Here is a 56,289-nt window from a genome sequence, read left to right as displayed (position 1 = left end):
AGGACGAGGAGGTGCTCGGGGAGCTGTCCCAGCGCTGCAGGCAGCGGGAGTTCGGCCCCGGCGAGGTCATCGCCTCCTTCGGCAGCCAGACCGACGAGGTCTATCTGTTGGCGCACGGCCGCGTGGAGAAGGTCGGCACCGGCCCCTACGGCGACGACCAGGTGCTCGGAGTCCTGGCCGACGGCTCGTACTTCGGCGACCAGGCGCTGCTCGACGCGGACGCCATCTGGGAGTACACCGCCCGCGCGGACACGGCCTGCACCGTGCTGATCCTGGCCCGGCAGGACGTCGAACAGGTCGCGGAGCGCGCCGACTCCCTGCGCGAACACCTCCAGCGGCTGCGCGCCATCCCCGAGCAGCGCACCAACAAGTACGGCGAGAAGGAGGTCGACCTCGCGGCCGGCCACGCCGGCGAGCCGGACATCCCGCACACGTTCGTCGACTACGACGCCAGGCCGCGCGAGTACGAGCTGAGCATCGCGCAGACCGTCCTGCGCATCCACTCGCGCGTGGCCGACCTGTACAACCAGCCGATGAACCAGACCGAGCAGCAGTTGCGGCTGACGGTCGAGGCGCTCAAGGAGCGCCAGGAGCACGAGCTCGTCAACAACCGGGAGTTCGGTCTCCTGCACAACTGCGAGTACGACCAGCGGCTCCAGCCCCACGACGGCGTGCCCAGCCCGGACGACCTGGACGAGCTGCTCAGCAGGCGCCGCGGCACCAAGATGCTGCTCGCCCACCCGCGCGCGATCTCCGCGATCGGCCGCGAGCTCAACAAGCGCGGACTCGTGCCCGAGACGATCGACGTCGGCGGCAACCGCATCCCCACCTGGCGCGGGGTGCCGATCTACCCGTGCAACAAGATCCCCGTCTCCGAGGCGCGCACCAGCTCGATCATCGCGCTGCGCCTCGGCGAACAGGACCAGGGCGTCATCGGCCTGCGCCAGTCGGGCATCCCGGACGAGATCGAGCCCAGTCTGTCCGTGCGGTTCATGGGCATCAACGAACAGGCCGTCATCAAGTACCTGGTCACGGCGTACTACTCGGCCGCCGTCCTGGTGCCGGACGCGCTGGGCGTCCTGGAGAACGTCGAGATCGGCCGCTGGCGGTGACCTCCGCCGTCAGGCGGCACCGGGGCGAGACGCGCGAAAGGCGGACGTCCATCGGGACTCAGGGCGGAGACGGCTCCGACGGCTCCGGAGCCGCCGACGGGCACGAGGCGGCGGCGATCCTGGAGCGGTCCAGGGCGTCGGTCGATCCCGCACTGCGGGCGGCGCTCGACTCGTTGCCCGCCTCGATGCGCCGGATCGCGCTCTACCACTTCGGCTGGGAACACGCGGACGGCACTCCGGCCGCGGACAACGCCGGCAAGGCGATCCGGCCGGCTCTCGTGCTCGCCGCGGCCGCCGCGCTCGGCGGCCCGGCGGCCCGCGCGGCGGCGGTGCGGGCCGCCACCGCGGTCGAACTCGTCCACAACTTCACGCTGTTGCACGACGACGTGATGGACCGCGACACCACCCGTCGCCACCGTCCCACCGCCTGGACCGTGTTCGGCGACGCCGACGCGATCCTCGCCGGGGACGCCCTGCAGGCCCTCGCCCTCGGCCTGCTCGCCGCGGACCCGCACCCAGCCTCCCGGGCGGCCGCGGCCCGGGTCGCGGCCTGCGTGGTCGAACTGTGCGCCGGCCAGCAGGCGGACACCGCCCTGGAGAAACGCGGCCCCGCCGACATCGCCCTCGACGAGGTGCTCGTCATGGCCGAGGCCAAGACGGGCGCGCTGCTCGGCTGCGCCTGCGCGGTCGGCGCGCTGTACGCGGGAGCGGCCGAGGAGGACGTCGACGCGCTGGACGCGTTCGGCCGGGAGGCCGGGCTCGCCTTCCAGCTCATCGACGACGTCATCGGGATATGGGGGGACCCGCGGCACACCGGCAAGCCGGCCGGCGCGGATCTCGCCGCCCGCAAGAAGTCCCTGCCGGTGGTCGCCGCGCTGACCTCCGGCACCCCGGCGGCCGGCGAACTGGCCGCGCTGTACGCGGCGCCCTACGAACCGGCCGACCTGGACCGCACCACCCTGGCCGTCGAGCGGGCGGGCGGCCGCGCGTGGGCGCAGGAGCAGGCGGCCGACCGGATGGCCCGCGCGATGCAGGAACTGGCCCGGGCGGTCCCGGACCCGGAGGCGGCGGGCGGCCTGCTGTGCCTGGCGGAGTTCGTGACCCGCCGCAGCACGTAGACACCGTCACCCGCCCCGGCATCCACCCCGGCCACACCCCGGGCGGCGACCCGCCGACCGGGGCACCGGCTCGCCTGCCGGGCGGGGCGCGGGTCTGTCCGCCGGGCGGGGCGCCGGTCCGTCCGGCAGGCCGCCCATCCGGGGCTGCCTGCCGAGCGGGACGGAGCCGTGGCGGGGGCGTGCCGCAGGGAATGCCGACGCACGGCGGGGAGCGCTCCGGCGGCGGTCGCCCTACTCTGAGGACATGGACAGGGAACAACGCGTCTGTTCCGCCTGCGGGGAGCCTGTGCAGTCCGTGGTCCGGCGACACAAGACGCTGGGCGCGTGGGTGCCGCGCTGGGTGCCGGGGCCGTGCCACAACCGCGCGTGCGAGGCGTACGTGGAGCCGGGCGCCCAGCCCCACCTCGCCGGCTCCGGGCACGGCGTCGACCCGGGCCACGCCTCCGGCCCCGAGCGCGCCGCCGAATCCGAGGAGGAGCCCGGCGCCCCCGCCGCCCGGAGCTCGTGACCGTCGGGGTGCGGCAGGAGCCCGCCGCCCCCATGCCCCCCCATGCCCCCCACGCCCCGCCGCTCGCCCCCGCCGCTGCCCATGCGCCCACGGCCCGGACGGCGACCGGCGCGCACGCGCCGGACCACCGTCGTCCTGCCGTCGTCGGCCTGCCGTCGTCGTCCTGCCGTCGTCGGCCGGGCCGCGCTCCGCCCCGGCCGCGAGACACGGGCAGGTACGTCAGGAACCTGCCACGAACCGCCCAGGAACCTGCCACGAACCGCCCAGGAACCGGCCGGGAGCCGTCCATGAACCGGCCGGGAGCCGTCCAGGAACCGGCCGGGAGCCGGTCAGGGTGTACCGGCCAGGAATCAGGCCAGGAGCCGGCCGGAGACCGCCCAGGAACCGGCTGGGAGCCAGCCTGGAGCCGGTCGGGGGTACCGGCCAGGGACCGGCCGGTACCCCGGCCGGTAGCCGGCCAAGAGCCAGGCCAGGAACCGGCCGGAGACCGCCCAGGAGCCAGCCGGGAGCCGGTCGGGGTGTACCGGCCAGGAACCGGCCAGGAACCGGCCAGGTCCGGCCGGGGACCGGCCGGAGACCGCCCAGGAGCCGGCCGGGGTGTACCGCCCGGGCACCAGGCCAGGAACCAGCCGGGGGATCGCCCAGGAACCGGTCAGGAACCGGGTCGAGGCAGTCCGCCGGTGTCCGGGTCGCGGCCGGTCAGGCAGTACAGGCCGCCGGCCGGGTCGCGCAGCACCGTCCAGTGGGGGTGGCGGGCGACGAGCCGAGCGCCCAGCCGCTCGTGCCGGACGCGCACGGCGTCCACGTCCGCACCGCAGGCGAGATCGAGATGCGCGGAGACCGGACCGTCGACACCGCCGTCGGCGCCCCGCTCCACGTCGAGCCGTTGCAGCAGGATGCGGACCGGCAGTCCGTCCGGCGGCTCGACCACGTGGAACTCTGGCCGGGATCCCGGCCGGGCCGACCAGTCGGGCAGGAGCGCGCTCCAGAAGGCGACCTCGGCGTCGAACGCCGACGGCGGCAGGTCGAGGCACACCTGGTCGAGGCGGCTGCCGGCCACCACTGGCGGCCGAACGGCCTCCCCCTGCCACGGCACCGCGCAGAACGCCTGCCCGGCCGGGGAGCGCAGCACGGCCCAGCTGTCGTGGACGGCGGCCGGTTCCGCACCCAGCCCGCGCGCCTCCTCGACGAAGCCGGGCACGTCCTCGACCGCGAAGTCGAGATGCGCTCCCGCCTCGCCGGCGACGACGCCCTGGACCTTCACACAGGCGTCCGCGCCCTCGGGCAGCAGGGTGACGAACTCCTGCTGCTCACCCCGGGGCTCGGACGGGCGGGTGTCCGTGACCGCGGTCCAGAAGGCGCAGGCCCGCTCGGACAGGGCGACAGGCCGGTCCACGAAGGCGTACGTCCAGCGGACCGGTCGGCTCACGCCTTCCGCTCCAGGAACCGCAGCATGTTCCCGGCCGGGTCCCGGAACGCGCAGTCGCGCACCCCGTACGGCTGGTCCATCGGTTCCTGGAGCACCTCGACGCCGGCCTCCCGCACCCGCGCGTGCAGCGCGTCGCAGTCGGCGGTGGTGAAGATGACGCCGCGCAGCACGCCCTTGGCGAGCAGGCGGGCCATCGCCTCCCGGTCGGCCGGGGAGAAGTCCGGGTTGGCGCCCGGCGGCTCCAGCACGATGTTCACGTCCGGCTGCAGCGGCGACCCGACGGTCACCCACCGCATCCCCTCGTAGGAGACGTCGTTGCGGACTTCCAGACCGAGCACCTCGACGTAGAAGTGCAGGGCCTTGTCATGGTCGTCGACGGCGACGAAGCACTGGTGGAGTTTGAGGTCCATGCGTCCAGCCTAGGCGCGCCGGCCCCGCCGGGGGCGGGTGAACGTCCTGGCCACACACGGCGGGATCACCGCGCTCTCCTCGTGCGACCGGGCCCGGTACGCGCTCGGCGTTTCGCCGACCAGCTCGGTGAAACGGGAGCTGAACGAGCCGAGCGAGGTGCAGCCGACCGCGATGCAGACCTCCGTCACGGTCAGGTCGCCGCGGCGCAGCAGGGCCTTGGCGCGCTCGACGCGGCGGGTCATCAGATAGCCGTAGGGCGTCTCGCCGTAGGCCTCGCGGAAGCTGCGCTGGAAGTGGCCGGGGGACATCAGCGCCGTCGCGGCGAGCGCGGCGACGTCGAGCGACTCGGCGTACTCGCGGTCCATCCGGTCCCGCGCCTGCCGCAGCCTCACCAGGTCCTCCCGATTCATCACGCCAGGATCGCACGATCCTCACCGGCCGGGCCCCGGGACGAGGAACAGGCTTCGCCTCCAGTTCGCGCGGCGTACGCAAGCGCTTGCTCCCATGAGGGCATGGACCACATCACGTTCCTCGTGGCGGTCGTCATCGTCACGGCTCTGGCCTTCGACTTCACCAACGGGTTCCACGACACGGCGAACGCGATGGCGACCTCCATCGCCACCGGCGCGCTCAAGCCGAGAACGGCGGTCCTGGTGAGCGGGGCCCTCAACCTCGTCGGCGCCTTCCTGTCCACCGAGGTCGCGAAGACCATCTCCGGCGGCATCGTGGACGAGCGTCTCGTCTCCCCAGGGATGATCTTCGCGGGGCTGGTCGGCGCGATCCTGTGGAACCTGCTGACCTGGCTGGTCGGTCTGCCGTCGAGTTCGTCGCACGCGCTGTTCGGCGGGCTGATCGGAGCGGTGTGGGTGGGAGCTGGCTCCCACGGCGTGCACTTCGACAAGGTCGTCGAGAAGATCCTGATCCCGGCCGTGGCCTCCCCGGTGGTGGCGGGCGTGGCGGCGCTGATCGCGACCTATCTCGCCTACCGGTTCACCGCGCGGGCCCGGCAGAAGCCGGTCGCCGAGGGGTTCCGGATCGGGCAGATCGCCTCCGCCTCGCTGGTCTCCCTCGCGCACGGCACCAACGACGCGCAGAAGACCATGGGCGTCATCACCCTGACCCTGATCTCGGCGGGAGCGCTCGGGCCCGACGCCGGACCGCCCGTGTGGGTGATCGCCTCGGCGGGCCTCGCCATCGGTCTGGGCACCTATCTGGGCGGCTGGCGGATCATCCGCACCATGGGCAAGGGGCTGACGGAGATCCAGTCCCCGCAGGGCTTCGCCGCCGAGACCGCCTCCACGACCGTCATCCTCACCTCGGCGCACCTCGGTTTCGCCCTGTCCACCACGCAGGTCGCCTCCGGCAGCATCCTCGGCGCAGGTCTGGGCAGGCGGTTGGCAGAGGTGCGGTGGGGTGTCGCGGGGCGCATGGTGATCGCATGGCTGGTCACCCTGCCCGCGGCGGCCCTGGCCGGCGGTCTCGCGGCGAGCGCGGTCACCCACGGCGGGAACGCCGGCACGACGGTGGTGGCCCTGGTGGGCATCGCGCTGGCCGCGGGCATCGTCGTGATCTCCCGCCGCAACCCCGTGCACGCCCACAACGTCAACGACACCCACGAGATCACCCTCGGCGCCGCGTCGCCGACCGATGTCCGAACGGCCGCCTGAGCCACGACCGGGAGTTCCCTCATGAGCATCGACTGGACCGCACTCGGCCAGGTCACCGCGGTGAGCGTCGGCGTCACCGTCGCCGTGGTCGCCGTCTTCACCCTGGGGGTTCTGGGGCTGGCCCGGGTGGAGGGCGGGCGCGCGGAACCGGCGGGCCCCTCGGTCGCCGGCCGGGCGCAGGCAGCCCTGTGCTTCCTCGCCTGCGCGGCCGTGGTGGCGTACGGGATCTATCTGATCGTCCCGCAGTTCCACTGACGCCGGACGCCGGACGCCGGACGCCGGACGCCGGACGCGCGGCACCTGACGCGCGACACCTGAGACATGAGACATGACACGCGAGCCGAGATCCGAGATCCGAGACCGGGAGGCGGACGCCTTGACCACACGGCCCCTGCTGTCCGAACAGGCCGACCTGCGGGTCGACTACAGCGACCAGGACGACCCCGTGCTCATCCGGCCGGACGGAAGCCCGGTCGACACCTGGCGGGAGAACTACCCGTACGCGCAGCGCATGGAGCGCAAGGAGTACGACTGGCACAAGCGGCTCCAGCAGATCGAGCTGCTCAAGCTGCAGAGCTGGATCAAGGAGACCGGGCGCCGCCTCGTCATCGTCTTCGAGGGACGGGACGCGGCCGGCAAGGGCGGCACCATCAAGCGGTTCACCGAGCACCTCAACCCGCGCGGCGCCCGGGTCGTGGCTCTGGAGAAGCCCACCGAGCGCGAACGCGGGCAGTGGTACTTCCAGCGGTACGTCGAGCAGCTGCCGACCGCGGGCGAGATCGTGCTCTTCGACCGGTCCTGGTACAACCGGGCCGGCGTCGAGCGGGTCATGGGCTTCTGCACCGACGACGAGTACCAGCGCTTCGCCCGCCAGGCGCCGATGTTCGAGCGGATGCTCGTGGACGACGGCGTCGACCTGGTGAAGTTCTGGTTCTCGGTGTCGCAGAGCGAGCAGCGCACCCGCTTCACGATCCGTCAGATCGATCCCGTACGGCAGTGGAAGCTCAGCCCGATGGACCTCGCCTCGCTGGACCTCTGGGACGACTACACCGCGGCCAAGGTCGCCATGTTCCGCGAGACGGACACGGCGTACGCGCCCTGGACGGTGGTCAAGAGCAACGACAAGAAGCGGGCCCGGGTCGAGGCCATGCGCAGCGTGCTCGCCCGGTTCGACTACGACGACAAGGACGAGGAGGTCGTCGGCACCCCCGACCCGCGCATAGTCGGCGCGGCGGCCGGACTGCTCGAGGTGGGCGAGGGCGAGGGCGAGGCGGAGGGCGGCGCCTGAGCGTCACCCGAGGCGCGACGAAGGGGCCCGGTCGGCTGTCCGACCGGGCCCCTCACGCAGGTGCGACGAGCGTTCCCCACGACCCGCGATGGTGCACCGACCGCAGGCCGTGAACGGATCCGCAGGTCAGGCCTTCTTGGTCTCCCAGAAGATGTCGCTGATCTCGGCGATCAGCTCCAGGGCCTTCTCGCCGGTCTTCGGGTCCGTCGAGGCCTTGGCGGCCGAGAGGGCCTTCAGGGCGTCGTTGACGAGCTGGTGCAGCTGGGGGTACTTCTCGAAGTGCGGGGGCTTGAAGTAGTCGCTCCACAGCACGGAGACGTGGTGCTTCGCGAGCTCGGCACGCTGCTCCTTGATGACGGTGGCGCGCGCCTGGAAGTGCGGGTCGTCGTTGGCGGCCATCTTCTCCTGCACGGCCTTCACCGACTCCGCCTCGATGCGGGCCTGGGCCGGGTCGTACACGCCGCAGGGCAGGTCGCAGTGTGCGCTGACCTTGACCGTGGGGGCAAACAGGCGGGAAAGCATGGAGCGTTCCTTCCTCGTGATCGTCTTCTCAGGTGGGACATTACTCCCTGAGGGAGGGCTTTTGGCGGGTGCCCCCTTGGGCTTAGGACAAAAGTCCGGGGTCAGACTGGGACTGGTGGAGGAACGGACGGGGAGGTGCCGGGGATGCCGGAACTGCCGCAGGACACCGAGCGGGGCGGGGCCGCCGCGCCCTTCGGGCTGGCCGAGGTGACCGGTCCGTCCATGGTGCCCACGCTCCAGCACGGGGACCGCCTGCTGGTGCAGTACGGCGCGCGGGTGCGGCCCGGTGACGTGATCGTGCTGCGGCACCCCTTCCAGCAGGACCTGCTCGTCGTCAAACGGGCCGCCGAGCGCCGGGAGGGCGGCTGGTGGGTCCTCGGGGACAACGCCTACGCCGGCGGCGACAGCACGGACTACGGGACCGTGCCCGACGAGCTGATCCTGGGCAGGGCGCGGCTGCGTTACCGTCCGCTCAAGCCGGATCAGCGCTCGCCGCTGGCGGTGGTGCGCTGGGCGCTGTCGGCGGCCAGGCCCCTGTCGCCGGTGCGGTCCGCCTCCAGGCGCTTGCGGGCGCGGTAGGCGGCCACGTTGGCGCGGGTGGCGCAGCGGTCGGAGCAGTAGCGCCGGGAGCGGTTGGTGGAGGTGTCCAGGTAGGCGTTGCGGCAGGGGCTCGCCTCGCACAGGCCCAGCCGGTCGACGCCGTGCTCGGTGAGGTGGAAGGCCAGGCCCATGGCCGCGATGGCCGCGTAGCCCGCCGTCGCGTTGGACGGGTGGTCGGCCAGGTGCATGTGCCACAGCGGGTGGCCGTCGTCGTCGCGGAAGTCGTGGCCGGAGATCTGCGGGCTCACCGGGAACTCCAGCAGCAGGGAGTTCAGCAGGTCCACCGCGAGGGTCTCGTCGCCGCCGTCGGCCGCCTCGAAGACCGCGCGCAGCCGGCCGCGGACCGAGCGGAACCGGGTGACGTCCGCTTCGGTGGCGCGACGGGCGGCGGACTGGTTGCCGCCGAAGAGGTTCCGGACGGCCTCGACGGACGTCAGGGAGTCCTTGCCCCGGGTCGGCTCCTCGCTGTTGACGAGCCGCACGGCGTAGTCCGAGTAATAGGCCAGTTCCACTTGTAGTCCTTACGGGGGCGTTCTATGGTCGGCAGGCGGGCGGAGTAACGGCCGTTCGTGCTTCCAGGGTATTACGCGACGACTCGAAGCCCCGGATCCGCACGGTGTGGTGCTACGCGTGTGGGGAGGGGCGGTACGGAGATCTCCGTACCGCCCCTCCCCACACGCGTAGCACCTGCCGGGTGCCGCTAGAGCACCTTCGACAGGAACGCCTGCGTCCGCTCGTGCTGCGGGTTGGTCAGCACGTCGCGCGGGTTGCCGGACTCGACGACCACGCCCCCGTCCATGAAGACCAGGCTGTCGCCGACCTCACGGGCGAAGCCCATCTCATGGGTGACGACGACCATCGTCATGCCGGACTCGGCCAGGTCGCGCATGACGTCGAGGACGTCGCCGACCAGCTCCGGGTCGAGGGCGGAGGTGGGCTCGTCGAACAGCATCAGCTTCGGGTCCATGGCCAGGGCCCGCGCGATGGCCACGCGCTGCTGCTGGCCGCCGGAGAGCTGCGAGGGGTAGCTGCCGGCCTTGTCGGCGAGGCCGACGCGGTCCAGGAGCTCGCGCGCCCGCTCCCGCGCCTGGGCCTTGCTGACGCCCTTGACCTGGACCGGCGCCTCGACGATGTTGTCGAGCGCCGTCATGTGCGGGAACAGGTTGAACCGCTGGAACACCATGCCGATGTCCCGGCGCTTGAGCGCGACCTCGCTGTCCTTGAGCTCGTACAGCTTGTCGCCCTTCTGGCGGTAGCCCACCAGGTCCCCGTCGACGTACAGCCGGCCGGCGTTGATCTTCTCCAGGTGGTTGATGCACCTGAGGAACGTCGACTTGCCGGAGCCGGACGGGCCGATGAGGCAGAACACCTCGCCGTTCTTGACCTCCAGGTCGATGCCCTTGAGGACCTCGACCGCGCCGAAGGACTTGTGGACGCCCTCGGCCTTCACCATCGCGGTCATGCCGCACTCCTTTCGCGGCCGATCGAGAGCAGGTTCGCCTTGATCTTCTGGAAGACGGTGGGCGGGAGGCTGCGGCTCGAACCGCGGGCGTAGTAGCGCTCCAGGTAGTACTGGAAGACGCTGAAGACGCTGGTCATGACCAGGTACCAGATGGAGGCGACGAAGAGCAGTTCCATCACGGCGAACGACGAGGAGCCGATCACCGAGGTCGAGCGGAGCAGTTCGTTGTACGTCACCACGTACACCAGCGACGAGGTCTTCAGCATGTTGATGAACTCGTTGCCGGTCGGCGGCACGATCACCCGCATGGCCTGCGGGATGACGATCCGGCGCAGCGTCTTGGCGTGGCTCATGCCGAGCGCGTGCGCGGCCTCGGTCTGTCCCTCGTCCACGGCCAGCAGACCGGCCCGGCAGATCTCGGCCATGTACGCGGCCTCGTTCAGGCCGAGTCCGAGCAGGGCGCACATGAACGGCGTCATGACGTCCGTCATCTCGTCCTTGTAGATCGGACCGAGGTTCAGGACGGGGAAGATCAGCGCCAGGTTGAACCACATCAGCAGCTGCACGTACACCGGCGTGCCGCGGAAGAACCAGATGTAGACCCAGGCGACCGTGCTGGTCACCGGGTTCTTCGACAGCCGCATCACGGCCAGCAGGACGCCCAGGACCACGCCCAGCACCATGGACAGCACGCTGATCAGCAGCGTGCGCCCGGCGCCCGCGATGACCGTGGAGTCGAACAGCTGGTCGCCGACGGTCTTCCACTGGATGTCGCCGTTCGCGAAGGCGTTGACCAGCAGCGCCAGGAGCGCGAGGACGATGACGGCGCTGACCCAGCGGCCGTAGTGGCGCACCGGGATGGCCTTGATGGCCTCCGGCGGGCCGGAGAACGCCGGCGCCTCGGCGGCCGGCGGGGTGTCCTCGGGTGGTGCGCCCGCGGAGGACTTGTCGAACTTGTCAGTCATGGGGACTGCCCTTCGAAGACTTCAGGAGGTGCGGGGTGGATCACTTGCCGCCGTTGACCGAGGCGGACTTGATCGCGCCGCTCTGGGCGCCCCACTTCTCCAGCACCTTCTGGTACGAGCCGTCCTTGATGATCGCGTCGACGGCGTCCTTGAGGGCGTCGCGCAGCTGGGTGTTCTTCTTGTCGACGACGATGCCGAACGGAGCGGCCTCGTACTGCTTGTCGAGCACCTCGAAGGTGTTGCCGCCGCCCGCCTTGCGGGCCATGTCCACGGCGACCGGGTAGTCGTTGACGCCGGCCACGGCGCCGCCGGACTTCACGCGGGTCTGGGCCTCGGTGTCGTTCTCGAACGACTCGATCTTGAGGGCGCCCTTGCCGCCCCCGGTGCACTTCTTCGACTGCGTCTGCAGGGCCTCTTCGTAGGTGGTGCCCCGCTGCACCGCGACGGTCTGGCCGCAGAGGTCGTCCAGGGTCTTGATGCCCTTGGGGTTGCCCTTCTGCACGTAGACGGCGGTGCCGGCGGTGAAGTAGTCGACGAAGTCGACGCCCTGGCCGAGCTTCTTGCCCTTGTCGTCCAGGCCTTCCTGGCGCTGCTTGGTGTCCGTGATCGACGACATGGCGACGTTGTAGCGGCCGGTGTTCACCGCGGTGATCAGGGTGTCGAAGCCGCCCGAGGTGAACTGGAACTCGACGCCGAGCTGCTTGCCGAGCGCGGCGGCGATGTCGGGGTCGACGCCCACGATCTTGCCGCCCTCGACGGACTCCATCGGGGCGTACTCGGCGTTGGTGCCGACCTTGATGACGCCCGCCTTCTGGATGTCGGCCGGGAGCTTCGAGAAGAGGGGGGCCTTGTCTGAGCTGCTCGACGACTCGGAGGAGCTGCCGCCGCCGTTGGTCTGGTCGCCGCAGGCGGAGAGGAGCAAGGCGCCCGCGACCGCGAGAGATCCGACCGCTGCCAGGCGGGTGCGCGCGGCGGTCGTGTGTCGGGTGGAGCGTGCGGTCATGGTGGGTTCCTCCGGCGGATGGATGGAGATGCCGATGGCTCGACAAATGCCGATGGGTCGACGAGAACACAGACCTTCGGGTGTCGCGACCTCGTGTGATTACGGCATCTTGCCATTCGGACGACGCCATTCAGGGGGCCAGCCATGTCAAAATCGGATAACGGGCGACCCCCGAACCGCATCAGTCCGGTACATCACGACCGGACGGAGCCGGACCATCTGCGGGAATCTCCCGTTCCGGCCGAAAGATCTTCGGTTCCTCCCATGATGTGATCACCCGACCTCTCTCCCGTCGTCGACCCGGCCCCACGTCAAGGCGGTGCCAAGGGTTGTCAAGGGTTTTCCGGGGCCCGGTGGGTCCTCGCGCATGAGCCGCGTCACTCGCGGTGATCTCTGTCGAAGGTCCACAGCTCCAGGGATGTGACCTTGCACCGATTGGACTCGTCGGCTGTGGTCTCCGTCCGGTAAGAAGGTTTTTTACACCCCTCATCCGGGGCTCAGGGCGCGTGTGCGGCGCGCCCGACGCCAGGCGCCCGTACGCAACACCTCAGGGCCCTGTGCGATGCCCGCCCACTTCTCAATCAGGAGTGGCCACCCTCAAACCATGCAGACCTAAGGGGTACAACACAGTGGCAGCGGAGATCGTCAATCCTCGCAGCGAGAGCGCCGACCAGACGGGCCGGGAGGGCGGTGCGGAGCCCCTCGACTCGTTCGACCCGGTGTTCGCGCTGCACCGGGGCGGAAAGATGGCCGTGCAGGCCACCGTCCCGGTCCGCGACAAGGACGACCTGTCCCTCGCTTACACCCCCGGCGTCGCGCGCGTGTGCACCGCGATCGCGGAGCAGCCGGACCTGGTGAACGACTACACCTGGAAGTCGTCCGTCGTGGCCGTCGTCACCGACGGCACGGCCGTGCTCGGGCTCGGGGACATCGGCCCCGAGGCCTCCCTCCCCGTGATGGAGGGCAAGGCCATCCTCTTCAAGCAGTTCGGCGGGGTGGACGCGGTTCCGATCGCGCTCGCCTGCACGGGCGTGGACGAGATCATCGAGACGGTGGTGCGTCTCGCGCCCTCGTTCGGCGGAGTCAACCTGGAGGACATCTCGGCGCCGCGGTGCTTCGAGATCGAGCGCCGCCTCCAGGACGCCCTCGACATCCCGGTCTTCCACGACGACCAGCACGGCACGGCGATCGTGACGCTGGCGGCGCTGCGCAACGCGGCGCGGCTGAGCGGGCGCGGCATCGGCGAGCTGCGCGCGGTCATCTCGGGCGCCGGTGCGGCCGGGGTCGCCATCGCCAGGATGCTGGTCGAGGCCGGCATCGGGGACGTCGCGGTCGCCGACCGCAAGGGCGTCGTCTCGGCGGAGCGGGAGGACCTGACCGACGTCAAGCGCGAGCTGGCCTCCTTCACCAACAAGGCGGGGCTGACCGGCTCGCTGGAGAGCGCGCTCGCGGGCGCGGACGTCTTCATCGGCGTCTCCGGCGGCACGGTGGCCGAGGAGGCCGTGGCCTCGATGGCGAAGGGCGCGTTCGTCTTCGCCATGGCCAACCCGAACCCCGAGGTGCACCCGGACGTCGCCCACAAGTACGCGGCGGTCGTCGCGACCGGGCGGTCGGACTTCCCGAACCAGATCAACAACGTGCTGGCGTTCCCGGGCATCTTCGCCGGGGCTCTGCAGGTGCGGGCGTCCCGGATCACCGAAGGCATGAAGATCGCGGCCGCCGAGGCGCTGGCGGGCGTCGTCGGGGACGATCTCGCGGCGGACTACGTGATCCCGTCGCCGTTCGACGAACGGGTCGCCCCCGCGGTGACCGCGGCGGTCGCCGCGGCCGCCCGTGCGGAAGGGGTCGCTCGTCGCTGACGTGCGCCCCGAATGGTCCCGTCCGTGAGGGCGGGGCCATTTTTCGACCGTCCACCGGCCCGTTCGGGTGATGACGAGGGCGCTTGTCGGGTGCTGACGCCCCCGGAACCCCCGCTTCGCCCCTGAACGGGCCGCGTCCTCGGTCGCCGGACGGGCCGGAGTGTCCCGGCCGGGGCTCGGCCGGGGCTCGGCCGGGGACCGGGGGCGGGGCGCCGTACGGCACAAGCGTGGAGCGCAAGAGGGTGTGTCTCACAGTCCCGTCCGGTTTCGCTCGACGTCGCCGGACCCTAGGGTCGGGATCATGTTCGCCGCCTACGCCGCCCGAATCGACCGCGACCAGCCGCTTTCCGGCCTGGAGTTGGGGGAGCGCCCGGCCCCCGAGGCCCGTCCCGGCTGGAGCGTCGTCGACGTCCGGGCCGCTTCCCTCAACCACCACGATCTCTGGTCGCTCCGGGGCGTCGGGCTCCCGGAGGGCCGGCTGCCGATGATCCTCGGCTGCGACGCCGCCGGTGTCGACGAGGACGGCAACGAGGTCGTCCTGCACTCCGTGATCGGTCAGACCGGGCACGGCGTCGGGCCCGACGAGCCCCGTTCCATCCTCACCGAGCGCTATCAGGGCACCTTCGCCGAGCGGGTCGCCGTGCCGACCTGGAACGTCCTGCCCAAGCCCAAGGAGCTCTCCTTCGCGGAGGCCGCCTGTCTGCCCACGGCCTGGCTGACGGCGTACCGGATGCTCTTCACCAACGCGGGTGTGCGCCCCGGTGACTCCGTTCTCGTCCAGGGGGCCGGCGGCGGCGTCGCCACGGCGGCCATCGTGCTGGGCAACGCCGCCGGTCTGCGGGTCTTCGCCACCAGCAGGGACGAGGCCAAGCGCAAGCGGGCCCTGGAGCTCGGCGCGGTCGAGGCGGTGGAGCCGGGCGCCCGGCTGCCGCAGCGGGTGGACGCCGTCATCGAGACCGTCGGCGCGGCCACCTGGTCGCACTCGGTGAAGTCCCTGCGGCCCGGCGGCACGCTCGTCATCTCCGGCGCCACCAGCGGCGACGCGCCCTCGCGCGCCGAGCTGACGCGGATCTTCTTCCTGGAGCTGAAGGTCGTCGGCTCCACCATGGGCTCGAAGGACGAGCTGGAGGACCTGCTCGCCTTCTGCGCCCTCACCGGCGTCCGCCCCGTCATCGACGAGGTGCTTCCGCTGGACCGGGCCCGAGAGGGCTTCGAGCGGCTCGCGTCGGGCGAGCAGTTCGGCAAGATCGTGCTCACCAACGGCTGACCGGCCCGCCGGTGGTCCGGCGTGCACGGTCGCAGGGCGGGTCCGGGGTTCCGGGCCCGCCCTTTGCGCACCCCTGGTGTCAACTTTGATTGACAGGCGCCCGCTGTCAATGTAGGTTGACGTCATGACCGAAGCAACGGATCTCGCCGAGCGGGCAGGCGACCGCGATCCACGGATCGGGCTGCGCGCCGTCGCGGCACTGCGCAGGCTGCTGGAGCAGCTGGAGGCGGTGCAGGTGCGCAGCGCGCGCAACCAGGGCTGGTCGTGGCAGGAGATCGCCGCGGAACTCGGGGTCAGCAGGCAGGCCGTGCACAAGAAGTACGGGAGGCAGTGATGTTCGAGCGATTCACGAAGGATGCGCGTGCCGTGGTGCGGTCGGCGGCGGTGCACGCCGAACAGGCGGGGGCGCAGCGGGTCGAGGAGACGCATGTGCTGCTCGCCCTCCTCGACGGGGAGGGCGGCCGCGGCTCGTACGCGCTGACCTCGCTCGGGCTGCCGCCGGGCGGACGCGAGGGACTCGTCAGGGATCTGGGCGAGGTGCGCCGCCGGGGCGGTCTCTCCCGGGCCGACGCGGACGCCCTGTCGGGACTGGGCATCGACGTCCGCGAGATCGTCTCGCGGGTGGAGGAGGCGCACGGGGAGGGCGCGCTGGCGACCGAGGGCAAGGGGGGCGCCGGTGCACGTCTCTTCGGCGGGCGGCCCCTCGGCCGGGGGGCGAGGGACCTGCTCACCGAGACGTTGCGCATCGCCCTCGCCCGCCGCGAACGGCACATCGGCGACGAACACCTGCTGCTCGCCCTCACCGCCCGCCGCGGCGCCCCCGCGGAGATCCTCGCCGACCACGGAGTCACGTACACCGCCCTCGCCCGCGTGCTGTACGGCGGCGAGGGCGGGGGAGAGGACGGTTGAGGCCTTCGGTCAGGGGCTCGGGTTGCGGAGCACCACGCCGATGTGCGCCGCAGCCGTCGACAGATGACGGCGCGCCTCGCGCAGCTGGTCGCCGGTGACGCCGTGGTCGCGGGCCGCGTCGCGGATGTCGTCCCGGAAGCGGTCGAGGAGGCGGTCCAGATCCCGGGCGGGGTCGCCGCTGGAGTCCTCGTGAGCCCAGGTCGGCTCGTACTCGGCGGGGAAGTCCTCCGGGGTGCGGGAGTACTCCGGACGCGCGCCCGCCGCGGTCTCCGCGGCTCCGGCCTTCGCGGTTCCCGTGGCTCCGGCCGGCTTCTCGGACGAAGGGGGCTCCGTGGACGCCGGGCCCGGGGCGCCGGGGCGGCCGAAGCCGAAGTCCCTGCCGTACTCGCGTCCGAAGTCCTTGCCGAACTCCCCGAACTCCTTGGCGAGCTCCGTCAGGCCCTCGCGGACGCCCGTCGGCCAGTCGCCCCGCGTGAAGTGGTCCTGGACCTGTTCCTGCACCCGGCGCGCTATGCGCTGGACCTCTTCCTGGGCCTGGGAACGCGCCCGGTCCTGCGCCTCCTTGGCCTGGCGGCGCGCCCGCTGGGCCTCCTCGCGGGCTCGGCGGCTCTCGTCCTTGGCCCGGCGTGCCTGCTCCTTCCACTCCTGCTTGACGCGGCGCATCTCCTCCTTGGCGGCCCGCCACGCCTCCCGGTCCCCGTACTCGCCGTACTCGCCGGGCTCCCCGTGCTCGCCCCCGTCCGCGGCGGCGGCCCCGTCGCCCTTGCGGGCCTGGGAGGCCGCCACCCGCATCTCGCGCCGCAGATCGCCCGCCGCGCCGCGCACATCGGCCCTGATCTCCGCGGCCAGTTCGGCGACCGACTCACGGATCTCCAGTTCCAGGTCCGCCAGTTCGCCGCCGCGGTCGGCCAGCTCGGCCCGGCCCGCGTCGGTGATGGCGTACACCTTGCGGCCGCCCTCGGTGGTGTGGGTGACCAGCCCCTCGGCCTCCAGCTTGGCCAGCCGGGGGTACACGGTGCCGGCCGACGGCGCGTACAGCCCCTGGAAGCGCTCCTCCAGGAGGCGGATCACCTCGTAGCCGTGGCGCGGCGCTTCGTCCAGCAGTTTCAGCAGGTAGAGGCGCAGACGGCCATGGGCGAAGACGGGAGGCATCTCAGAGCACCTTCTTGTCGGTCGTGCTGTCGGCCTGGTCGCCGGAGACGGTCTCGCCGGCCGGCCCGGAAGCGGCGGCGCCCCCCGAGCCGGAGCCCGGCCGGGACCGCCCTTCGCCCGGCGCGTCGACGTACGACTCGTCGGCCGCGGGCCTGCGCAGCAGGGCGATCGAGCCGGAGACCGTGGTGGCCTTGAGCCTGCCGTTGCCCGCGCCCAGCCGGCCGGTGATGCGCTTGGCGCCCCACTGGCCGCTGACCCGCAGATCCTCGAAGGCGTTGGAGACCGAGCCGCTCGCGGTGTTCGCCTCCACCTGTGCGTCCGCGGGCTGGGGCAACCTGATGGCGATCTCGCCCGAGACGCTCGTCAGGTCGATGCTCGCGGGCCGGCCGGTCGGGTCCAGGTCGACGACCATCGACCCGCTGACGGAGTCGGCCTTCACCGAGGAGCCCGCCTCGACCACGGTCAGGTCGCCGGAGACCGAGTTGAAGCGCAGGTCGCCGGTGAGGGCCTGGGCGTCCACGCTCCCGGAGACGGTGTCCGCGCGCACCGGGCCCGCGAGCCCCACCAGGGTCGTGTCGCCGTTGACGCCCCTCACCTCGGCGGGGCCGTCGATGCCCGAGACCACGGCCCCGGCGCTCACCACGCCCACCTCCACACGCGTGCCGGCCGGCACGGCGAGCGAGACGACGGCGCTGCGCCGCCAGCCCTTGCGGTCGAGCCACTTGAGGAAGCCCTTCCACGGCAGGTCCTCGTACGCCACCGTCAGGTTCCCGTCGCGATGGCTCACCACCAGGGGCGGTCCCTCGATCCGGGACACCTCCAGGCGGGCCGTTCTCTCCTCGGTGCCCACCACGTTCACGGTGCCGTCGACGATGCGCACGTGCAGCTCGCGCACGGGCTCGTCGAAGGACAGCTTCCCTGGCTCGGCGACGGACCACTCGGACATGGTGCGAACCTCCTCCACGGTGGCGACATGACACGCCATATCGCGTCTCCCGGGAAACACGATATATCGCGGAGGTCGAAAGTCAAGACACCCGATCCGGTGAGCACTTCCGCCCGGGAGACGGAAAACGCGGAGAGGGGCGTCTCGCGACGCCCCTCTCCGCACATCCGCCCGTGAACGGCCCTGCCCGGTCGCCTCGACCGGGGCCGGCCTACTCGTCGTCCTCGTCGTCGTCCAGCCGCGCCAGCCACGTCGCCAGCCGTTCCACCGGTACTTCGAAGTCCGGATTCAGGTCGACGAACGTGCGCAGCTGCTCGGCGAGCCACTCGAAGGTGACCTCTTCCTCGCCGCGCCGCTTCTCGAGTTCCTCGATTCCGCGATCGGTGAAGTACATGGATCGTGCTCCGTGGGTGGGTCGCAGGGATAGGGATCCCCCCTCGGGGGAAGGACCCTTGTTCCTGTGAGGGGAGGAAGGGGTCGCTCTCCGGTGCGGAGGGGACAGGAAAAGGATAGGCGCAGGGGGACAGGGGAAGCGGGGGAGTGCCATGAGCGGTGACGACGTGACACGGGTGGCGCGCATCGCGCTGCCGGACGGGACGCCCGTATGGGCCCGGATCTCGGGCGCAGGCGAGCTGTCCGCGCCGGCCGGGCGGCTGTCGTACAGCGACACCGGGTTCGCCGAGCGGGTGGAGGCGAGCGTCGAGAGCCTGCACGCGCTCGTCACGGGGGTCGCACGGTCGCTGGCGGAGCCGCTGCGCGCGGTGCGGCCCGACGAGGTGAGCGTCGAGTTCGGCATCGAGCTGACCGCCAAGGCCGGGAAGGTCGTCGGCCTGCTCGCCGACGGCGAGGCCAAAGCGGGCATCACCGTCACCCTCACCTGGAACGGAGGACCGCCGGATCCCGACGCGCCGCCCGCTGCCACGGGGGCGCCCACCGCCACGGGGGCGCCCACCGCCGCAGGGGCGCGCGCGGGGACGGGGGCACGCCCCTCCGACGGCGCGACCGCCCCGGCCGCGGGGACACGCGCGCGTGCCGACGCGCCGCCCGGGCGCATCCCCGCCCCGGCCACCGCCCCCGGCGCCGGTCCGGCCGACCCCGTGCCGAGCGGGCCGCAGATGCCCTACCCGCCCCACCCGCCCCGTCCACCCCATGTGCCGGACGCGCACCCCGGCGCGGACTCCCGCGCGGGGGACGGCGCGGCGGCGGACTCGGACGGCGCTCCGCGCGCGGGGGCGTCTCCCGGCGCGCCGATGCACGGGGGCGGCGACGGTCCCGTCGGCGGGGGCGGGGCGTGACGGGCGGGCACGCCCCGGGCGCATCGAACGCCTTCGATGCGGCCCGCCGTGCGCTGCGTGGACTCGTCGTGGCGGCGACCGTGCGCATTCATCGCCCGGTCGTCGGGTATGCCCTGGAGGAGCCCGCAACGTTCCTCGGGAGCGGCTTCTTCGTCGCCCCGAACTGGGTTCTGACCTGCGCACATGTGGCCTGCGGCGGGGAGGGGGGCGAGGTCGCGGTGGTGTATGAGACAGCGCCGGGAGGGGGCTTGTCGACGGCCCCCGGCAGGGTGGTGGCGACGCTCCCCGACCTCGCCGACGGCGCGGGCCGGACCGCGCCCGCAGGCAACTGGCCGGCCCCGGACCTCGCCCTGGTCCAGCTGACCTCACCCGTCGTCGACCACGAGTGCGTCTACGTCTCCGAGCGCCCGGCGGCCTACTACGGCGAGGGCCGGGTGCTGTACGCGGGCTGGACCGAGAACGAGGGCCGCTTACAGGTCATGGACGGGACGCTCACGGTGCAGGGCACCATCGGCGGCTGGTCCTCGGACGTGCAGATGCGCCTGGGGGACAACGACCTGCCGTACGGCGTCTCGGGCGGCCCGGTGATCGACCCCGTGCGCGGCGAGGTGATCGGCGTGCTCAAGGCGCGCTCGGACCACCGGCCCGGCGGCACCTCCACCGGGATCGAGCAACTGCGCACCCTGCGGGTCTCCGCGGAGCGCGCGACGGCCGAGCACAGCGACGTCTACCAGGCGGTCTTCCACGCCCACGACCGCTACCACCGCGACCGGCAGCGCCACCCGGCGTCCCGGCGCCAGACGTGGACCGACGTACAGGGCCGCCTCGGCGCCCGTCCGGGCCGCACGCTCAGCCCGGACGAGCGGATCCAGTTGCTGGGCCGGCTCGCCGAGCTCCCGCCGCCGGAGAGCACCCGCGGCCTGCTGGACATCCTCGACTCGCTCCCCGACTTCCAGGCCTTCACCCCGCTGCCCGCGCCGCGCGGCTGGCGCGACGGCCTCGGGGCGCTGTACGAGAGCGCCGGCGACGACGGGGCGCTGGAGCTCGTGCTCGACTACGCGATGCGCGCGATGTCCGCTCCGCGCCCCTTCGTCGTGCCGAGCACGCCCGACGCCGAGAAGGCCCTGTGGGTGTGGGTGTGGCAGGCCGCGCAGCGGCTGAGCGCCCGCTACCGCTCCAGCCTCGCCGAGCAGCGGATGGAGCGCTTGCGCAGGCGGGAGGAGGACCGGCGGCGGGTTGACCGCGACGGGCCCGGCACGGTCGTCGACGGGCCCGGCACGGTCTTCGCGGGGCCCGGCGCGGTCCTCGACAGGGGCCGTCCGCCGCATCCGTCCCGTGGCGTCGCCCCCACGACCGGCCCGCGTGCGCCGCACCGGCGGACCGCGTCCGACGTACGCGTGCGTGCCCGTGCCGTCGCCGGCGCGGCCCGGCCGTCCGCCCTGGTCGAACTCGTGCTGCGCGGCTGGGAGCCGGACCGCTGCGACTGGTCGGTCTCGGTGGCCGGGCCCGGCGGCGAGGCGGTCCGGCTGCACGAGGCCGAGCGCACCCCGCTCGCCGATCTGCCCGCGCACCTGGCCGGCCCGCTGGCGGAGGCCTTCCGGCACTGCGACGAGCCCGGCAGGCCCGCGCTGCTGCAGGTGGCGCTGCCCCACTCGCTGCTGGGCCTGGAGGTGGACGCCTGGCAACTCCCGCCCGACGCCGAGCCGTTGGGCGCGCTGCGGCCGGTCGTCGTGCGCTGCGCCGACCGCGCCCGACTGCCCGTCGAGGCGTACGACGAGTACGGCGCGGACGGTTGCGCCCCCGGCCGCCCCGATCCCGACCGCCCCGGCCGCCCCGATCCCGGCCGTCCCGACCGCCCTGGCCGCCCCGCCCACGGCCGCCCGGACCGGGGGACGAGGGGCGACCCGGCCGACGCGGACGACCTGCGCGACATGGACGACGCGGACGACGCGGACGACCGGGACGACACGGAGGAGGAGCGCAGGGCCCGCTGGCGCTGGCTGCACGCGCACCGCGCGCGGGCCGAAGTCCTGGACTGCGACGAGGGCCTGCGCAAACCCGTGCCGTCGGTGGAGCAGTTGCGCGCGTTGTCGCACGGCACCGTCCCGGTCCTCTGCCGCTACGGCGACCTCCGCTACGAGGACGACGCGGAGGCGCTCGCCCGGATCGTCCTCGGCGGATACGGGGTGGCCCTGTGGCGCCGTCGGCACGGCCGGCCCGACGCCGTGTGCGGGGAGTTCCACCGCGGCACGATCGACGAGATCGCCGAACCGTCCAGCGCGCAGTACCTCCCCGAGGCCGTGCACGACCTCCGGATGCGCCTGCGCGCGGGCCGCACGGAGTCCTTCTGGGCCGACGGCGTGGCCCTGCTCTACGACGACCCCCACCAGCCCCTCCCGGGCGACGGTGACCTGCTGGAGGCCCCTTGAACCCGGCCGCCCGCGGGGCTGATCGGCCCCTTACCAGGCACCCACAGGATGGATAACGTGATGCACGTTCGGACGGCCGCGGCGGTGGACGAGTGACGAGGACCGGATCATGACCGAATCCAGTGAGTGGCTCATCTACCGAGGCGCCGGCGAACCGCACGACGGCATCGAGCGACTGCCCTCGCCGCCCCCCTGGCGGGACTTCACCAGCCGGGACGCGGCCGGCTCCGGCGACGGGTCCGAGGACCGCAGGCTCGGCGCTCACCGCCATCTCGCCGAACTGCACCGGCCGGGCGCCGAGGAGCTGGAGATGATCAACGCGGCGCTCTATCTGCGCCGCCCGCTGCTCGTCACGGGCAGCCCCGGCGCGGGCAAGAGCACCCTCGCGCACTCGGTGGCGTACGAACTCGGCCTGGGCAACGTGCTGCGCTGGTCCATCGTCAGCCGCTCCGCGCTCCAGGACGGCCTCTACCACTACGACGCCATCGCCAGGCTGCAGGACGTCCAGATCGCCGCGCAGGGCGGGTTCGGGGCGGCGGGCGGCTCGCCGGGCGCGGTCGAGGGCATCGGCAGCTACCTGCGGCTGGGACCGCTCGGCACCGCGCTGCTGCCGTCCGACACCCCGCGCGTGCTGCTCATCGACGAGCTCGACAAGAGCGACATCGACCTGCCCAACGACCTGCTGAACGTCCTGGAGGAGGGCGAGTTCGCGATCCCCGAGCTGGAGCGCGTCGCCGACCGGCTGCCGGACGGCGAGGCGGAGGTGCTGACCGCCGACGGGGTGAAGGCCCGGATCCGCGACGGCCGGGTGCGCTGCCGGGCCTTCCCGTTCGTGGTGCTCACCAGCAACGGGGAACGCGACTTCCCGGCCCCGCTGATGCGCCGGTGCATCCACCTGGAGCTGGGGCGCCCCGACCACAACCGGCTCGCCACCTTCGTCCGCGCCCATCTCGGCGACGAGGCGGCGCGCGCCGGGGACGATCTGATCACCCGGTTCCTGGAACGGTCGCGCAGTGAACTCCTCGCCGCGGACCAGCTGTTGAACGCGATCTACCTCACCGACGCGGCCGCGCCGCCCAGCCGTGACCGCCTGGCCGACCTGCTCGTCCAGCGACTCGACCGCCCGAGGTGAGGGCCTGATGCCCGACGCAGCGGCCCGCCACGGCCCCGTCCCGCCCGACGGGAACCGTCCCGCCGCCGCGGCTCCGCCGGCGCACGACGGCGATCCGCTCGCCGAGCTCGTCGCGCGACTGCGCGGCGTCGGACTCGACCCCGATGTGACGCAGTTGTGCGACGCGCTGTGGCTGGCCCGGTGGGCCCGTCCGGCGGCCGCCCCGGACGCCGACGAGACGCCCTGCGGACGCGACGGGCGGGCGGCGCCCCGGCCGGACCGGACGCACGGCCGCGCCGTGACCGCACCGCCGCGCGCCGACCGGACCGAACGCCCGCCACGGCCGCCGCGGGACGTGCCGCCCGACGGGCGGGTGAGCCTGTACCCGGTGCCGCAGGACGGGGTGCCGCGTGGCCGTGGCGCGGGCCGCACCACCGCGTTGCCGGTGGGCGTGCCCGCCGCCCCCGCGCTGCCCTCGCTGCTCGAACTCCAGCGCGCGCTGAGGCGGTTGCAGCGCTACCGCAGCCCCGCGCCGCCCCTGCGCACGCGGCTCGACGAGACGGCGACGGCGGAGCGCAGCGCGCAGGCGGGCGGGCTGATCCTGCCCGTCCACCGCGCCGTCACCCGGCGCGACGCGCGGCTGCAACTGGTCCTGGACGCCTCCTCGTCGATGCGCGTGTGGGACCGGCTCTTCGTCGAACTGCAGCAGGTGTTCGGCCAGTTGGGAGCCTTCTCCGACATCCGGGTCAGCCATCTGCACCAGGGCCCGGACGGCGCGGCGGCCGTCAGCCGCAGCCCCGACCTGTACGCGGCGCCGCTGCACTCCACGGACCGGCTCAGCGACCCCACCGGCCGCCGGATCGTCCTGTTCGTCAGCGACTGCGCGGGACCTCTGTGGCACAGCGGCCATGCGCACCGCCTGCTGCACCACCTCTCCCGGCAGGGCCCGGTCGCCGTGCTCCAGCCGCTGCCGCAACGTCTGTGGAACCGCACCCGGCTGCCCGTGATGTTCGGCGAGCTGAGCCGGGGCGAGACGCTCCGCGGGGCTGCCGCGCTGCGCGTGCGGACCCCGGCCGGCGTGCCGTCGGAGGCGCGCAGGGGGGCGCTGCCCGTGCCGGTGCTGCCGCCCGAGCCGGTGGCCCTCGGCGCCTGGGCCGGGCTGCTGGCCGGCGGCGGGCCCGTGCCCGGCGCCGTCGGCTGGGTGCGCGCGGACCAGCAGCCCGCGCCGGCCTCGCGCGCGGACCGGCGGCGCACGCCCTTCGAGCGGGTCAGCAGGTTCAGCTCCAGCGCCTCCCCGGCCGCCGGACGGCTCGCCGTCCAGCTGGCGGCCGCGCCGCTGTGCCTGCCGGTGATGCAGCTCGTCCAGCGCACGATGCTGCCCGACTCGGGCCCGTCCGAGCTCGCCGAGGTGCTGGTCGGCGGCCTGCTCACGCGCGCGTCCGAGGACCACGCCGACGGCGGGGCCCAGTGGTACGGCATCGAGCCGGACATCCGGGACGCCCTGCTGTCCCGGCTCGGCCGCGACGAGGCGATGCTCGTCCTCAAGCACTGCTCGGAGTACATAGAGCAGCGCTTCGGCAAGGGCGGCCCCAACTTCCCCGCCCTCGCCCTGGCCCAGCTCGGCGACGGCGGCGCGGGCCGCCCCTACACGCCCGCCGCCCGGCCTCCCGACCACGCGGACCACGCCGACCACGGCGGCAGCGGCGAGGAGGCCCCCGTGCCGCAGCCCTTCGCCGAGGTCGCGGCCCGGGTCCTGCGCCGGTTCATGCCGCTGCCCGAGCAGTTCGAGAGCCACGGGTCCCGGACCGGCCCGGGACAGGACGCGGACCGGCCCACCCACCAGGCGGTCCGCCGCGCCCGCGCGCTGATCGAACGCTTCGACGCCGAGGGCATGATCCAGGACGTCATAGACGCGGTGCAGCTGCTGCGCGGCGCCACCGAACACGAGCGGCCCGTCGGCGCGGACCCCGAGCTGTGGGCCGAGTACGCGCACTGCACGCTGCGTCTGTGGGAGGTGCAGGGCGGCGACGACCTGCTCCAGGAGGCCGAGGCGGCCGCGGAACGGGCCGCCTCGCATCCGCGCCGGCTGCACGAACGGGCCGTGCTCGCCCGGGTCCTGCACGCGGCCGCGACCGATCGCAGGCGGCGCGGCGACCCGACCGGCGCCCTGGATCTGCTGCGCCGCGCCGACCGCGAGTACGCCGTCGCCTGCGCGGCCCCCGGCCTCGACGAGAACCAGGCGCTGAAGCTCACCCTGGAGCGGGTGCGCGCCCTGGAGGCGCAGTGGCGGCTCGGCGGGGACAGCGCGCTGCTCCAGGGCGCCGTGGGCATGCTGGAGGCCTTCGCCGACGTCTGGCCCGACCGCCGGCAGCGGCCGCCCGAACTGCCCCTGGAGCACGGCAGGATCCTGCTGCGGCTGTCAGGCGCCACCGCCGACCCCGGCCAGGCGCGGCTCTACGCCGAGCAGGGCGCGCAGTCGCTGCGCAACGCCCTGGACACCGGCGCGGAGCCGTACGACGCCGAGTCGGCACGCGCGCGCGTACGGATCCTGCTCGACCTGGTGGACGCGCTGCTGCAGGCGGGCGGCCCGCTGCGCGACGCCCAGGCCCGGGTGGACGAGGCCCTCGCCCTGGTGCGCGAACAGGGCCAGCGCGCGGCTCTGCTGGCACGGGCCGGCCGCATCGCGGTGGCCCGCTACGCCGAGTCGGGCGAACCGGGGGAGCTGGAGACGGCGGCGGACCGCTTCGAGCAGGCCGCCCAGCGCATGTCCCGCGACGCGCCCGCGCACGCCGACGTCCTCGCCGAATGGGGCGAGGCGCTGCTGCGGCTGGCCGGGCTCCCGTACGCGCGCGCCCAGGGCATGCTGTCCCGGGCGATCCGCGTCCTGCGGGACTGCCGGATGGAGACCCCGGCGGGCAGCCGCCAGGTCGCCCACCGGCTGCTGCTGCTCGGCCGCGCGCTGATGCTGCGCTACCGGCTGCGCGGGGACCGCGTCGACCTGCGCGAGGCCGAGCACCTTTTCGGGCTCGCCGCGGCGGACGCGGAGGATCCGCTGCTGGCGGCGCGCTGTCGCCTGGACCTCGGCCAGGTCCAGTACGAGGCCTACCGCAGCCTGCGCCGTCCGGCCCGACTCGACCTCGCGGTCGACGCGTTCCGGGACGCGGCGGAGGCCGCTCGGGAGGCGGAGGGGGTGGCCGAAACCGATCGCAGGCGTCAGGAGGCCGTCGAACTGGGCGCGCAGGCGCACCACTGGCGGGGTAGGTCTTATGAGGCGGCCGCGCGGCCGCGCGCGGCCCGCGAGGCCTACCGGATCGCGCGCGCGGAGTGGTCGCGGCTGCCGGAGGGCGGCCTGGTCGCCGACGGCCCGACGCCCGCCGACACGGCGGAGCGGCTGGCCGCACTGGAGCGGGTGAGATGAGCCCAGGGAGCCGGGAGGGACGGGCATGGACGTAAGGGGCGAGCCCACGGGGATGACGCGCGCGGCGGGGACGGCCGTGGCGCCGGTGGCACCGGCGCCGTCGGAAGAGGCCTTCGCGGCGCAGCCGCTGCCGGAGCCGCTGCCGGATCTGCTGGCGCTGGATCTGGCCGAGTTGGGCACGATCGGCCATCCCGTGCTGCGCGAGGTCGTCGCGGAACTGCGCGACCGGGCAGGACGATCGAGCGAGACACTGTGGGGCTTCGACTCGGTTCTCTGACCGCGGCACCCCCCTCAGACGGCTCATTGCGTGCCGCACCGTCTCCTTCCGCACCGCCTCTTTCCGTACCCCACAGGTCGGTCGGTTGGCGTCGGTTCTGGTCTGATGTGCGCGCGACTCGGACAAAATCGGTCGGACGGGGTTTGTGTCCGGCGGCGAACCGGGAATGCGCCTCCGTGCGGCGCACAGGGCCGAAGGCATGGGGGTGCTGGAGTGTCCGGACAGGCCTTCCGGCAGTTCATCGTGAAGGTGCACGGCCGCTGCAACCTCGCCTGCACCTACTGCTACCTCTACACGGGACCCGACCGCACCTGGCGCTCACGGCCCGCGGCCGCCGCCCCCGAGGTCCTCGACCGCACCGCGACCCGGATCGCCGAGCACGCCCGCACCCATGCCCTGCCCGCGCTGTCCCTCGTCCTGCACGGCGGCGAACCCCTGCTGGCGGGCGCGGGAACGCTGGCCCGCTTCACCGCGCTGGTCCGCGACCGCGTCCCGGCGGACTGCGCCGTCGACGCCGTCGTCCAGACCAACGCCACCCTCCTCACCCCGCGCCGGCTCGCCGTCCTGGCCGACGCCGGCCTGCGGATCGGCGTCAGCCTCGACGGCGGTCTCGCCGCGCAAAACGCGCGGCGCGTCGACCACGCCGGCCGCCCCTCCTGGCCGGCCGCCTCACGCGGGGCCCTGCTGGTCGCCGAGCGCGCCCCGCAGGTGTACGCCGGCGTCCTGACCGTCGTCGACGTCACGCTGGACCCGGTGGAGACGTACGAGTCGCTGCTCACCCTGCGCCCGCCCGCCCTCAACCTGCTGCTGCCGCACGGCAACTGGTCCGCCCCGCCGCCCCACTGGGCGGGCGCCCGGCACGGGGAGTGGCTGTGCGCCGTCTTCGACCGCTGGTGGACGGCCGGTCGGCGGGAGACGCGGATCCGCCTCTTCGAGGAGTGCGTCGCGCTCCTGCTGGGACTGCCCGCCGCCACGGAGGCCCTGGGGCTCGCGCCCTTTGACGCGGTCGTGGTGGAGACCGACGGATCCGTCGAGCAGGTCGACTCCCTGAAGTCGGCCTACGACGGCGCCGCGCGCACGGGCCTGGACGTCTTCCGGCACGCGTTCGACGAGGCGCTGCGGCACCCCGCGGTCGCGGCCCGGCAGGCGGGCGCCGCCGCCCTCGCGGACCAGTGCCGGTCGTGCCCGCTGCTGAGGGTCTGCGGCGGCGGCCACTACGCCCACCGGTACCGGGCCGGCCACGGCTTCCGCAACCCGTCCGTGTACTGCGCCGACCTCCAGCGCCTCATCCGCCACATCGCCGCCCGGCTCGCCACGGACACGACCCCGGCGGTCCGCCGCGAGGAGGTCTGGTCGTGATCGCGTCGCCGGTCCCGGACGGGGCCCTCGGCGAACTCGGGCGCACCGGGGGCGGCGCCGAGACGCTCGCGCTCCTGGTGCGGGATCAGGACACCCGGCGGCTGCTCCTGGTGCGCGCCGTGCTCGACGCGGCCGACGCGGCGGATCCCGCCGTCTGCTCCGCCGAGCGCAAGGCGCGGCTGCGCGAGGACTGGAGCCTGCTCGCCGAGGCCGACCGCCCACCGCGCGCCGGAGCCGCGGCCCCTCCGTCCGGCGCGCACCGCCGCCCGCCCGACGCCGCCCGCTCGGTCCGCGCCGCCCGCTCACCCGGCGGCGCGCTCTCGCCCGCGCGTGCCCGTCTCTTCCATCCCCTCACCGGCCCCTGGGCCCTGAGCTGTCTGCGGGGACTCGACGACCGCGAGCGTCTCCCCGGTGCACGGGACGAGCACACGGCACGCCGGCTCCGGCGAGACCTCGCCCACTTCAGCGCCGTCGCCGCCGTCGCGGCCGCCCGTGCCGGGATCCCCTTCGCCGTCCGGCTGACCGCCCGCGCCGGTGTGCTCACGCTGCCCTCCCTCGGCTCCCTGCACACGGCCGCCCCGGGCGACGTGCCCGTCGACCTCGGGCACCGGGACGGACGGCTGACGTTTCGTCAGCCGGGCGCGCCGGACGTCGTCGTGCACCTGGAGAGCGGCATCGGGGCCTGGTCCGGCGCCCTGGCCTGGACGTCCGCGCACGCCCTGCCCGGGCTGCTGCCCGGCGCGACCCCCATGCCCCTGGACGACGCCGACCCCTACCGCGCCGCGCCCGGCCCCCGCCACCGCACGCTGGGAGCCCCGGCCACCCTCGACGACGCGGACTGCAAGCGATGGCTCCAGGCCTGGTCCGGCACCGCGGCCGCCCTGCGCACCGGCGGCGAGCAGCGAGTCGACGAGGCCTCGGCACTGCTGCGCTGCCTGGTCCCGCTGGAACGGCCCCCCGGCGCGGGCGCCGACGGGCGGGACAGCTGCAGCGCGACCCGGCACGAGGCGTTCGGCGCCCTGCTCGCCAGCCCCCCGAAGGACGCCGTGGCCCTGGCCGCCACGGTCGTCCACGAACTGCACCACGCCAAACTGGCCGCCCTCGGCGATCTGGTGACGCTCCATCACGCGGGCCCCGAGGCACGCTACTTCGCGCCGTGGAAGACGGTTCCCCGGCCCTACGACAGCCTGCTGCAGGGCGTCTACTCGCATCTGGCCCTCGCGCACTACTTCCAGCGCCGGGCGCTCGTCACCCCGCCGCCCGAAGCGGAGTACGCCTGGTCCCGGCACGCCCGCTACCGCGCCCAGGTGGCAGCCGCCCTGCCGGCCCTCGTCGCCTCGCCCGACCTCACCGTCCCGGGACGTGTGTTCGTCGACGAGATGACCGCCGCCTACGAACGCATGGCCGAACACCCGGCGCCCCGCGACCACACCGTCCGGGCCCAGGCGTACGTGAAGGCCGCGCGCGCCCTGTGGACGCAGCGTCATGCTCCCGCGCTGCCACGCCCGAAAGGATGAGGATGGCCTGCGCGGCGCCCTCCGGTGCGCGAAGATCGTCGGGCCGAGGCGCGCGCCGGACCGGTCGGCGGACTTACGCGCGCCGCGCCGAGGTCCTAGGATTTTCGAGGTACTACGTGCTGGAGGCCGCTGCATGTCTGGAGCTCGTACGCCGGTCGGGGCAACCGGGAGGAGGTCCGCGAAGCAGACGGTCACGATCCACTTCGCGGGATTCAACCGGGCCTGGGCGGCCTGGATCGGTGACCGGCTCGAACGGCGCGGCCTGCGGGTCGTCTACCTGCGCTGGGACTCCCCGGCGGAGGTGCCGCTGGTCGACCTGCTGCGCGACCTGGAACTCGCCGAGGGACGCATCCTCATCGTCGTCAGCGAGTGGTACTTCCAGCTCGGGCCCCGCACGCAGGAGGAGTGGAACGCGGCACTGCGCGAGGTCGTCGCCCCCGACCCGTCCCGGTTCGCCGCGGTCTCCGTGACCACGGCGTCCGTGCCCGCCGCGACCGCCGTCCTCGCCCCCGTCGACCTGACCAACATGGGCTCCGAGGAGGCCGAGCGCCGCCTGTTCGACCGGCTCGACCTGCCGCTCGAACCGCTGCGCGAGACCCCCGACGCCGCCCGCCGCGGCCCCCGCTTCCCCGCGGCGATGCCCGAGGTCTGGGGCGGGGTGCCCCGCCGCAACACCCGCTTCACCGGCCGCGAGTCGCTGCTCAACGACGCCTACCACCTGCTCCAGGGCGCGGAGCCGGGCGCCGGCGTGGTCACCTTCCACGGCATGTCCGGGGTCGGCAAGACCCAGATGGCCGCCGAATACGTGTACCGGTTCGGCTCCGAGTACGACGTCGTGTGGTGGGTCAACGCCGAGAAACGCGTCACCTACCGCCGGCTGCTGGCCGAACTCGCCCCGAAGCTGGGCCTGCAGACCGGCCAGGAGTACGGCGAACGGCTGCGCGCCGTCCGCGACGCGCTGCGCCGCGGCGACCCCTACGGGCGCTGGCTGCTGATCCTCGACGGAGCGGACGAACCGGACCAGATCTGGGACCTGGTGCCGACCGGCCCCGGCCATGTCATCATCACCTCCCGCAACCCCGAATGGACCGAGCACAACAGCAAGTTGCTGGAGGTGCCCGTGTACGCCCGGGACGAGTCGGTGGCGTTCATCCGCCGCCGCGCGCCCCGGCTGTCGGAGGTCGAGGCCGACCAGCTCGCGGACGCGCTGGAGGACCTGCCGCTGCTGCTGGATCAGACGGCGGGCTGGCTGAACGACTCCGACCTGTCCGTGCGGGAGTACATCGCCCTGCTGGACGGCGGCATCGACAACGACGTCGTGAAGGTGTCGGCGGACTTCCCGCTCGCCTTCCAGACCGCCTGGTCGATACTGCTGAACAAGCTCCGTGAGACCGTCCCCGAGTCGGTCGACCTGCTGCGGCTGTGCACCTTCTTCGCCCCGGGCTTCATCCCCGTCCGCCTGCTGCGCGAGATGTCGAGCGACGAACTGCCCGAACAGCTCGCCGGGCTGCTCAACGACCCGCTGCTGTGGAACAGGGCGATCAACCAGCTCCGCCAGTACTCGGTGGTCCGGCTGGAGTCCCACGAGACGGCGGGCGAGGAGGGCTCCGTGTCCGGGGAGTCGCTGTACCTGCACCGCATGGTCCACCAGATCGTGCACAAGGACATGCCGGACGCGGACCGCAAGGAGTTCGTCGACGTCGTCCGGCAGGCCCTCGCCGCCGCCGACCCGCGCCGGCCCACCGACCCCGACCTGTGGCCCGGGTACGCCGAGATCGTGCCGCACCTGAAGTACGCGGACGTGCTGCAGACCCAGGACCCGAACGTGCAGCGGCTGGTCTTCAACTGCCTGCGCTACATGTACTTCTCCGGCGAGTACAACGCCGGCATCAAGCTCGGCGAGCGCGCGATGGAGGCCTGGCGCGAGCTGCTCGGCCCGACGCACCCCAGGATCTGGGAGCTGACGTACCACTACACCAACCTGCTGCGGGCCACCGGCGACTACGCGCGCACCGAGGCCCTCAGCCGTGCGGCCGCCGAGCATCTGAAGGCCGAGCGCGGCCCCCAGGACCTGGAGCATCTGCGGGCCGCCGCGGGTCTCGCCGCCGACCTGCGGGGCCTCGGCCGCTACGACGAGGCGCTGGAACTGTCCGAGTGGGTGCTGGTCGCCTACCGCGAACTGCTCGGCGAACAGGACTCGCGCAGCCTCAACTCACGCAACAACCTGGCCGTCTCGCTGCGCCTCCTCGGCCGCTACCCGGAGGCCCTGGAGCACGACCGGCGGACCATGGAGTCCCGGCGCCAGCTGCTGCGGGCCCGGCATCCGTGGACCCTCGGCTCCGAGATCTCCTACGCCATCGACCTGCGCCTCCTCGGCAACTACACCGAGGCCGAGTCCATCCAGGCGAACAACGTGGGCGAGATCCGCCGGGTGCTGGGCCGCGACAACCCGCAGACCCTCAAGGCCGAGCACAACCTCGCACTGTGCCGCTACCGCCTCGGCGACCGCGACCGCCGCGGCGACCGCGGCGCCGACCCGCAGGAGCCCGGGGACCTGCTGTCCAGCGTGCTGGAACGCGGCGAGCGGGTGCTCGGCGAGACGCATCCGCTGACCCTGATCTTCGCGACGGCCCAGAGCTGCTACGCCCGCGAGCACGGCGACATCGACCAGGCCCGCGAGCTCAGCGAGGCCGTCGTCGCACGCTACGAGGTGATGCTCGCCGAGGGCCACCCCTTCGTCGCCGGGGCCCGCGCCAACCAGGCGCTGATCCTGCGCAACGTCGGCGAGCGGGAGGCCGGCCACGTCCTCCTGGAGCAGGCGCTCGCGTCGATGACCGACGCGGTGGGGGAGAACCACCCCTGGACGCTGGGCTGCGCCCTGAACGCCTCGGCCCTGCGCAACATCGTCGGCGACACCGAGAGCGCCGCCGACCTCAGCCGGGACACGGTGACCCGGGCGGTCGAGTCGCTCGGCCGCACCCATCCGCTGACCCTGTCGGCGCGCATCGCCCACGCGGCGGACCTGCGCGGCCTGCGGGACCGGCGGCAGGCGGAGAAGGTCGAGCAGGAGGCCCTCACGGACCTCGACTCGACGCTGGGCAGCAAGCATCCGCACACCGTCTCGGCCCGCTCCCGCAACCGCCCCTACTGGGACTTCGAACCCCAGGTCATCTGACGGCGGCCCGCCGCGGACCAGGTGAGCCGCGTGAGCCGTCCGGCACGGCGAAGGGCCCGCCCCCGGAAACCTCCGGGGGCGGGCCCTTCGCCGCGCGGCGGCCGAGGACTACGCCTCGAACACCTCACGCACCAGCTGCTCCTGCTCCGCCTGGTGACGCTTGGCGGAACCGACCGCCGGGGACGAGCCGTGCGGGCGCGAGATGCGGCGCAGGCGCTCGCCGTGCGGCACGTCCGCGCCGACCGCGAGGTCCAGGTGGTCGATCAGGTTCAGGGCGATGAACGGCCAGGCGCCCTGGTTGGCCGGCTCCTCCTGGGCCCACAGGTACTTCTCGGCGTTGGGGTACTTGTTGACCTCGGCCTGCACCTCGGCGCCCGGCAGCGGGTACAGCCGCTCCAGCCGGATGATGGCCGTGTCCGTGACCCCGCGCTTCTGACGCTCGGCGTCCAGGTCGTAGTAGACCTTGCCGGTGCAGAAGACGACCTTCTTGACCGCGTTCGCGTCGACGGACGCGTCGCCGATGACCGGGCGGAACTGGCCCGTGGTGAACTCCTCCGCCTTCGACGCGGCGGCCTTCAGACGCAGCATCGACTTCGGGGTGAAGACGACCAGCGGCTTGTGGTGCGGGTTGTGCACCTGCCACCGCAGGAGGTGGAAGTAGTTCGACGGCAGCGTGGGCATCGCGACCGTCATGTTGTTCTGGGCGCAGAGCTGCAGGAAGCGCTCGACACGGGCCGAGGAGTGGTCCGGGCCCTGGCCCTCGTAGCCGTGCGGGAGGAGCAGGGTGACGCCGGACGTCTGGCCCCACTTCTGCTCGGCGGCCGAGATGTACTCGTCGACGACCGTCTGCGCGCCGTTGACGAAGTCGCCGAACTGCGCCTCCCACATCACGAGCGCGTCCGGGCGGGCCAGCGAGTAGCCGTACTCGAAGCCCATGACCGCGTACTCGGACAGCAGCGAGTTGTAGACGTTGTAGCGCGCCTGCTCGTCGGCGAGGTACTGGAGCGGGGTGTGCTCCTCGCCCGTCTCGCGGTCGATGAGGACCGCGTGACGCTGGCCGAAGGTGCCGCGCTGCGAGTCCTGGCCGGACAGCCGCACCGGGGTGCCCTCGAGGAGGAGCGAGCCCACGGCCAGCGTCTCGCCCATGCCCCAGTCGATCGTCCCGTCCTCGACCATCGTGGCCCGGCGCTGCAGCTGGGGCAGCAGACGCGGGTGCACGTGGAAGTAGTCCGGGATGTTGACCTGGGACTCGGCGATGCGCTTGACGACCTCGGTGGAGATCGCGGTGTTCACGGCGACCGGGAACTCCGCCTGCGGGTCCGACACCGGGCCGGCGCTCGGCTGGGCCGTGACGGCCTCGCGGACCTCCGTGAAGACCTTCTCCAGCTGGCCCTGGTAGTCCTGCAGCGCCTGCTCGGCCTCTTCCAGGGTGATGTCGCCGCGACCGATCAGGGACTCGGTGTAGAGCTTGCGCACCGAGCGCTTCTTGTCGATCAGGTCGTACATCAGCGGCTGGGTGAAGGCCGGGTTGTCCGACTCGTTGTGACCGCGGCGGCGGTAGCAGATGAGGTCGATCACCACGTCCTTGTTGAACGCCTGGCGGAACTCGAAGGCCAGACGCGCGACGCGCACCACGGCCTCGGGGTCGTCGCCGTTCACGTGGAAGATCGGGGCCTCGATCATGCGCGCCACGTCCGTGGCGTACATCGACGAGCGCGAGGACTCCGGGGCGGCCGTGAAGCCGACCTGGTTGTTGATGACGATGTGGACCGTGCCGCCGGTGCGGTAGCCGCGCAGCTGCGACATGTTCAGGGTCTCGGCCACCACGCCCTGGCCCGCGAAGGCCGCGTCGCCGTGCAGGGCGACCGGCAGGACCGTGAAGTCCGAGCCGCCCTTGTTGATGATGTCCTGCTTGGCGCGGGCGATGCCCTCGATGACCGGGTCGACCGTCTCCAGGTGGGAGGGGTTCGCGGCCAGCGAGACCTTGATCTGCTCGCCGTCCAGGCCGGTGAAGGTCCCCTCGGCGCCCAGGTGGTACTTCACGTCGCCGGAGCCGTGCATCGACTTCGGGTCGAGGTTGCCCTCGAACTCGCGGAAGATCTGCGCGTACGACTTGCCGACGATGTTCGCGAGGACGTTCAGGCGGCCCCGGTGGGCCATGCCGATGACGACCTCGTCCAGGCGGGACTCGGCGGCCGAGTCCAGCACCGCGTCGAGCAGCGGGATGACGGACTCGCCGCCCTCCAGCGAGAAGCGCTTCTGGCCGACGTACTTCGTCTGCAGGAACGTCTCGAAGGCCTCCGCGGCGTTCAGCCGGCGCAGGATGCGCAGCTGCTCCTCGCGCTCCGGCTTGGTGTGCGGGCGCTCGATGCGGTCCTGGATCCAGCGGCGCTGCTTGGGGTCCTGGATGTGCATGAACTCGACGCCGGTGGTGCGGCAGTACGAGTCGCGCAGCACGCCGAGGATGTCGCGCAGCTTCATCAGGGACTTGCCGGAGAAGCCGCCGACCGCGAACTCGCGCTCCAGGTCCCACAGGGTGAGGCCGTGCTCGGTGATGTCGAGGTCGGGGTGCTTGCGCTGGCGGTACTCCAGCGGGTCGGTGTCGGCCATGACGTGGCCGCGGACCCGGTAGGAGTGGATCAGCTCGAAGACGCGGGCGGCCTTGGTGACGTCGTCGTCGTGGCTGGCGTCGATGTCCTTGAGCCAGCGGACCGGCTCGTAGGGGATGCGCAGCGCCTCGAAGATCTCGTCGAAGAAACCGTTCTCGCCGAGCAGCAGGTTGGCGACGATCCGCAGGAACTCGCCGGACGCGGCGCCCTGGATGACCCGGTGGTCGTAGGTCGACGTGAGCGTCATGACCTTCGAGATTCCGAGCTTGTTCAGGGTGTCCTGGCTGGTGCCCTGGAACTCCGCCGGGTAGTCCATGGAGCCGACGCCCATGATGACCGACTGGCCGGGCATCAGACGCGGCACGGAGTGGACGGTGCCGAGGCCGCCGGGGTTGGTCAGGGAGACCGTGACGCCGGTGAAGTCGTCCATCGTCAGCTTGCCGTCGCGGGCGCGGCGGACGATGTCCTCGTAGGCCTGCCAGAACTCGAAGAAGTTCAGCGTCTCGGCCTTCTTGATGCCGGCGACGACGAGCTGACGGTCGCCGTTGGGCTTCACCAGGTCGATGGCCAGGCCGAAGTTGACGTGCGGCGGCTTGACGAGGGTGGGCTTCCCGTCCTTCTCCGCGTAGTGCCAGTTCATCGACGGCATGGCCTTGATGGCCTGCACCATCGCGAAGCCGATCAGGTGCGTGAAGGAGATCTTCCCGCCCCGGGCGCGCTTGAGGTGGTTGTTGATGACGATGCGGTTGTCGAACAGCAGCTTCACCGGGACCGCGCGCACGGACGTGGCCGTGGGCAGCTCCAGCGAGGCGTTCATGTTCTTGGCGACCGCGGCGGACGGACCGCGCAGCGTCACGAACTCGGGGCCCTCGGGGGAGGCGGGAGCCGCGGCGGCGGGCGCGGGCTTCGCGGCGGCGGCCGGCGATGGGGGTCCCCCCGCGCGAGTGGATCCGAGCGTGGGGGAGGCGGGGGCCGCCTTCGCCGGAGCCGGAGCGGCGGCCGCGGGCTTGGCGGCGGCGGGCGCGGGAGCCGCGGCGGCGGGCGCCGCAGCAGCGGGCGCCGCCTGGGCGGGAGCGGCCGGGGCAGCGGGCGCAGGGGGCGTGGTGGTGGTCGCTGCGGCCCCCGCGGCCGCAGTACCCGCCGGAGCCGAGGGAGCGGCTGCTCCTGGCTTGTAGTCGGCGAAGAAGTCCCACCAGGCGCGGTCTACCGAATTCGGGTCCTGGAGGTACTGCTGATAGATCTCGTCGACGAGCCACTCGTTCGGCCCGAACGCGGCAGCGGGGTTCTTGCCCGCTTGGTCTGCGTCGGTCGAGATGCTGGAGTTACTGGGGGACTGTGGCGACACGGCGGCAACCGCCCTCTTCCGCTTCACAAGGTGATGGACAGCGGGAATAAAGGCTACGCCCCCTGGAGGGGGAAGGTCAGGCCGGGCCCGTCCATCGTCGCGTAAGTCACATCGGAGAGCGTGTTTCGGGGGTGCAAATGGCGGGAAACAAGCGCGGTTGTGCGCCACACGGGATGCAGGGGGCGGATGGCGCGCGCCCGGCGCGCGCACCCCGGCCGACCTGCGCCGGTGCGTTGTCCGATGACACGTGTCCGACTGCGCGGACGGACGTGGATCTTGAGGCTCCGCTGCGAACTTTACGTCAACTTGGAACGGATGACTCTCCCGGAAGAGTGATAAGAATTCGGCAGCCCCGCTCGGATTCGGCCACTCCGATCCGGCCTCCGTGGAGATCGACCGCCCAGCGGGCGATCGCCAGCCCCAGTCCCGTGCCGCCGTCGCTGCCCGGCCCGTGCGGACGGCGGACGGCGCCCCGGTTGAACCGCTCGAACACGCGGTGCCACTCCGAGCGCGGAATGCCGGGCCCTTCGTCCAGGACCTCCAGCTCCAGGGACTCCGGCTGCGCCCCGCGCCGCGCCTTCACCGTCACCCGTCCGTGCGGCGGGCTGTGCTTGACCGCGTTGTCGATCAGGTTGGCGACGACCTGGTGGATGCGCTCCGGGTCCGCGTGCGCGGTCAGCTCCGGAGGGGTGACGTCCAGGTGCAGATGGACGTCCGTGCGGGTGTGGCTGCCGCCCGAACCCATGGTGGCGCGGGCCGAGGCGACCATGTTGGCCTCCTTCAGCACGCCCGACAGGTACGGCCACACCTCGAAGCGCCGCTTGCGCAGCGGGACGACGCCGTTGTCGAGGCGGGACAGGTCGAGGAGGGTCTCCACGAGCCGCCCGAGCCGCTCCGTCTGCTTCAGGGCGGTGCGCATCGTCTCGGTGTCCGCCTCGGCGATGCCGTCGACGACGTTCTCCAGGACGGCGCGCAGACCCGCGATGGGCGTGCGCAGCTCGTGCGAGACGTTGGCCACCAGTTCCTTGCGGTGCCGGTCCTGCGCCTCCAGCTCGTCCGCCATGACGTTGATCGTCTGGGCCAGGTCGCCCAGCTCGTCACGGCGTCTCTCGCTCACCCGGCGGGTGTAGTCGCCGTGCGAGATGGACCGGGCCACGGTGTTCATCTCGCCCAGGGGCGCGGTGAGCGAGTGCGCCACGAACTGCGTGATGAGCAGCGTGGCGATCATCGAGAAGACCGTGATGAAACGCAGCTCCGTCTTGGTGTGCACCGCGATCATCGACAGACCGGTGGTGATCAGCACCGAGATGACGACCAGCGCACCCAGCTTGGTCTTGATCGAGAACGGGCGTACGCCGCCCCAGGGCGCATCGGCTCCGGGGGCGGGGCTTCTCGGTCCGTCCGGCCCGGGGCTCATGGCGTCGGGGTCTCCAGCGCGTAGCCGACGCCGTGCACCGTGCGGATCCGCTCGGCGCCGATCTTCCGCCGCAGCGCCTTGATGTGGCTGTCGACCGTGCGGGTGCCGGAGGCGTCCGCCCAGTCCCACACCTCGGCCAGGAGCTGCTCGCGGGAGAGCACCGCGCGCGGGGTGTTCGCCAGGCAGACCAGCAGGTCGAACTCGGTGGGCGTGAGGTGCACGTCCTCCGAGCGCACCCGCACGCGGCGCTGCGCGTGGTCGATCTCCAGTTCGCCGAGCCGCAGGATCCCGCTGCGCGGCGTCGTCGCCGCGATCGCGGCCCGCTCCACCCGGCGCAGCAGCACGTGCACGCGTGCCGCCAGCTCCCGCATCGAGAAGGGCTTGGTCATGTAGTCGTCGGCGCCCACGCCGAGGCCGACCAGCATGTCGGTCTCGTCGTCGCGCGCGGTGAGCATCATGACCGGCACCGGACGGGCGGCCTGCACACGCCGGCAGACCTCCAGGCCGTCGAAGCCGGGCAGCATGATGTCGAGGATCAGCAGGTCGGGCTGCCAGGCCTCTGCCGTGTCCACGGCCGCCGGACCGTCGCCCGCCGTTTGCACGAGGAATCCCTCGGCGCGCAGGCGGGCGGCGATGGCGTCGACGATCGTCGGGTCGTCCTCGACGACCAGGACGCGCCGCTGCGCGCCCGGAGTCGCCGTCGCCGCGGTGTTGTGTGCGGTGTGTGTCTGCTCCATCGCCCGCCCCTGAGTGTGCTTTCCGGAACCAGTGGGGTGGTCCCTTGATTGCGCATGACTGCGGTTGACGCCTAAATGATCGGCGTCAGGGATGCAGCGTACGGGGAGTCACCACGGCTTTGCTATCCAGGTCGGACGCCGAGGTGCACGACGTCGGGCACGCCTCGGGCAACCGGGATCTCTTCGGTACGCACCCGTTGGAACCCGGCATTCCCCATGGTTCCCTCGAATTCCGGAGAGGGCCGGGCCGACCAGACCGCCAGGGCTCCGCCCGGTCTCAACACCCGCGCGCAGCCCGCGAGTCCGGTCGTCGAGTACAGGCTGTCGTTGCCCTCTGTGACGGTCCAGCCGGGCCCGTTGTCGATGTCCAGGCATACCGCGTCGAACGTGTCGCATGTCTCATTGACGAAGTCGAGCAGGTCCGCTTCGACGATCTTCGTCCGGGGGTCGGCCAGGGCCGGGCCGGAGACGGCGGCCAGCGGTCCGGTCAGGTGCCAGTCGATGACGGCGCGCTCGCGCTCCACGACCGTGACCGCGCCCCAGCGGGGATCGGCGGCGGCGTGTGCGAGGGAGAAGCCGACGCCCAGGCCGCCGATCAGCAGGGCGGGAGCGGGGCGGTCGTCCAGCGCGTCCCGTGCCGCGTCGACCAGCAGCCGCTCCGAGCGGCCGTCCGAAGTGTCCATCAGGAAACAGCCGTTGGCGATGATCTGGAGCAACTCGCCGTGCCGGCGCAGGACGACCTCGCCGTAAGGGCCCTCGCGGCGGTCCAGGACCTCCGGCGCGTCGGGGATGTCGTGCGGGGTGGCCATCGGTCCATCCTGGCAGTTCCCTGACCGTTTGTTGAGCGAATTCCCCGGGCGGGGAACGAGGTTGACGCACGCCTGTTCGGGAACGGTGCGAGACGGATGAGAAAAGACCTGGAGAACCTTCAGAGCTTCCTGTGAATCGGCGTTCACGTGGCGTCGGTCACAGACAGCGGGCGGCCGGGCCGCGAAGGGTGGGGGAAACGGAAGGAGCGCCTCTCAGTGGAACGCACGGCCTCCCCCTTGAGCCCGCCCCGGCCCGACGTCCGCGGACTGTCCGACGTCCGCGGACTGTCCGACGTCTCCGGGCTCCTGGACGGCATCCCGGGGCAGCGCACCGAACCGCCCGTCCGGCCGCCCCTCGGGACGGACCCCCGCCCCCGGCGCCGGATCCCGGTCCCGGTTCCCTTCACTCTCGGCTACGCGGCCGTCCTCGCCGTCACCTCGTATCTCGCGGAGCATCTCGACCCCGCGCTCGTGTACACCCTGCTCCAGGGCTCCAGCACCGACGTGGCCCACCTGGTGCGGAGTCCGGCGCCGGTGCTGGCCGCCAGCGCGCTGTGGGTGGCGGGCGGCCTCGCCTCGCCCTTCACGCTCGCCTTCCTGGTCGTCCTCACCGCGCTGGAACGGCGCGTCGGCGGCGCCCGCACGGCCGTCGTCTTCCTGCTCGGGCACGTCCTGGCCACCCTCGCCACGGAGGTCCCGGTCGGTCTGGCCGTCCTGGTGGGACGGCTGCCCGGCACCTCGCTGCACCGGCTCGACTACGGCATCAGCTTCGGCGTCGCCGCCTGCGTGGGCGCGCTCTCGGGGCTGCTGCGGCCGTGGCTGCGCTGGCCCCTGCTGACCGCCTTCGGCGCCATGCTGCTGCAGGACCTGCTGGCCTTCACGGACCCCATGACCAACTGGGGGCACCTGATCGCGCTGGCGATAGGCGTCGCCGCCTGGCCCTGGGTGCGCCGCTGGGACCGCGCCCGGCCGCCCGCCGCCCTGCCCACCGCCTGACCCGGTGGCGAGAGCGCGCAAACCCCTCGCGCGCAGCCGGGGCGCGCCGTCGACCGAGGCGTCCCCATGGGCCTACGGCGTCCCCATGGACCTACGGGATGCCGCGCTCGGCCGCGAGGGCGAGGCGCACGGCGACAGGCGCCCGGTACAGGCTCCTGCCCCGCCACCCGGCGGGCGTCGCGCCGTCCGGCAGGGTCGCGTACTGCGTGCCCTGGGCTGTCCGCCGGGGCATGGAGGGCCGCGGTGGGCGGGGCGCCCCGCAGCTCGTCGCAGGCCCCGAGCAGGGCCGCGTGATCGACGGGTCCGTCATGGACGAGGACGACGGGCGACGTCCGCAGCCGCCGGCGGTCAGTCGTCGTACTGGACGGTGCCGTTCTCGTGCAGTGTCGGGTGGAGCTTCATGGGGCCGTACTCGTCGACGTCCGAGGGGCGGGGCGGTTCCGGGCCGTCCGGGCCCAGGCGGACCATCCGCTCGACGCGGCAGATGCGGAACACCCGGCCCTCCACGCTCGCCTCGTCGGCCCGGCCGGCGCTGCGGAACGCCTCTGCGGCCCGCGCGTACAGGTCCTTCTTGCGCTCGTCGAAGCGGTAGAGCATGGCCCACACGCGGGCCATGCCCTCGTACAGCGAGCGGCGTGCCTCGTGCGGGGTGGCCGTGAGGGAGCCGCACGGGGTCCAGCCCGAGTCGTCCCGTTCGGCCACCGAGAAGCCGACCGGCAGCCGGACCACGTCCGGGTGCGTCCGGGCCGCCCGCGCGGAGTCCGCCCGCACGTCGGCGGGGAAGCGCGCCCCCGTGTACGTGAAGTCGCGCAGCCCCAGGCGCAGGGCGCCCGCCATCGGCCCCTCGTCCCGGTCGGGGTCGAGGACGAAGCCCACGTCGGGGGAGGGGGTGGTGCACGGCTCCTCCCACGACGGGGCGAGGGCCTCCGGGTCGGTGGGCCGGGGCGGCTCCGGACCGTCGTCGCCGGTGCGGGCGAACTCGTCGCCGCGCACCACCCGGTAGCGCACTCCCAGCGCCTCCACCTCGTCGGCCGGGGCCCGCTCCAGCACGGCGACGGCCGCCAGCAGGCCGCGCCGGGCGGCCGGATCGCCCGCGCCGTCCTTCGCCTTGAACCACAGGTGCGAGTTGAGCCCGTCCCGGGCCTGCTGGGGCATGGTGTCGACCACGGGCTTCAGCAGCCGCCAGCGCGGCCGCGCGGCCGCCGGGTCCAGTCCGGCGACGCCGAAGACGGGCCCGCGCAGCGCGATGTGGGGATAGCGCCGGGACGCCTCGACGGCGTCCGCCTCCGTCACCCAGGCGACGGGGTCGTCCCGGCGGACCAGCTCCGCGTGCAGGGCGTCCAGGCGTCGCTTCCAGTCATCGGTCATACGCGCATTGTGGTCGCGCCGCAGGGCGGTACGGGGCGAATGCCGGAAGTGGGCGGGGTACGGGCAGGGGGCGTGAGGGGCGTGCCCCGTCGTGCGGCGCCCAGGGGTGCGCCCCCGGGGCCGCCGGACGTCACCTTCCGGTGGCTCCCGTGAACTTGGCGCTGGTCAGCGGGGACTCGACGCGCCACCCCAGGGACTCGTACAGTGCCCGCCCCTGCGGTGTCGCCCCCAGAATGCCGGTCCGGGCGCCCTGCTCGGCCGCCGCACGGTGCAGGGTCCGCATCACGAGGGCGCCGAGCCCGCGGCGGCGGTGGCCGGGGAAGGTCTCGATCTGGTCGACGACCGCCGTGACGCCCGTCGGGGCGATCTGCCCGCGCGCCGCCAGGGAGCCGTCCGGGGCGGCGACCATCGTGCGCGTGACGCCGCCGCGCGACCACGTGCGGGTCCGGTAGCCGTCGGGGGCGGGGCCGGGCGGAGTGTCCGGGAGCGGAGCCGTCATCAGGTAGCCGGGCTCGGGGTCGATCCACCAGCGGGGCCCCAGCCAGGGGCCGACCACGGCCGGATCGGCGAACGCCTTCAGCCAGACGCCGGCCCCGGTCACCGCGTCCGCCGCCTTCCGCACGGCCGGCTCCGTCACCGCGTCGTTCGTGCCGCCGAGCACATGCCGGGTGGCGTGCCCGACGCCCGTTCCCACGTCGACGGTCCAGCCCCAGGACTCGGCCACGGGCGGAGCCGCTCCCCGTGACACGACCCACCCGTCCACCCAAGCCTGGACGAAACGATCCATGACGACCCCCTGAGAGTGGCTGTGTAAGCGTCATAATGCCTGTTGGACTATTACGTCCGACCGTACGTCCGAAGCGGTCCGCCGCGACAGCCCTGATCGCCCACAGCGAACGCACCGGAGTCCGGGGAACATCCGAAGGCCCGCATGCATTGAGTCGGCATAGCTCAACTTGACTGCCGAAGGGGAGATCATGGCTTCGACGTCCGCACCGCTCACCTTGCCCGTATTGCCTCTCGATGACGAGGTCGTGCTCCCCGGCATGGTGGTTCCGCTGGACCTCAACGACACCGACGTACGCGCCGCGGTGGAGGCCGCACAGGCCGCCGCCCGTTCGGAACCGGGCAAGCCGCGCGTCCTGCTGGTGCCGCGCGTCGACGGCACGTACGCGAGCACCGGTGTGCTCGGCACCGTCGAGCAGGTCGGCCGGCTGGCCGACGGCGACCCGGGCGCGCTCATCCGCGGCCGCAGCCGCGTGAAGATCGGCGCCGGCACCACCGGCCCCGGCGCCGCCCTCTGGGTGGAGGGGACCACGGTCGACCAGAACGTCCCCGAGCCGCTGCCCGGCCATGTCGTGGAACTCGTCAAGGAGTACAAGGCGCTCGCCACCGCATGGCTGCGCAAGCGCGGCGCCTGGCAGGTCGTCGACCGCGTCCAGGCCATCGACGACGTCCCCGCGCTCGCCGACAACTCCGGCTACTCGCCGTTCCTGACCACCGAACAGAAGGTCGAGCTCCTGGAGACCGCCGACCCGGTGGCCCGTCTGAAGCTCGCCACCCAGCAACTGCGCGACCACCTCGCCGAACAGGACGTCGCCGAGACCATCGCCAAGGACGTCCAGGAAGGCGTCGACAAGCAGCAGCGCGAGTTCCTGCTGCGCCGTCAGCTCGAAGCCGTCCGCAAGGAGCTGCGCGACCTCAACGGCGACGGCAAGGACGCGGCCGAGGAGTCCGACGACTACCGCGCCCGCGTCGAGGCCGCCGACCTGCCCGAGAAGGTCCGCGAGGCCGCCCTCAAGGAGGTCGACAAGCTGGAGCGCTCCAGCGACCAGTCGCCCGAGGGCTCCTGGATCCGCACCTGGCTGGACACCGTCCTCGAACTGCCGTGGAACGAACGCACCGAGGATGCCTACGACATCCAGGGCGCCAAGGGCGTCCTCGACGCCGAGCACGCGGGCCTGGAGGACGTGAAGGAGCGCATCACCGAGTACCTGGCCGTGCGCAAGCGCCGCAACGCCCGCGGCCTCGGGGTCGTCGGCGGCCGGCGCGGCGGCGCGGTCCTGGCCCTCGTCGGTCCGCCCGGCGTCGGCAAGACCTCGCTCGGCGAGTCCGTCGCCCACGCCATGGGCCGCAAGTTCGTCCGCGTCGCCCTCGGCGGCGTCCGCGACGAGGCCGAGATCCGCGGCCACCGCCGTACCTACGTCGGCGCGCTGCCCGGCCGGATCGTGCGGGCGATCAAGGAGGCCGGGTCGATGAACCCGGTGGTCCTGCTCGACGAGATCGACAAGGTGGGCTCCGACTTCCGGGGCGACCCGGCGGCGGCCCTCCTCGAAGTGCTCGACCCGGCGCAGAACCACACCTTCCGCGATCACTACCTGGAGGTCGAGCTCGACCTGTCGGACGTGGTCTTCCTCGCCACCGCCAACGTGCTCGAAGCCATCCCCGAGGCCCTGCTCGACCGTATGGAACTGGTCCGCCTCGACGGCTACACCGAGGACGAGAAGGTCGTCATCGCCCGCGACCACCTGCTCCCGCGCCAGCTGGAGCGGGCGGGCCTGGACGCCGAAGAGGTCGTCCTCGACGAGAGCGCGCTGCGCAAGCTCGCCGGCGAGTACACCCGCGAGGCCGGCGTGCGCACCCTGGAGCGGTCCCTCGCCCGGCTGCTGCGCAAGGTCGCGGCCCAGCACGAACTGGGCGAGCGGGAACTCCCCCTCACCGTCCGGGACGAGGACCTGCGCGCCCTGATCGGCCGGCCGCATCACGTGCCCGAGTCCGCCCAGGACCCGGCCGAGCGCCGGACCGCCGTCCCCGGGGTCGCCACCGGCCTCGCGGTCACCGGCGCCGGCGGCGACGTCCTGTACGTCGAGGCCTCGCTGGCCGACCCGGAGACGGGCGCGGCGGGCCTGACCCTGACCGGTCAGCTCGGCGACGTGATGAAGGAGTCGGCGCAGATCGCGCTCAGCTTCCTGCGCAGCCACGGCGCCGAACTGGAACTGCCGGTGGGCGACCTCAAGGACCGGGGCGTGCACATCCACTTCCCGGCGGGCGCGGTCCCCAAGGACGGCCCGAGCGCCGGCGTCACCATGACGACGGCCCTCGCGTCCCTGCTGTCCGGGCGGCTCGTCCGCACGGACGTGGCGATGACCGGCGAGGTCTCCCTCACCGGCCGGGTGCTGCCCATCGGCGGCGTGAAGCAGAAGCTGCTCGCCGCGCACCGGGCCGGCGTCACCACCGTGATCATCCCCAAGCGCAACGAGCCCGACCTGGACGACGTCCCCGCGGAGGTGCTGGACAAGCTCGACGTCCACGCCGTGACCGACGTCCGCCAGGCCCTGGAACTGGCGCTCGCGCCCGCCGTGAACGGCGCGGCGCCGGAGGTTCCCGTGGCGGCGTGACGGACGCCGCGGGACGGCACGGCCCGGGTCCCGTGAGGGAGCCCGGGCCTTCGCCGTACGCGGGACACGGCCCGGGGAAACGCCGTCGGCCTGTGCCTGGGGAATACTTGAGCGCTGCGCGACCGCGGCGACCGGTGAGATCAGGGGTGCTGACGTGCACGAGGACACGAACGACGACGGACGGTCGTCGCGCGGTGTGGAGCAGGACGACCGGGAGTTCCTCTCCCTGGAGCGCGAGCTCACGGTGCTGCTGCGCCGCGCCCGCGCCAACCAGGGAGAGATGGCCCGCGAGGTCCATCCGGACCTGGAGTCCGCCGCCTACGGGCTGCTCGTCCGGCTGGAGGAGTGCGGCCGCCAGCGCGCCACGGAGCTCGCCGCGTACATCGGCGTCGGCAAGGCCACCATGTCCCGCCAGCTGCGGGCCCTGGAACAGCTCGGCCTGATCGCCCGGGCGCCGGACCCGGCGGACGGCCGCGCCTGGCTGGTCGATCTCACCGAGGAGGGCCGCAGCCGGGTGAGCCGGGTCCGCGAGGCCCGCCGCGAGCGGTACGTCAGCCATTTCTCCCACTGGGACCGCGCCGAGGTCGCGGAGCTGGCCCGACTGCTGCAGCAGCTCAACCGCGGCATGGAGAAGTAACCCCGGCCGGACGCCGTTTCACAGCTGCGCGTACACCACCGTCGCGTCGTCGTGTGTCTTCGCCCGGGCCAGGCAGGGGCGGCCGGCGGCGTCGTCCGCCCGTTCCAGTCGGCGGACCCGCTCCACCAGGGACCCCGCCCCCTCCTCGCGGACCAGGGCGAACAGGTCGGGCCAGTCGCCCCGGCGGAACAGCTCCGTCCAGCGGGCGGCCCCGTCCGACAGCGCGGCCAGCGCGGCGACCTCGCGGCGTGGCACGGCGCCCGTCACCGCGCGGGAGGCCGCCGAGGGGTCGGCCGCCGCCGTGAAGAACCCGCCCTCCTTGTTGCGCAGGGTGCCGTCCACGACGTCGGCGCTCCGCAACAGGGCCCGCGGCAGCCTCGCGAGCCGGTCGTCGCGCACGGGCACGACCCGGCCGTCCGGCGACGCCAGCAGCAGCGTCGCGTCGCACAGGACCAGGTACTCGACGCTCCGCGGCGACCACCGCGCGAGGACCACCGTGGCCTGCGGCGTGCGCGGGTGAGAAAGGTCACAGGTTCCCGCGTGGGCCTCGGCGGTACGCGCGATGGCGAGGGCGAGCGCCTCGGCCAGGGGGACATCCGGGAGTGAAACGGTCAGTTCGGTCAGGGCGCCGCCCAGCCGCGCCGTGAACCAGGGGACCGAATGCAGACAGCCCGCGCCGTCCCGCGGCGGAGTCACCCCGTCCAGCAGGACGAGCGAACCGCCCTGCCCGGAGGCGGGAAGCCCGACACTCGCGAAGTCCTCGTTGGGGCGGGCCGGATCGCCGCCGTCCGACACAAGTTCCGTGCGCATCCAGCCAGTCTGCACGACCCCTTCACAGCCTTCGCAAAAGGCTGGCATCACTCCCCGAACGGGCGCGCCACCGCAGGTCAGACGCCTGTTTTGAGCGGGAATGAAGCACTCCGGGAAGACGTGGCGGCGAATACTGCCAAAGCCTGCCGCCCACGTCCAACCGGCCTGCCGGGCGGGGCCTCCGCACACGCCAGGGGAACTTGCCCGCCAACTCCCCTCCGATGTTCACTCCTTCGGGTGGCGGGGCAAGCGATGCGCGGACCCCGCACACCCGCACTGGGAGGGTCGGGAACCGTACCGGACGTAGCGCCAGTTGACGGGGCGTCATATCCGGCCCATGGGTACACGAGTCAGGAATGCGAGCACCGGTGCAGAAGACGCGGCCTCGGCGTACAGGCAGCCAGACGGCCTCCGAGGGGGGCGCGGAGCGCACCCCTGTCGGCAAGGGCCGCCCGACCCACGTACGCAACCGGCTGATCGTCGCGGTGGCCGTCGTGGCCGCCGCCATCGCCGGAGCCGGCGCGCCCTCGGTCCTGGCCGCGTCCGGCCAGTTGAAGGACTCCCAGGATCTGGTCACCCTGGCCGAACAGTCACAGGACGCCCTCGCCCTCGCCCAGTCCCTGGCGGACGAACGCGACGAGGTCACCACCTATGTGGCGGCCGGCCGCGTCAGGTCCAAGGCGCCCTCCGCGCAGAGCAGCGCCCGGGTCGACCGCCAGGCGAGCGAGCTGATCACCGGGACGGACGTCTCCGCCGCGCTGCGCAAGGCCCTCGACGCTCTCCCGTCCGTGCGGCAGTCGGCCCTCACCGGCAAGAGCACCCCGCTCCAGGCACACCAGGGGTACTCCCAGGTCATCGCCGCGCTCCACGTCCTCGTCGACCGGCTGGCCGAGCAGATGCCGCCGCGCGCCGGATCCGGCGCGTACGCCCTCGCCGAGCTCGACAGCGCCGTCCAGCAGGCCTCCGCGACCCGGGGGCTGCTGCTCGCGGCGCTGAACGTGCCGACCCGCGACGAGAACTCCTACGACCCCGTCACCGGCCGGTCGAGCACCGAGAAGATCTCCTCCGACGCCGACACCGAGCAGCGCGACGCCCTCACCGCCGCCGCTCAGCAGGCCCGGCTGCGCTCCGACGCCGCCCTCGCCGACTTCCGCGAGGGCGCGCCCGAGGACGTGGTGGCCTCCTACGACTCCACCGTCACCGGCGGCGACGTCGACGCCGCCGAGGCCTACCTCGCGTCCCTCACCGACCAGCCGGAACTGAGCGGCCGCGACCTCGACACCGACGTCAAGGAGCTCAACGCCGCGCTCTCCGCCCGCCTCGACCTGATGCGCGGCGCGGAGTCCTCCCTGTACGGCCATCGCGTCGAGGACCTCGCCCGGCTGCGCGACGACGACGTCACCGGCCTGGAGATCCGCGTCGCCGTGCTCGGCGCGCTGATGCTGCTCGCCGTCGCCGTGGCCACGGGCATGGCGCGCAGCCTCACCCGCCCGCTGTCCGTGCTGCGCAGGGGGTCGGCACGGCTGGCCGGGGCGGAGAACCCCGCGGCCGAGGAACCGGTCGCGTTCACCGGCCGCAACGACGAGTTCGCCCAGGTCGTCCGCTCCGTCAACGCCCTGCACCAGCACGCCGTCGCCCTCCACGAGCGCGTCGCCACCCTGGAGTCCGACCGCAAGCACCTCGTGGGCCAGCGCCAGCGGATGGCCGACGCCCGCGAGGAACTGCGCGCCGAACTCGATTCCTCCGCCGCCCGGCTGGACGGCCTGCGGGACAGCATCAGCGGCACCTTCGTGAACCTCGCCCTGCGCACCCTCGGCCTGGTCGAGCGCCAACTCGCCGTCATCGAGGGCCTGGAGGAGCGGGAACAGGACCCCGAGCGGCTGGCCACGCTCTTCAAGCTCGACCACTTCGCCACGGTCATGCGCCGGCACAGCGAGAACCTGCTGGTCCTGGCCGGAACGGAACACGTCCAGCAGCACGCGGGCCCCATCCCGCTGGTCGACGTGGTCCGCGCGGCGGTCAGCGAGATCGAGCGCTACGAGCGCGTGCGGATCTCGGCGCTGCCCCCGCACGCGCACGTGGCGGGCTTCGCCGCCGACGACCTCTCCCACCTGCTGGCCGAACTCATGGAGAACGCCACCTCGTTCTCCCCGCCCGACCTGCCCGTCGAGGTCTCCGGCTGGCTGCTGGAGAACGGCGAGGTCATGCTCTCCGTCCAGGACGAGGGCATCGGGATCCCGGACGACCGGCTCGGCCGGCTCAACGGCCGCCTCGCCGAGTTCGACCCCGAGACGCCGTACGACCAGGAAGGCGAGGAGGGGCTCGGCCTCGGCCTGTACGTGGTGGCCCGGCTGGCCCACCGGCACGGGGTGCGCGTCCGGCTGCGCGAGCAGAAGCAGGGCGGGGTGGCCGCCGTCGTCGTCCTGCCGACCCAGCTCCTCGCCGCCGCCCCGGCCGCCGCCGTCCCCTCCTCCGCGCCGTCCGCCGCGGCCGCCCACGCCTTCTCCCTGCCCGGCGCCGACGCCGAGGCCAACTCCAACGTCCTGCCGGGCCGTTCCAAGCCCGCCGATCCGCTGGTCGCGCTGGCCGAGAAGGCCGTCCGCCAGGCGAAGAGCCCGGCGGAGTCGCCCGCCGAGACGACCATGGAACTCCTGCTGCCGAGCCCCCTGGGGGAGCCCGACACCACGCAGGACGAGCACACCCACGCGTCCCCCGCCGCCGGCCACGAGGACGCGTCCCAGGAGCCGCCCGCGCCCGCCGACGAGGCCGCCGCAGGCGAAGCCGGGACGGAACACGCACGCACCCCCGACGCCCCGGAGGAACCCCTCACCGACAAGGGCCTCCCCAAGCGCACACCCAAGATCACCGCACCCGCCCACGCCCCGCGCCAGCGGACCGGTTCCGTCGACGCGGACGCCCTCCGCCGCCGTCTGGGCGGTTTCCGCCGGGGGGCGGAGGCGGGCTACCGCGAGGTGGAGGCGGAGATCGCCGAGAAGACGGGCCAGAACCGGGTCCCGTCGCAAGAGGCAGTACGCGACGCAGCACGGAACACCGCACGCGCAGCGGCTCAAGAAGCACACGCACACGCCGAAGATGACACGGGGGGCACAGTCGAGGAGGCAAGTAGTTGACCGCGCCCAGTACCTTCGGACTGAGCAGTGAAGCCCGTAACCTGCACTGGCTGTTGACCAACCTCGTGGAGGAGGTCCCCGGCATCCAGTCCGTCGCCGTCGTGTCCTCGGACGGCCTGCTCCTGCTGTCCTCGGACGCAGCCCACAACGACGAGGCCCGCCAGGCCCGCGAGACCAGGCCCTCCGGCCCGCGCGGCTCCTCCGCCGACCTCGCCACCATCGTCTCGGGCATCGGCAGCCTCACCATCGGCGCCGCCAAGCTCATGGCGTTCGGCGGGGTGAAACACACCATGATCGCGATGGACGAGGGCAGCCTCTTCGTCATGTCGATCAGCGACGGCTCGCTCCTGGGCGTGCACGGCTCCGCCGACTGCGACATGAGCGTGGTGGCGTACCACATGGCGCTCTTCGTGGGCCGCGCCGGACACGTCCTGACCCCCGAACTGCGCAGCGAGCTGCGGCAGTCGCTGGAGTCCGCCACGACGGGGAGCATCGGATGAGCGCCGTCCCGCAGCAGCCGCGGGGCGGCAGGCAGCAGCTCCCGGTCCGTGGCGGCGACCGCAAACCCGCCCGGGTGCGCCCCTATTCGCTCACCGGCGGCCGTACCCGCTTCGGACACGTCCTCCTCGTCGAGACGTTCGTGGCGGCCCTCGAAGCCCCCGAGGAACGCAAGGAACTGACGAACGGGTCGCTCAAGTCCACGGTCATGCCGGAACTGCGGGCCATCGTCGAACTGTGCCGCCGTATGCGCACGGTGGCCGAGATCTCCGCGTTGCTGAAGATGCCGCTCGGCGTGGTCCGGGTGCTCCTCAGCGACCTCGCGGACCAGGGAAAGATCCGTGTGTACGGCACCGGTACCGCTCACGGTACGGGCCGTCCCGACCGCGCTCTGCTGGAAAGGGTGCTGAGTGGACTCCGTCGTCTCTGACGCCGCCTCCTCCTATGGCGTCGCCCCCCTCGTCGAGCCCGTGACCGAGCCCGACGAACCCCTGCAGCCGTGGCAGACGGACCGCACCCGCGCCCCCATAGCCACCAAGATCGTGGTGGCGGGCGGCTTCGGCGTCGGCAAGACCACCCTCGTCGGCACCGTCTCGGAGATCGAGCCCCTCCAGACGGAGGCGCTGATGACCGAGGCCAGCGAGGAGACCGACGACCTCACCGGCACGCCGGAGAAGACCACCACCACGGTCGCGATGGACTACGGCCGCCTCACGCTCGACGACGACCTGGTGCTCTACCTGTTCGGCACGCCGGGACAGCAGCGGTTCTGGTTCATGTGGGACGACCTGGTGCGCGGCGCGATCGGCGCGGTCGTGCTGGCCGACACCCGCCGCCTCAAGGACTGCTTCCCCGCGCTGGACTACTTCGAGAGCTGCGGACTGCCCTACGTCGTCGCCGTCAACCACTTCGACGACAGCGAGCTGTTCGAGCCGGAGGACGTGCGGGAGGCGCTGACGATCCCCGCGCACATACCTGTCATGATCATGGATGCGCGGCGCCGGATCTCGGTGATCGAGACCCTCCTGGCCCTGGTGGGCCACGCGCTCGACGCAACCCCCGAGTAAGGCCCTTCAAGGAGTTCCCCGCATGCGGAAGATACTCGTCGTCGGAGCCGGCCAGTCCGGTCTCCAGCTCGCCCTCGGCCTCCAGGCGCACGGGTACGAGGTCACCCTGATGTCGAACCGGACGGCGGACGAGATCCGCTCCGGTCGGGTCATGTCGACGCAGTGCATGTTCCACACCGCCCTGCAGCACGAGCGCGACCTCCAGCTGAACTTCTGGGAGCAGCAGGCCCCGAAGATCGAGGGCCTCGGCGTCTCGGTCGCCGCCCCCGGCTCGCACGACCCGGGCCCCACCCAGCGCGCGATCGACTGGCTGGGCCGGCTCGACGGGCACGCGCAGTCCGTCGACCAGCGGGTGAAGATGGCCGGCTGGATGGAGACGTTCGCCCAGCGCGGCGGCCAGCTCATCATCCACGGCGCGGCCGTCTCCGACCTCGACTACTTCTCCCGCGCCTACGACCTCGTCCTCGTGTCGGCCGGCAAGGGCGAGCTCGTCCAGATGTTCGGCCGCGACGCCGAGCGCTCGCCCTACAGCGAGCCGCAGCGCGCGCTCGCCGTCTCCTACGTCCACGGCCTGGGCCCGCGCCCGGAGCACCCGGACACCGAGGCGGTCCGCTGCAACCTCGTCCCCGGCGTGGGCGAACTCTTCGTCATGCCCACGCTCACCACCTCCGGCCGCGCGGACATCCTGTTCTGGGAGGGCATACCCGGCGGCCCGCTCGACGTCTTCCACGGCGTCAAGGACCCCGCGGAGCACCTCTCCCTGACCCTGGAGCTCATGGAGAAGTTCACGCCCTGGGAGTACGCGCGGGCCACCCGGGTCGAACTGACCGACGCCGGCGGCACCCTGGCCGGCCGCTACGCGCCCACCGTCCGCAACCCCATCGGCCGCCTTCCCGGCGGCGGTCTGGTCCTCGGCGTCGCCGACGTGGTCGTCGCCAACGACCCCATCACCGGTCAGGGCTCCAACTCCGCCGCCAAGTGCGCGGCCGCCTACCTCGCGTCGATCCTGGAGCGCGGCGAGAAGGAGTTCGACGAGGAGTGGATGCGCGCCACGTTCGACCGGTACTGGGACACCGCTCAGCACGTCACCAAGTGGACCAACGCGATGCTGGCCCCGCCGCCGGAGCACATCGTCAACCTGCTGGGCGCGGCCGGGCAGCTGCAGCCCGCGGCTGATCGTTTCGCCAACGCCTTCAACGACCCGGCCGACTTCGAGAACTTCTTCTACGAGCCCGAGAAGACGGCCGCCTACCTGGGCTCGCTGACCGGAGCCTGACGAGCCGGCGCCGCTCCCGCCCCGGTCACGGCGGGCGGGAGCTTCGGCGGCCGGTACCGCCGCACGGGCACGCCGCCCGGATCCGGACGCACCGCGCCGAGCACCGGATTGGACGCGAGCGGGGAGAGCTTCACCTTCTCGCCGGTCCGCGGCGCCTGCACCACCATGCCCTGCCCGAGGTACATCGCCACATGCGTGGCCTCGGGGAAGTAGATCACCAGGTCGCCCGGGCGCAGCTCCTTCAGCGGGATCCTCCTCAGCCGCGCCCACTGCTCCTCGCTGGTCCGCGGGAGCGGCGTCCCGGCCTGCCCCCAGGCCTGCGAGGTCAGGCCCGAGCAGTCGTACGACCCCGGCCCCTGCGCCCCCCATTCGTACGGTTTGCCGAGCTGGCGCACCGCATACCGCACGGCCTTCTCGCCCTCCGCGGACGGCTTGCCGTCGTCGCCGAGCGCACCGGACGCCACGAGCCTGTGCTGCGCCCGCGCCACCCCGTCGCTCTCCAGCGCGGCGAGCGCGGTGAGCTGCTCAGGGGTGAGGGAGGCCAGGAGCTTCTGGACGTCGTCCAGGCGCCGGCGCACGTCGTCGCGCTCCTTCTTCCTGCGCGCGGTGAGAGTGAGCTGGTCGTCGAGGGCGGCGCGGGCCCGGCGGGCCAGCGCGTCGGCCCTGCGCTCGCCGTTCCTCAGCCGCCCGACCGTCTCCGCCCGCTCGCGTGCCAGCCGGCCGATCACATGCCCCTGGTCGAGGGCGTGCTGCGGATCCCGGGCGAGCAGCAGCTGTACGTACGGGGAGAGGGCGGTGCTGCCCTGGTACTGCTGACGGGCGAGCCGTCCGGCCGCGCCGCGGCTGTCGTGCAGCGAGAGCCGGGCCTTCGCCAGGTCGCCGTCCAGCCGCCCGGTCTCGGCGCGCCGCCGTCGCAGTTCCTCCTCGGTGGCGTTGTAGGCCTCGGTGGCGGCCTCGGCCTCGCGGTACAGCCGCTGAAGGTCCGTCAGCAGCTCGGCGACGGTCCGCCCGCCGGGGCCGGGGCCAGGGCCGGGGCCGGAATCTTGGTCCGGGTCGGAACCGGCGTCCGAGGCGTCGGAGGATTCGGGGGCGTCGGGGTCGTCCGTTCCGGCGGCGGACGGCCCGCCCGCATCCGCACTCGCATCCGCATCCGTGCTCGTGCCCGCATTCGTGCCCGCATCCGACTCCGACTCCGCCTCCGCGTCCCGGGCGGGTCGCGGGGTCGGGGTCCGTGGTGCGAGCGTCGCCTGGTCGCCGGCCCCCGGCGGCTCCGTCGTGGCCGCGGCGAGTCCGGGAGCCAGCACGGTCTGCGCGGCGAGCGCCGCCGTGGAGACCGTACAGGCCAGACGCAGCAGTCTTCCTGACACGTCATCACCTCCGCTGCGGGGTGGCCCCTCCATCCCGCAGGGCGAGCATCGGACGTGTGCGCGCGGTCCGCGCGCCGGGCGTGCGCGGTTCGGCGCAACGACGTCACCCGTCGGCGTCGTCCCGCCGTCCCTCCGGCGTGGCGTCGGGCGTGGCGGACGGACGGCCCTCCTGCCCCGCACCGGGCCGCGCGTCCGCTCGCACACCGGGCTTGGACCAGGGCCACCGCAGCCGCCCGTCCCCCGTCGCGTCGGGGTCGAACTCGTACTTCCAGCCCTGGGGCAGCCCGAGCCGCTTGCTGTGCCCGCGCGGTGCGCGCCGGTAGACCAAGACGGCCGGCGGCCCCCCGGCCGCGTCGGGGACGGGAATGCGGTACGTCTTGGGCGGGTGCCCGGTCGGGCCCAGCAGCACGGGCAGCACCCGGCCGTCCATGGGCCCGCCCTCGAACGGGATGTCTTCGCTCTTCACCGTTCCAGTGTCGATCAGGTTTCCGTGCTCAGCGCACCGCGGACCAGTTCGGCGGTCTGCGCGTCCCGCGCCGCGGTCACCGCGAGGACGGCGACGAACTGGTCGACCAGCCAGTCCCGCAGCTCGTCGGCGGGCGGCTGCTTGTCCTCGTCCAGCCAGATGAGGGAGGCCGCCTCGACGGCCGTGATCCACATCCGTACGGTCATCCGGAGCCGCGGCCCCGGGTCCGCAACCGCGAGGTGGCGGTAGATGGCCTCGGCGGCGGCCCGTCGCACGCCGTCCACGATGGCGGTCGTGCGGGAGGTCTCCACGACGCTGCCGCCCTGCAGCAGTGCGCTGAAGCCGGCGTCATGGCGGCCGACGAAGGTCAGATAGCGGTCGAGGACGCGGGCGAGGCGGGGGAGGAGCGGGCCGTCCTGGGGCTCGTCGAAGCAGTGGTGCAGCTCCTCGGCGGCGGAGCGCAGGGCGGCCTCGTACAGCTGCTGCTTGCCGCCGGGGAAATACCGGTAGACGAGCGGCCGGGACACCCCGGCGGCCTCCGCCACGTCGTCCAGCGAGACGTCCTCGGGAACGCGGTGCGCGAAGAGCGACAGCGCCGCGTCGAGAAGCTGACTGCGGCGCTCCTCGACGCTGAGGCGACGGTAGGCGGGGGCGGCTGGCGTCATGACGAGCAGCGTAATCGCCCGCACAGTCCAGCGCCCCGGCCCCGGGCGGGCGACGCCCCGCTCCGTCGCCCGGCACCCGGCACCCGGCGCCCGGCGCCCGGCGACGTCAGGCGAGCAGGCCCGAGGACTTCCACAGCCGGCGGCCCACTCCGCGCAGCACCCCGATGTCGTCCAGGAAGTCCGTCAGCCGCTTCGCTCCCGTCTGCATGACCTCCCGCCGGTGCCCGCTCGCCTGAACCTGCGCCAGGGCCTCGCGGCGGTCCAGGCCCACGTTCCGGTAGACCTCGGGGTTCACGAACGCCACGGAGAACACCCGGGCGAACTCGCCGGACGTGACGCGGGTGAACTCCTGCGACCACCTCGGCGCCGTCACCATCTGGCGGCGCAGCTCCTCACGGGCGTAGCGCACATGCCGGGCCTCCTCCACGACGTGGATCCGGGTGACGCCCCGGACCAGCGGCTGGACCCGCTCGTCGGGGAAGGTCAGCCGCTGCATCCAGTCGAGGACCTCCTCGCCGAGCAGGGTCGCGGTGAAGGAACCGGGGGTCGTGGAGACCGTCTTGAACAGGCGGCCCATGTTCTGGTGGGCCCGGCTCACCGGGTACGAGGGCGTGCCGCCGCGCTCGATGAGCCGGGCGAACATCTTCGAGTGCCGGCACTCGTCCTCGATCTCGGTCAGCGCGTACCGCACGTGCGCGCTCGTCGCGGCCTTGTCGTAGATGTGCCGCACGAGCAGCTGCATGAGGATGATCTCGAACCAGATGCCGAGCGAGGCGAGCGCGGCGGCCTCGTGCCGGGACAGCAGGATCCGCTGCTCCTCGCTCATCCGCCGCCACATCGGCGTGTCGTACAGCGACACGAGCTCCGGCGGCCAGAACCACTTGCCGTCCTCGA

Annotated in this window: 50 protein-coding genes (2 of these 50 running past the window's edge); 27 read left to right on the top strand and 23 right to left on the bottom strand. The window is 73.0% G+C overall.

Translation table 11 applies throughout. The features are described 5' to 3' along the window. The 3 genes from Sri02f_RS20075 to Sri02f_RS20065 form a co-directional block, all read left to right on the top strand. Positions 1-1,112, top strand: partial view of a family 2B encapsulin nanocompartment shell protein gene (locus Sri02f_RS20075; protein ID WP_109002698.1) — the 3' portion only. The gene continues 295 nt to the left of window position 1, outside the view; 1,112 of the gene's 1,407 nt are visible here — the last part of the coding sequence; the start codon falls outside the window, past its left edge; the stop codon is at positions 1,110-1,112. Next, the gene (locus tag Sri02f_RS20070) at positions 1,109-2,230 is read left to right on the top strand and encodes a family 2 encapsulin nanocompartment cargo protein polyprenyl transferase (protein WP_109002697.1); all 1,122 of its coding nucleotides are present in this window, start codon (positions 1,109-1,111) and stop codon (positions 2,228-2,230) included. Before Sri02f_RS20075 ends, Sri02f_RS20070 begins: the two co-directional genes overlap by 4 nt. A gap of 244 nt (positions 2,231-2,474) precedes the next feature. Next, entirely contained in the window at positions 2,475-2,738 is a 264-nt protein-coding gene (locus Sri02f_RS20065) for a hypothetical protein (RefSeq protein WP_109002696.1), read from the top strand. Between the two features lie 652 nt (positions 2,739-3,390). Here the strand turns inward: Sri02f_RS20065 and Sri02f_RS20060 are convergent. The 3 genes from Sri02f_RS20060 to Sri02f_RS20050 are packed head-to-tail and all read right to left on the bottom strand — an operon-like array spanning position 3,391 to position 4,988. Next, positions 3,391-4,167 carry a VOC family protein gene (locus tag Sri02f_RS20060; RefSeq protein ID WP_109002695.1) on the bottom strand — a complete coding sequence of 259 codons (777 nt, stop codon included), beginning with the start codon at positions 4,165-4,167 and terminating at the stop codon, positions 3,391-3,393. Continuing rightward, positions 4,164-4,577 carry a VOC family protein gene (locus Sri02f_RS20055; protein WP_109002694.1) on the bottom strand — a complete coding sequence of 138 codons (414 nt, stop codon included), beginning with the start codon at positions 4,575-4,577 and terminating at the stop codon, positions 4,164-4,166. Before Sri02f_RS20055 ends, Sri02f_RS20060 begins: the two co-directional genes overlap by 4 nt. A 9-nt stretch (positions 4,578-4,586) precedes the next feature. Further along, entirely contained in the window at positions 4,587-4,988 is a 402-nt protein-coding gene (locus tag Sri02f_RS20050; RefSeq protein ID WP_109002693.1) for a helix-turn-helix transcriptional regulator, read from the bottom strand. Positions 4,989-5,090: 102 nt separating this feature from the next. Between Sri02f_RS20050 and Sri02f_RS20045 the strand changes: the two genes are divergently transcribed. From Sri02f_RS20045 to ppk2, 3 genes are all read left to right on the top strand, one after another. Then, the gene (locus Sri02f_RS20045) at positions 5,091-6,245 is read left to right on the top strand and encodes an inorganic phosphate transporter (RefSeq protein WP_109002692.1); all 1,155 of its coding nucleotides are present in this window, start codon (positions 5,091-5,093) and stop codon (positions 6,243-6,245) included. A 21-nt stretch (positions 6,246-6,266) separates the two neighbouring features. Then, complete coding sequence (locus Sri02f_RS20040) at positions 6,267-6,500, top strand: hypothetical protein (protein WP_109002691.1); 234 nt, start codon at positions 6,267-6,269, stop codon at positions 6,498-6,500. A 121-nt stretch (positions 6,501-6,621) separates the two neighbouring features. Beyond that, a complete protein-coding gene (ppk2, locus tag Sri02f_RS20035) occupies positions 6,622-7,533 on the top strand; it encodes a polyphosphate kinase 2 (RefSeq protein ID WP_174855673.1) in 912 nt (303 codons plus the stop codon). Positions 7,534-7,659: 126 nt separating this feature from the next. Here the strand turns inward: ppk2 and sodN are convergent, their stop codons facing one another. Then, a complete protein-coding gene (sodN, locus tag Sri02f_RS20030) occupies positions 7,660-8,055 on the bottom strand; it encodes a superoxide dismutase, Ni (protein WP_069773659.1) in 396 nt (131 codons plus the stop codon). A gap of 144 nt (positions 8,056-8,199) precedes the next feature. On the opposite strand from sodN, the gene sodX reads away from it, so the two are divergent. Then, positions 8,200-8,634 carry a nickel-type superoxide dismutase maturation protease gene (gene sodX / locus Sri02f_RS20025; RefSeq protein WP_109002689.1) on the top strand — a complete coding sequence of 145 codons (435 nt, stop codon included), beginning with the start codon at positions 8,200-8,202 and terminating at the stop codon, positions 8,632-8,634. Here sodX and Sri02f_RS20020 read toward each other — a convergent pair. From Sri02f_RS20020 to Sri02f_RS20005, 4 genes are all read right to left on the bottom strand, one after another. After that, a complete protein-coding gene (locus Sri02f_RS20020) occupies positions 8,538-9,167 on the bottom strand; it encodes a CGNR zinc finger domain-containing protein (RefSeq protein WP_109002688.1) in 630 nt (209 codons plus the stop codon). The genes sodX and Sri02f_RS20020 overlap by 97 nt on opposite strands. Positions 9,168-9,355: 188 nt before the next feature. Further along, positions 9,356-10,117, bottom strand: a complete 762-nt coding sequence (locus Sri02f_RS20015) for an amino acid ABC transporter ATP-binding protein (protein ID WP_109002687.1) — start codon at positions 10,115-10,117, stop codon at positions 9,356-9,358. Next, the gene (locus Sri02f_RS20010; protein ID WP_109002686.1) at positions 10,114-11,082 is read right to left on the bottom strand and encodes an amino acid ABC transporter permease; all 969 of its coding nucleotides are present in this window, start codon (positions 11,080-11,082) and stop codon (positions 10,114-10,116) included. The genes Sri02f_RS20015 and Sri02f_RS20010 overlap by 4 nt, the downstream gene beginning before the upstream one ends. 40 nt (positions 11,083-11,122) lie before the next feature. Further along, a complete protein-coding gene (locus tag Sri02f_RS20005; RefSeq protein ID WP_109002685.1) occupies positions 11,123-12,085 on the bottom strand; it encodes an ABC transporter substrate-binding protein in 963 nt (320 codons plus the stop codon). 629 nt (positions 12,086-12,714) lie between these two features. On the opposite strand from Sri02f_RS20005, the gene Sri02f_RS19995 reads away from it, so the two are divergent. The 4 genes from Sri02f_RS19995 (at position 12,715) to Sri02f_RS19980 (ending at position 16,120) form a co-directional block, all read left to right on the top strand. Then, positions 12,715-13,944, top strand: coding sequence for an NAD(P)-dependent malic enzyme (locus Sri02f_RS19995; protein ID WP_109002684.1), 1,230 nt, complete (start codon positions 12,715-12,717; stop codon positions 13,942-13,944). A gap of 301 nt (positions 13,945-14,245) precedes the next feature. Continuing rightward, the gene (locus tag Sri02f_RS19990; RefSeq protein WP_109002683.1) at positions 14,246-15,211 is read left to right on the top strand and encodes a zinc-binding dehydrogenase; all 966 of its coding nucleotides are present in this window, start codon (positions 14,246-14,248) and stop codon (positions 15,209-15,211) included. Between the two features lie 124 nt (positions 15,212-15,335). Next, positions 15,336-15,545, top strand: a complete 210-nt coding sequence (locus Sri02f_RS19985; RefSeq protein ID WP_040248424.1) for a helix-turn-helix domain-containing protein — start codon at positions 15,336-15,338, stop codon at positions 15,543-15,545. After that, complete coding sequence (locus Sri02f_RS19980) at positions 15,545-16,120, top strand: Clp protease N-terminal domain-containing protein (protein WP_109002682.1); 576 nt, start codon at positions 15,545-15,547, stop codon at positions 16,118-16,120. Before Sri02f_RS19985 ends, Sri02f_RS19980 begins: the two co-directional genes overlap by 1 nt. Positions 16,121-16,129: 9 nt before the next feature. Here the strand turns inward: Sri02f_RS19980 and Sri02f_RS19975 are convergent, their stop codons facing one another. The 3 genes from Sri02f_RS19975 to Sri02f_RS19965 all read right to left on the bottom strand — a co-directional run bounded on the left by Sri02f_RS19975 (position 16,130) and on the right by Sri02f_RS19965 (position 18,612). Beyond that, positions 16,130-17,272: a PadR family transcriptional regulator gene (locus tag Sri02f_RS19975; RefSeq protein WP_109002681.1), complete on the bottom strand. Its 1,143-nt coding sequence runs from the start codon at positions 17,270-17,272 to the stop codon at positions 16,130-16,132. A 1-nt stretch (position 17,273) separates the two neighbouring features. Continuing rightward, positions 17,274-18,218: a DUF4097 family beta strand repeat-containing protein gene (locus Sri02f_RS19970; RefSeq protein WP_159106752.1), complete on the bottom strand. Its 945-nt coding sequence runs from the start codon at positions 18,216-18,218 to the stop codon at positions 17,274-17,276. Positions 18,219-18,429: 211 nt separating this feature from the next. Further along, positions 18,430-18,612, bottom strand: a complete 183-nt coding sequence (locus Sri02f_RS19965; RefSeq protein WP_019058231.1) for a DUF6104 family protein — start codon at positions 18,610-18,612, stop codon at positions 18,430-18,432. A gap of 151 nt (positions 18,613-18,763) precedes the next feature. On the opposite strand from Sri02f_RS19965, the gene Sri02f_RS44350 reads away from it, so the two are divergent. The 8 genes from Sri02f_RS44350 (at position 18,764) to fxsT (ending at position 32,799) form a co-directional block, all read left to right on the top strand. Then, positions 18,764-19,513 (top strand): CU044_2847 family protein, encoded by a 750-nt coding sequence (locus Sri02f_RS44350; protein ID WP_245970702.1) that lies wholly within the window; start codon positions 18,764-18,766, stop codon positions 19,511-19,513. Between the two features lie 68 nt (positions 19,514-19,581). Beyond that, the gene (locus tag Sri02f_RS19955; protein WP_245970733.1) at positions 19,582-21,942 is read left to right on the top strand and encodes a VMAP-C domain-containing protein; all 2,361 of its coding nucleotides are present in this window, start codon (positions 19,582-19,584) and stop codon (positions 21,940-21,942) included. Positions 21,943-22,051: 109 nt separating this feature from the next. After that, a complete protein-coding gene (locus Sri02f_RS19950) occupies positions 22,052-23,074 on the top strand; it encodes an AAA family ATPase (RefSeq protein WP_109002679.1) in 1,023 nt (340 codons plus the stop codon). Positions 23,075-23,081: 7 nt separating this feature from the next. Then, positions 23,082-26,471: an SAV_2336 N-terminal domain-related protein gene (locus Sri02f_RS19945; RefSeq protein WP_174855672.1), complete on the top strand. Its 3,390-nt coding sequence runs from the start codon at positions 23,082-23,084 to the stop codon at positions 26,469-26,471. A gap of 25 nt (positions 26,472-26,496) precedes the next feature. Next, on the top strand, positions 26,497-26,748 hold the full coding sequence (gene fxsA / locus Sri02f_RS19940) for an FxSxx-COOH cyclophane-containing RiPP peptide (RefSeq protein WP_245970701.1): 252 nt from the start codon (positions 26,497-26,499) through the stop codon (positions 26,746-26,748). Between the two features lie 213 nt (positions 26,749-26,961). Then, positions 26,962-28,107, top strand: a complete 1,146-nt coding sequence (locus tag Sri02f_RS19935) for an FxsB family cyclophane-forming radical SAM/SPASM peptide maturase (protein WP_245970700.1) — start codon at positions 26,962-26,964, stop codon at positions 28,105-28,107. After that, a complete protein-coding gene (locus Sri02f_RS19930) occupies positions 28,107-29,624 on the top strand; it encodes an aKG-HExxH-type peptide beta-hydroxylase (protein ID WP_109003176.1) in 1,518 nt (505 codons plus the stop codon). The genes Sri02f_RS19935 and Sri02f_RS19930 overlap by 1 nt, the downstream gene beginning before the upstream one ends. A gap of 133 nt (positions 29,625-29,757) precedes the next feature. Then, on the top strand, positions 29,758-32,799 hold the full coding sequence (gene fxsT, locus Sri02f_RS19925) for an FxSxx-COOH system tetratricopeptide repeat protein (RefSeq protein ID WP_109002676.1): 3,042 nt from the start codon (positions 29,758-29,760) through the stop codon (positions 32,797-32,799). A gap of 108 nt (positions 32,800-32,907) precedes the next feature. On the opposite strand, the gene Sri02f_RS19920 is transcribed toward fxsT, so the two are convergent. The 4 genes from Sri02f_RS19920 to Sri02f_RS19905 all read right to left on the bottom strand — a co-directional run bounded on the left by Sri02f_RS19920 (position 32,908) and on the right by Sri02f_RS19905 (position 39,716). Next, a complete protein-coding gene (locus Sri02f_RS19920) occupies positions 32,908-36,753 on the bottom strand; it encodes a multifunctional oxoglutarate decarboxylase/oxoglutarate dehydrogenase thiamine pyrophosphate-binding subunit/dihydrolipoyllysine-residue succinyltransferase subunit (protein ID WP_109003175.1) in 3,846 nt (1,281 codons plus the stop codon). A gap of 301 nt (positions 36,754-37,054) precedes the next feature. Continuing rightward, entirely contained in the window at positions 37,055-38,170 is a 1,116-nt protein-coding gene (locus Sri02f_RS19915; RefSeq protein WP_109002675.1) for a sensor histidine kinase, read from the bottom strand. After that, on the bottom strand, positions 38,167-38,907 hold the full coding sequence (locus Sri02f_RS19910) for a response regulator transcription factor (protein ID WP_109002674.1): 741 nt from the start codon (positions 38,905-38,907) through the stop codon (positions 38,167-38,169). The genes Sri02f_RS19915 and Sri02f_RS19910 overlap by 4 nt, the downstream gene beginning before the upstream one ends. A gap of 122 nt (positions 38,908-39,029) precedes the next feature. Then, positions 39,030-39,716: a spermidine synthase family protein gene (locus tag Sri02f_RS19905; protein WP_109002673.1), complete on the bottom strand. Its 687-nt coding sequence runs from the start codon at positions 39,714-39,716 to the stop codon at positions 39,030-39,032. Positions 39,717-39,932: 216 nt separating this feature from the next. Between Sri02f_RS19905 and Sri02f_RS19900 the strand changes: the two genes are divergently transcribed. Beyond that, on the top strand, positions 39,933-40,712 hold the full coding sequence (locus tag Sri02f_RS19900) for a rhomboid-like protein (protein WP_307721046.1): 780 nt from the start codon (positions 39,933-39,935) through the stop codon (positions 40,710-40,712). A 91-nt stretch (positions 40,713-40,803) separates the two neighbouring features. Here the strand turns inward: Sri02f_RS19900 and Sri02f_RS41275 are convergent, their stop codons facing one another. The 3 genes from Sri02f_RS41275 to Sri02f_RS19890 form a co-directional block, all read right to left on the bottom strand. Beyond that, entirely contained in the window at positions 40,804-40,944 is a 141-nt protein-coding gene (locus Sri02f_RS41275) for a hypothetical protein (RefSeq protein WP_159106751.1), read from the bottom strand. Between the two features lie 116 nt (positions 40,945-41,060). Continuing rightward, complete coding sequence (locus tag Sri02f_RS19895; RefSeq protein WP_109002672.1) at positions 41,061-42,080, bottom strand: DUF5954 family protein; 1,020 nt, start codon at positions 42,078-42,080, stop codon at positions 41,061-41,063. A 130-nt stretch (positions 42,081-42,210) separates the two neighbouring features. Then, on the bottom strand, positions 42,211-42,867 hold the full coding sequence (locus tag Sri02f_RS19890) for a GNAT family N-acetyltransferase (protein WP_109002671.1): 657 nt from the start codon (positions 42,865-42,867) through the stop codon (positions 42,211-42,213). 190 nt (positions 42,868-43,057) lie between these two features. Here Sri02f_RS19890 and lon point away from each other — a divergent pair, with 190 nt between their 5' ends. Both lon and Sri02f_RS19880 read left to right on the top strand, forming a co-directional pair. Beyond that, positions 43,058-45,478, top strand: coding sequence for an endopeptidase La (lon, locus tag Sri02f_RS19885; protein ID WP_109002670.1), 2,421 nt, complete (start codon positions 43,058-43,060; stop codon positions 45,476-45,478). Between the two features lie 154 nt (positions 45,479-45,632). After that, positions 45,633-46,115, top strand: coding sequence for a MarR family winged helix-turn-helix transcriptional regulator (locus Sri02f_RS19880; RefSeq protein ID WP_109002669.1), 483 nt, complete (start codon positions 45,633-45,635; stop codon positions 46,113-46,115). A gap of 18 nt (positions 46,116-46,133) precedes the next feature. Here the strand turns inward: Sri02f_RS19880 and Sri02f_RS19875 are convergent, their stop codons facing one another. After that, positions 46,134-46,925, bottom strand: a complete 792-nt coding sequence (locus Sri02f_RS19875) for a hypothetical protein (protein WP_109002668.1) — start codon at positions 46,923-46,925, stop codon at positions 46,134-46,136. A gap of 368 nt (positions 46,926-47,293) precedes the next feature. Here Sri02f_RS19875 and Sri02f_RS19870 point away from each other — a divergent pair, with 368 nt between their 5' ends. From Sri02f_RS19870 to Sri02f_RS19850, 5 genes are read left to right on the top strand one after another with little or no spacing between them, the layout of a single operon-like run. Further along, positions 47,294-50,056: a sensor histidine kinase gene (locus tag Sri02f_RS19870; RefSeq protein ID WP_109002667.1), complete on the top strand. Its 2,763-nt coding sequence runs from the start codon at positions 47,294-47,296 to the stop codon at positions 50,054-50,056. Continuing rightward, positions 50,053-50,556 (top strand): roadblock/LC7 domain-containing protein, encoded by a 504-nt coding sequence (locus Sri02f_RS19865; RefSeq protein ID WP_109002666.1) that lies wholly within the window; start codon positions 50,053-50,055, stop codon positions 50,554-50,556. The genes Sri02f_RS19870 and Sri02f_RS19865 overlap by 4 nt, the downstream gene beginning before the upstream one ends. After that, the gene (locus tag Sri02f_RS19860) at positions 50,553-50,984 is read left to right on the top strand and encodes a DUF742 domain-containing protein (protein ID WP_109002665.1); all 432 of its coding nucleotides are present in this window, start codon (positions 50,553-50,555) and stop codon (positions 50,982-50,984) included. The genes Sri02f_RS19865 and Sri02f_RS19860 overlap by 4 nt, the downstream gene beginning before the upstream one ends. Continuing rightward, complete coding sequence (locus Sri02f_RS19855; RefSeq protein WP_109002664.1) at positions 50,965-51,621, top strand: GTP-binding protein; 657 nt, start codon at positions 50,965-50,967, stop codon at positions 51,619-51,621. The genes Sri02f_RS19860 and Sri02f_RS19855 overlap by 20 nt, the downstream gene beginning before the upstream one ends. A gap of 22 nt (positions 51,622-51,643) precedes the next feature. After that, entirely contained in the window at positions 51,644-52,897 is a 1,254-nt protein-coding gene (locus Sri02f_RS19850) for a styrene monooxygenase/indole monooxygenase family protein (RefSeq protein WP_109002663.1), read from the top strand. On the opposite strand, the gene Sri02f_RS19845 is transcribed toward Sri02f_RS19850, so the two are convergent. The 4 genes from Sri02f_RS19845 to Sri02f_RS19830 all read right to left on the bottom strand — a co-directional run. Beyond that, positions 52,870-54,264 (bottom strand): C40 family peptidase, encoded by a 1,395-nt coding sequence (locus tag Sri02f_RS19845; protein WP_245970699.1) that lies wholly within the window; start codon positions 54,262-54,264, stop codon positions 52,870-52,872. The genes Sri02f_RS19850 and Sri02f_RS19845 overlap by 28 nt on opposite strands. Positions 54,265-54,367: 103 nt before the next feature. Continuing rightward, complete coding sequence (locus tag Sri02f_RS19840; RefSeq protein WP_109002661.1) at positions 54,368-54,730, bottom strand: DUF8847 domain-containing protein; 363 nt, start codon at positions 54,728-54,730, stop codon at positions 54,368-54,370. A gap of 14 nt (positions 54,731-54,744) precedes the next feature. After that, positions 54,745-55,395: a TetR/AcrR family transcriptional regulator gene (locus Sri02f_RS19835; protein WP_109002660.1), complete on the bottom strand. Its 651-nt coding sequence runs from the start codon at positions 55,393-55,395 to the stop codon at positions 54,745-54,747. A 106-nt stretch (positions 55,396-55,501) separates the two neighbouring features. Further along, positions 55,502-56,289, bottom strand: partial view of an AurF N-oxygenase family protein gene (locus tag Sri02f_RS19830; RefSeq protein ID WP_109002659.1) — the 3' portion only. Its footprint extends 151 nt past the window's final position; only the last 788 of its 939 coding nucleotides appear in the window; its start codon lies beyond the right edge, outside the window — the gene reads right to left on this strand; the stop codon is at positions 55,502-55,504.

This window comes from Streptomyces rishiriensis, from assembly GCF_003112535.1.
In the GTDB taxonomy this organism is placed as follows: domain Bacteria; phylum Actinomycetota; class Actinomycetes; order Streptomycetales; family Streptomycetaceae; genus Streptomyces; species Streptomyces rishiriensis.
The sequence above is the reverse complement of the archived record's forward strand: the minus strand, read 5'-3'. Positions and strand labels throughout refer to the sequence as shown.

What these genes read in the sequence shown, in the direction of transcription:
- Sri02f_RS20065 (WP_109002696.1), top strand. Translation starts at nt 2,475, where the DNA reads ATGGACAGGGAACAACGCGTCTGTTCCGCCTGCGGGGAGCCTGTGCAG.
- Sri02f_RS20055 (WP_109002694.1), bottom strand. Translation starts at nt 4,577, where the DNA reads ATGGACCTCAAACTCCACCAGTGCTTCGTCGCCGTCGACGACCATGAC.
- Sri02f_RS20050 (WP_109002693.1), bottom strand. Translation starts at nt 4,988, where the DNA reads ATGAATCGGGAGGACCTGGTGAGGCTGCGGCAGGCGCGGGACCGGATG.
- Sri02f_RS20045 (WP_109002692.1), top strand. Translation starts at nt 5,091, where the DNA reads ATGGACCACATCACGTTCCTCGTGGCGGTCGTCATCGTCACGGCTCTG.
- Sri02f_RS20040 (WP_109002691.1), top strand. Translation starts at nt 6,267, where the DNA reads ATGAGCATCGACTGGACCGCACTCGGCCAGGTCACCGCGGTGAGCGTC.
- sodN (WP_069773659.1), bottom strand. Translation starts at nt 8,055, where the DNA reads ATGCTTTCCCGCCTGTTTGCCCCCACGGTCAAGGTCAGCGCACACTGC.
- sodX (WP_109002689.1), top strand. Translation starts at nt 8,200, where the DNA reads ATGCCGGAACTGCCGCAGGACACCGAGCGGGGCGGGGCCGCCGCGCCC.
- Sri02f_RS20015 (WP_109002687.1), bottom strand. Translation starts at nt 10,117, where the DNA reads ATGACCGCGATGGTGAAGGCCGAGGGCGTCCACAAGTCCTTCGGCGCG.
- Sri02f_RS20010 (WP_109002686.1), bottom strand. Translation starts at nt 11,082, where the DNA reads ATGACTGACAAGTTCGACAAGTCCTCCGCGGGCGCACCACCCGAGGAC.
- Sri02f_RS20005 (WP_109002685.1), bottom strand. Translation starts at nt 12,085, where the DNA reads ATGACCGCACGCTCCACCCGACACACGACCGCCGCGCGCACCCGCCTG.
- Sri02f_RS19990 (WP_109002683.1), top strand. Translation starts at nt 14,246, where the DNA reads ATGTTCGCCGCCTACGCCGCCCGAATCGACCGCGACCAGCCGCTTTCC.
- Sri02f_RS19985 (WP_040248424.1), top strand. Translation starts at nt 15,336, where the DNA reads ATGACCGAAGCAACGGATCTCGCCGAGCGGGCAGGCGACCGCGATCCA.
- Sri02f_RS19980 (WP_109002682.1), top strand. Translation starts at nt 15,545, where the DNA reads ATGTTCGAGCGATTCACGAAGGATGCGCGTGCCGTGGTGCGGTCGGCG.
- Sri02f_RS19975 (WP_109002681.1), bottom strand. Translation starts at nt 17,272, where the DNA reads ATGCCTCCCGTCTTCGCCCATGGCCGTCTGCGCCTCTACCTGCTGAAA.
- Sri02f_RS19970 (WP_159106752.1), bottom strand. Translation starts at nt 18,218, where the DNA reads ATGTCCGAGTGGTCCGTCGCCGAGCCAGGGAAGCTGTCCTTCGACGAG.
- Sri02f_RS19965 (WP_019058231.1), bottom strand. Translation starts at nt 18,612, where the DNA reads ATGTACTTCACCGATCGCGGAATCGAGGAACTCGAGAAGCGGCGCGGC.
- Sri02f_RS44350 (WP_245970702.1), top strand. Translation starts at nt 18,764, where the DNA reads ATGAGCGGTGACGACGTGACACGGGTGGCGCGCATCGCGCTGCCGGAC.
- Sri02f_RS19950 (WP_109002679.1), top strand. Translation starts at nt 22,052, where the DNA reads ATGACCGAATCCAGTGAGTGGCTCATCTACCGAGGCGCCGGCGAACCG.
- Sri02f_RS19945 (WP_174855672.1), top strand. Translation starts at nt 23,082, where the DNA reads ATGCCCGACGCAGCGGCCCGCCACGGCCCCGTCCCGCCCGACGGGAAC.
- fxsA (WP_245970701.1), top strand. Translation starts at nt 26,497, where the DNA reads ATGGACGTAAGGGGCGAGCCCACGGGGATGACGCGCGCGGCGGGGACG.
- fxsT (WP_109002676.1), top strand. Translation starts at nt 29,758, where the DNA reads ATGTCTGGAGCTCGTACGCCGGTCGGGGCAACCGGGAGGAGGTCCGCG.
- Sri02f_RS19915 (WP_109002675.1), bottom strand. Translation starts at nt 38,170, where the DNA reads ATGAGCCCCGGGCCGGACGGACCGAGAAGCCCCGCCCCCGGAGCCGAT.
- Sri02f_RS19910 (WP_109002674.1), bottom strand. Translation starts at nt 38,907, where the DNA reads ATGGAGCAGACACACACCGCACACAACACCGCGGCGACGGCGACTCCG.
- Sri02f_RS19905 (WP_109002673.1), bottom strand. Translation starts at nt 39,716, where the DNA reads ATGGCCACCCCGCACGACATCCCCGACGCGCCGGAGGTCCTGGACCGC.
- Sri02f_RS41275 (WP_159106751.1), bottom strand. Translation starts at nt 40,944, where the DNA reads ATGCCCCGGCGGACAGCCCAGGGCACGCAGTACGCGACCCTGCCGGAC.
- Sri02f_RS19895 (WP_109002672.1), bottom strand. Translation starts at nt 42,080, where the DNA reads ATGACCGATGACTGGAAGCGACGCCTGGACGCCCTGCACGCGGAGCTG.
- Sri02f_RS19890 (WP_109002671.1), bottom strand. Translation starts at nt 42,867, where the DNA reads ATGGATCGTTTCGTCCAGGCTTGGGTGGACGGGTGGGTCGTGTCACGG.
- lon (WP_109002670.1), top strand. Translation starts at nt 43,058, where the DNA reads ATGGCTTCGACGTCCGCACCGCTCACCTTGCCCGTATTGCCTCTCGAT.
- Sri02f_RS19875 (WP_109002668.1), bottom strand. Translation starts at nt 46,925, where the DNA reads ATGCGCACGGAACTTGTGTCGGACGGCGGCGATCCGGCCCGCCCCAAC.
- Sri02f_RS19860 (WP_109002665.1), top strand. Translation starts at nt 50,553, where the DNA reads ATGAGCGCCGTCCCGCAGCAGCCGCGGGGCGGCAGGCAGCAGCTCCCG.
- Sri02f_RS19850 (WP_109002663.1), top strand. Translation starts at nt 51,644, where the DNA reads ATGCGGAAGATACTCGTCGTCGGAGCCGGCCAGTCCGGTCTCCAGCTC.
- Sri02f_RS19835 (WP_109002660.1), bottom strand. Translation starts at nt 55,395, where the DNA reads ATGACGCCAGCCGCCCCCGCCTACCGTCGCCTCAGCGTCGAGGAGCGC.